We start from the raw sequence: 57671 nt of genomic DNA, 5'->3' as shown, positions 1-57671 counted from the left end.
CAATGATTTAACTAAGTATGTTTCTTGGCTTTTGGGTCAGTTCGGAACGCTTCCGCTACTGTCTGATCAAACAGTAGTTTCTTTGTTCGCAGACTATACGCCAAATAAAACGGGGCATCGTTCGTTAGGCTTTGATCTGTGTGATACTCCAGATGGACGAGCATGTTTATATCACACTGGGTACACAGGGACTTTTATTTTGATCGATAGGTTAAAGCAAGACGCACTGGTAGTTTTAACAAACCGCGTACATCCGCGGCAACAAAATAGCCGTTATCTGCAAGCACGGGATCAGTTGATCAAAACTTATCTTAAAGAAAAATAATAATGGGTCTAAACTTTTTAGTGTTGATGAGCGTTCATCAGCACTATTTTTGTACAAAAAAGGACATCATTTGTCCTCATATGCTACGATTAAAGCGACAAAACCAAATCAAAGCGAGGTATAAATGATGTCCCAAACTGATTCTATCCTAAATTTACTCAATATCCAAGACCCAAATATCAAAATTTCAGCTTGTACTGATTTTTCACAGGCCGGAGTTCACGAAAAACTGCTTTCAGCTACGCTGACTTACCCCGTCGAACGCTGTGTTAATTGTGGTTCCACGAATATCGTTCAGAATGGGACCCGCCTGACCAAGATGAGACTACCCAGCCTAGGTGAACAACCGCTCCGCATGAACTTGCGCAAACAGCGTTATCTGTGCCGAACTTGCCACCATACTTTTAGCGCGCAGACGCAGCTCGCTCCACCTCGGCACTCGATCACCCGCCAAGCAGTCCACGAAATCGCGACTTTGGCTAAAAACTCACTGACAGTCAAGACGATCAGCCAGACCGTGGGAATCTCAGCTTCCTCGGTTCAACGGATCTTGTATAAGGATCAGCGAGCTTTAGTAACGCCCAAAGAGCTGCCGACAGCTCTCAGTTTTGACGAATTTCGTTCAACTAAGAACTGCTTTTCTTTTATCTGCATTGACGCAAAAACCCATGATTTGGTCACCTTATTGCCAGATCGTCTCTCGCAGACGATCCGCGAGTATTTCACCAATACTTATACACTTTCTGAGCGTCAAAAAGTTCAACTGGTGACCATGGATCTGAATGCGCAGTATCAGACTTTCGTCCGTCGTCTTTTTCCTAACGCACTGATCGTCTTTGACCGTTTCCATATTGTTCAGTTAGCGGGTCGGGCACTTGACCATGAACGGCTGCGTGTTTTAAAAGGGATCAACGACCACCACGACCGCAACTATAAAGTTTTAAAAAGCAACTGGCGCTTATTCCACTTAGCTGAAAATCAACTTGAGACCTCCCAGGTTAAATATTATCGGGGATTAAATGAATACACGACTGCCCAAAATGTGGTCGATCTGGGACTCAAGAATTTTCCACAGTTCGCAGAAAACTATCAGACCTATCAAACGATCTTAACCTTTATTCGCAACCGCGATCGGGCTACTTTACAACAATTAGTTATGAACTACCGTCCCAATGGTACTGAAATGGATACCGTCATGAGGACCATTCAAAAGAACTACTTAGGGATCAGGAACGCTTGTCTCTATGACTACTCTAATGGGCCGTTAGAGGGGATCAATCGCAAGATCAAAGAACTTAAACGTAGCTGTTACGGATTCAGTAACTTAAGGCATTTCTTTATCCGCATCAAATTGATCCATGCCTAAGATAAAAAATTTAGGTCAACACTGTGGGAGGCAGGTGCGGGCCCATTTCGCTACGCTTCGGACCCGCACCTGCCTCCCAACCCAAACACTTTAATCTAGCTATGGCAGTAAAAAAAGAACCCTACCATAAAGATAGAGTTCTATGGGCCATCAACACTATTTGACAAAGTCCCATAATAATTTGTGAGTTGATATTTCCGTCTAGCAAATGGGATATCGACTTTTTTCATTCTGTCAAATTTTGCTTCATTAAATGTCAAAAAGGTTGGAGACATAAAAGAGCAATACTGCTTTATTAGGTTGTCAAAACTTTCACATACGGTTAAAATAAAGTTGAAACAAAAAAGGAGCGAATCAATTTGACTGAACCATTGTTTTTACAACCTTATTTTCAAGAAAAAATCTGGGGTGGCTCACGGTTGGCTAGTGAATATGGTTATGATATTCCTAGCGATCATACTGGCGAATGCTGGGCAATTTCAGGTCACTCACATGGTCCCGCGACCGTTATCAATGGCCCGTACAAGGGGAAGACTGTAACTGAACTGTGGGATCAACACCGGGAATTATTCGGTGATGCCAAAGGGGACGTCTTTCCTTTACTCACGAAGATCTTAGATGCTCGTGAAGATCTTTCAGTTCAGGTTCATCCGGATGATGCTTATGCAAAAGAACATGAAGGAGAACTAGGTAAAACTGAGTGCTGGTACGTTTTAGCCGCCGAGCCTGGCGCAGAAATGATTTATGGACACCATGCGCAGACTAAGGCTGAGTTAACTGAAATGATTGAAAATCAGCAGTGGGATAAGCTGTTTAGACATGTACCGGTCAAGCCGGGTGACTTCTTGTATGTTCCTAGCGGCACGATCCATGCAATTGGTAAGGGGATCATGGTTTTAGAAACACAGCAGAGCAGTGATACTACTTATCGCTTGTATGACTTTGACCGTGTTGACAAAAAAACTGGTAAGAAAAGAGAGCTGCATTTAAAACAATCGATTGATTGTACGAATGTACCGTTTACAGAGCCTAAACTAAACCGCAAAGACTATACAGTTGGTGATGCGCAGGTCACTCGTTTTGTTTCTACTAAGTTTTTTGCTGTTTACAAATGGAGCTTGACTGGTGGAACTGCGGTTTTCAAGAGACAAGAGGCACCCTATACTTTGGTTTCAGTTCTTGATGGTCAAGGTGAGATCAAAATAGATGGCCAAAGCTATCCAATCAAAAAAGGTGTTCATTTTATTTTGCCATCTGCTGTCAAAGAATGGCAATTGAATGGCAATTTAACTATCATTGCTTCTGAACCCGGACAAGAAGCATAAAAAAGAACCCTACCATAAAGATAGAGTTCTAAGGACTATCAACACAATATGACAAAGTCCCAAAAAGCATGGATCGATCTTGATCCGTGCTTTTTTTAAGTGCGCCCGGCATGGGTAGTAACTAGGCGGTGTAAGTCCGCTGTGAGCCGTAGTGGCCGGTATCACGAGTCGAAGACAAGGGTGTCTATCGTGAGGTAGAATCTGAAGGAAGTCCTAGACGAAACATCGAATCGATGAACAAGAAGTGGCTAAAAGGCTGGAAACGGTGGGATGAGATTGCTTAACAAATCGAAGTCCCTGACCACTCGAAACCGTCACAGTAAAGCCAACGGTTTGATGCGAAAGCTACTGCTCTTACCCGGGGAGGTCTGTCATGGTAGTTCTCTCAAGCTGGAAGTTATTTCTGGCAGGAACAGGCTCAATAGTAATGTTGAGTTGTCCATGACAGAAGTCAGCCGAGGCCATAGTAGCCAGTAATGGTGAAGGGCTGAACAACAATAATTTTGATTCATCCTGGAGGTGGAAACAATACGACAATCGCAGAAAACAGAAAATAAAGCTGACTACCTGCGGAGGGTAACCCTGGAAGGGTCAGAGCAAACAGGAGCGCGTAGCGTTGTTTCTGGTGAAAAGAGAACTCAAAATGGCTTATTACGTGAGAAGGTCTTAGACCGGAATAATTTAAATCGGGCCTTTGTCCATGTCAAGCGTAATAAAGGGGCTGGAGGAATTGACGGCATGTCCGTTGAGGAACTTGGCCCATACTTGAAAGAGAATAACGTAAAACTAATCGAGGCCTTGCGAACCGAAAGCTATGAACCCCAACCTGTCAAACGAGTTGAGATTCCTAAGCCAGATGGTTCGAAACGTCAGTTAGGAATCCCAACGGTCGTTGACCGTGTGGTTCAACAGGCGTTACAACAGCAACTGTCTCCTATTTTTGAAAAAGTATTCTCAGATAATAGTTATGGTTTTCGCCCACACCGCAGTGCACAAAGTGCTGTGAAAAAGGTGGTTGCTTATTATAATCAGGGTTATCACTACGTGGTCGACCTTGATTTAAAGTCCTATTTTGACAATGTGAACCATGATTTACTAATTAAATTTGTTGAAAATTACATTAGTGAGCCATGGGTCTTGCATTTGATTCGTAAGTTCTTGACGAGTGGTGTTATGAATGGTCGATTTTTCGAGAAGTCCGCTAAAGGTACACCGCAAGGTGGCAATATTTCACCATTACTAGCAAATATTTATCTGAACGAGCTGGACAAAGAATTGACCAAAAGAGGACATAAATTTGTACGCTATGCGGATGACTGTAATATCTATGTTAAAAGTAAGCGTGCGGGTGAACGGGTTCTCAAAAGCATCACCCAGTTTTTAGAAAAGGAACTCAAAGTTGAAGTGAATGCAGAAAAGACGCAAGTCGGTTCTCCACTAAGACTGAAGTTTCTAGGTTTTTCTCTGGGTGTGGGACGCAATAGCGCCTACCCGCGTCCTCATCAAAAACCTAAACAGAGAATTAAACAGGAATTGACAAGAATCACCAAGAGAAGCCGAGGCGTCAGCCTTGATAGGATTCTGCATGAAATTAAGCAGAAAATGCAGGGCTGGATCCAATATTATTCCATTGGGAAGATGAAAACCTTTCTCCAACAACTAGACAAATGGTTGCGCTCGCGCATCCGCCAGTATATCTGGAAACAGTGGAAGAATATCGGAACCCGTTATAAAGCATTGATTAAACTAGGCTTGACACCCAAACAGGCGAAAATCTACGTCAATACTCGTAAGGGATACTGGCGCAACGCGCACAGTAAAACACTGTTGATGACCATAACTAATAAAAGACTGGCACAGCGTGGGCTAATAAATCTGTCCAAACTGTACCAGTCTATTCAAGCAAAAGCTTAAGTTGTTGAACCGCCGTATACGGTTCCGTACGTACGGTGGTGTGGGAGGTCGATAGTGTGAACTATCTCCTACCCGATTAAGTTGGTTTAATTTCTAAAGCTTCCTGCTTTGAAAAATCAGCATCAGGATATTTTCTTTTAAGAGCTGTCAACAGCATTTTTTTTGCTAGTTCTCCGTTTCTGGCTAAAATCGGGCCATGAAAGTAGGAACAGAAAATATTATTGTAAATGGCCCCTTCACCATCATCTTCGCCATTATTTCCATGACCAGATATAACTGTACCTAATGGACGTTCACCTTTTCCTAAATACGTGACGCCATTGTGGTTTTCAAACCCATGATATACATCACCAGATCCTTCATTTTTAATTGTAATATCTCCAATGAAGCGGTTGTTATCTTGACTGTTAGTATAGTGAGGCAAAGCTGAAATACCGGATATTTTTTGCCCGTCAGCTCCAATATAATATTTGCCCAACAATTGATATCCGCCACAGATCGCTAAGCCTGGACCACCGTCCTCGATAAAATCGGTCAATCCCTGTTTTTTATCCTGAATGTCTTTGGAAACGATCATTTGTTCGTAATCTTGGCCGCCGCCAAAGAAAAACATATCATAATCATCGGCTTTAAAAGGTGTGTTTAATGAAACAACTTTAACAGCGAGTTCAACATCCATTTGCTTGGCATAATATTGCAATGTCAAGATGTTGCCGATGTCTCCGTATGTGTTCAAAAGATCACCATAAAGGTGGGCCAGCTTCAATGAATATTCCATCAATCCATTCCTCCTTTAATGTAACCCTGTTGTGCTAACATTTTACGAAGCTGTAAAACAGCAGTATAAGTAGCTAAGACGTAAACATGTTTTGTTGGCATAGCTTTGATTTTTTTCAACACGGTTTCAAGATCTTCTTCTTGTTCAAAGTTTTTCTCAGGCACGCCGGCGACCCTTAATCTGAAAGTAATATCCTTATAGCGTTCGCCGCCGGTCAAGACAACAGGGATCCTGTCAAAAGGAAGATCTTCAAAACGCCCGTCCCAGATCCAACTGGTGTCGATCCCATCAGCATAATTTGAGTTTAACAAAATAGCCAGGGAGAAGGGTTCTTGGTCACTTTTGACCATCTGTAAAACTTGATCTAATCCGACTGGATTCTTAACTAAGATCAACGTGACTTCTTTGCCATTAACATTGATCACTTCTTGTCGTCCAAAAACTTTACTGTCGGGATCGCTAAGAGCTTGGACAGCTTTTTTTGGTTCAACACCTAAAAAAGCACCAATGGTATATGCTGCAAGTGCATTGTAAATATTGTAGGTCCCGCCGATATGGATCGTCATTTCATGACCATCGATCTCAAAAGTTGAAGATTGTGGTGTTTGTTTACTTAACTTATTAACTCGATACTGCAGTGTTGGCCGCTTAAAACCGCAATTAGGGCAGTAATATTTGCCAAGATTACTATAAACTAGATTTTTAAAATGTAAAATGTGCTGGCATTTAGGACACAATAAACCATCTGTGTTGGCCGGAGCCATTTGTTCCTGGTCATCTTGGTGGTCAAAGCCGTAATAGATCAGGGGGTTAGGCAGTTCTTTGCTGTTAAAGATCGGTGCATCTCCGTTTGCGATCACAGTTGCTTTTGGATGCATCCTGATCCCTTTTAAAATTTTTTCATAAGTTGTATAGATCTCGCCATAACGGTCCATTTGATCGCGAAAAAGATTAGTCAAAACAAACGCAGCCGGTCTGATATATTCTGAAATGATCGGGACATTAGCTTCGTCAGTTTCTAAAACTGCAATTTTTTTACCGTTCTTCCTTTTTTTGTTAGTCAAAAAGGCTGTGACGATCCCCTGTTTCATGTTAGATCCGCTGGGATTAGTCAAGATATTGCCATACTTTGCTTGTAGGACTTTAACTGTAAGTGCAGTTGTTAAAGTTTTTCCGTTCGTACCAGTGATGATCACGATCTCGTAATTTTTAGCCAAATCGCGTAAAACATCAGGGTCGATTGAAAGTGTTATTTTACCTGGTAATGAAGTTCCACCATGCATAAAATTGTGTAAGAACCAGTATGAAGATTTACCGGCTGCAATTGCTAACGAGCTTTTCAGCGTCATTTGTCTTTCCTCCACTTCCAAAATAATGTATCTTTACTTAAAAATAAGTACCATATGGTATCTTACCATAAATCAGTTAGGGTAATGCGGGCTTTTACTTTTTTTAAGTTTCTCGTATTTCTAGGGGCATTTTTACAGCAGTCAGTGATCTATTTTAAATGAAGAGATGAAATTTTTCTGAAAATCATTTATACTAAGGAATGAAGTTTTAGTTGGAGATGAAGCAGAGTGGCACAGTTATTTTTTCGCTATGGAGCGATGAACAGCGGCAAATCGATCGAAATCTTGAAAGTCGCACATAATTATGAAGAACAAAGTAAAAAAGTACTGATCTGTACCAGTGGGATCGATGACCGTGAAGGTGTAGGTTACATTGCGAGTCGGGTCGGGTTAAAAAGAACGGCTGTGCCTATTTTTGACGAAACAGATGTTTTTTCGTTAGTGAAAGATGGACATGAAAATATATCTTGTTTACTGATCGATGAGGCTCAATTTTTGAAAAAACATCATATTATTGAGCTGACTAAGATTGTTGATCAGTTGAAAATACCAGTCATCACATTTGGTTTAAAAAATGATTTCCGTAATGAACTTTTCGAGGGATCAAAGTATTTATTATTGTATGCAGATAAAATAGAAGAAATGAAAACTATTTGCTGGTTCTGCAATAAAAAAGCAATCATGAATTTACGCTTCAATAATGGTTCCCCTGTATATTCTGGTGAGCAGATCCTTATTGGAGGCAATGAGCAGTATTACCCTGTGTGTCGTAAACATTATTTTGATCCCCCAAAAGAAAATTAAGCCAATTGTTGAAAGACCTCATTTAAAAGCTGAAGATAAGTAAAGGAGTTACTAATGGATAAGATATTTGAAAGATTGCAGGTTTTGGAAGATCACTATGCAGAATTAGCTGAGCTTCTTTCCGACCCAGATGTGATAGCTGATACCGCGCGTTTTACTGCATTATCCAAAGAAATGGGAGATCTGCGGGAAACAGTTGAAAAATTTCGTCAGTTAAAAAAAGTTCAAAAGACTATTGATGACGATGATGAGATGATGCGTACCGGTCTTGACGACGATGAAATGAACGAAATGGTCAAGGATGAATTTTCAGCTGCTAAAGAAGAACGTGCAAATTTAGAAGATGAGATCAAGGTTTTATTGCTGCCCAAAGATCCTAACGATGGTAAGAATATTATCATGGAAATCAGGGGTGCCGCCGGTGGCGATGAAGCTAGCTTGTTTGCAGCTGATCTTTTCAATATGTACAGTAAGTACGCTGAAAGACAAAGCTGGTCGATCGAAGTCATTGATAAAAATGTGACTGAAGTCGGTGGCTTTAAAGAAATTGCGTTGTTGATCAATGGCAGCAAAGTATATTCGAAGCTGAAGTATGAAAGTGGAGCGCATCGTGTTCAACGTGTTCCATCAACAGAATCTGCAGGGCGTGTTCATACCTCAACCGCGACTGTTGTTGTTATGCCTGAAGAAGAAGATGTTGAGATCGATATTGATCCTAAAGATATTCGAGTCGATGTTTACCGCTCATCCGGTGCTGGTGGACAGCATATTAACAAGACTTCTTCTGCTGTCAGAATGACCCATTTGCCGACAGGAATCGTAGTTGCGATGCAAGACCAGCGTTCACAACAACAAAACCGGGAAAAAGCGATGAAAATTTTAAAGGCACGTGTTTACGATTACTATTCTTCTAAAGAACAAAATGAATATGATGAGAATAGGAAGTCGGCCATCGGGACCGGTGACCGTTCCGAGCGGATCAGAACATATAATTACCCACAAAATCGGGTCACCGATCATCGTATCGGGTTATCTCTTAACAAGTTGGATCGCATTATGAATGGTGAACTTGATCAGGTGATCGATGCCTTGATCTTGTATGATCAAACAAAAGCTTTGGAGAACTTAGAAAATGAGTAACAGCAAAACTTTTTTTGAAGCTCAGCAATGGGCTTTTTCTTTTATAAAAAAGGCTGGTTTGGATCCATCAGCAGCTGATTTATTATTATATGGAGAAATGAATTTTTCAGCAACGGAGTTTTTAATGAATCTTAGAAAAGAAGTTCCTGAAAAAAAGTGGCAACATTTTAAAAAAAATGTCGAATTATATTGTCAAGGGTGGCCGGCCCAATATTTGTTAGGTAATGCTTATTTTTATGGTTTAAATCTTAAGGTAACTTCAGCAACTTTGATCCCTCGTCCAGAAACAGAAGAATTAGTCGACTGGATCATTTCAGGAAATGAGCGGACAACCAAAAAAGTGGCAGATATTGGGACTGGTACTGGAGCGATCGGTTTAGCGCTGAAAAGTCAGTTGCCCAGTTGGCAAGTATCATTGACTGATATTTCTGAAGCTGCGTTAGCAGTCGCTCAAGAAAATGCAGTTAATTTGGGCTTGGATGTTTCCATACTAAGAGGTGACTTGTTAGCACCTTTGACAGATGGTCCTTATGATATTATAGTCAGTAATCCACCTTATATTAGTCAAAACGAGCAAAATGAGATGGATAAAAGTGTACTTGAACATGAACCACATTTGGCTTTGTTTGCGGCTGATAACGGCTTGGCTTTTTATCGTAGGATAGCTCAGCAGGTCTCAAGCTATATTCATGTGAATTCTAAATTGTATTTGGAGATCGGCTATGCACAAGGAAAGCAAGTTGTTGAAATATTTAAGGAAGCTTTTCCTCAAGCAGAAGTTACATTAAAACGTGATATCACAGCACATGATCGTATGGTACGTGTGATTTTTAAATAGAAAGGATGAATTTATTATATGATGATAACTAAGATATACTCTCCAGCAGAAACAAAAAAAGCTGCTGAAGAAATCAAGTTAGGCGAACTGATTGCATTTCCAACTGAAACTGTTTATGGTTTGGGGGCTGATGCTACCAATGAACAAGCCGTTAAGCGTGTCTATTTAGCTAAGGGGCGTCCTTCTGACAATCCTTTGATCGTGACTGTTTCTTCGCCGGAAATGGCTGCTGAATATATTGCTGACTATGGTCAATACGGTGAAAAGCTGATCAAGGCATTTTGGCCAGGTCCGCTAACTTTGGTTTTTAAAATAAAACCCGGTTCTTTATCACCAGTTGTCACGGGTGGTTTAAGCACCGCTGCATTTCGGATGCCGGAAAATGAAACTACTCGCAAGATGATCGCCCAAGCAGGGGTGCCGATCGTTGGGCCTTCCGCTAATTCGTCTGGTAAACCCAGCCCGACAACAGCTCAACATGTTTTTCATGATATGGAAGGTAAAATTGCGGGAATCTTAGACGATGGGCCAACTGCAGTTGGTGTTGAATCAACGATCGTTGATTTGAGTACCTCAGAACCAGCAATTTTGCGACCGGGTGGTATTATTTCTGAACAGATCGAAAAGACGATCGGGCTTTCAGTTGATTCTGATCAGCATAAAGTAGGTGCTAACGAAACACCTAAAGCCCCAGGAATGAAATATAAGCATTATGCTCCGGCAGCCCAGGTGTTGATCGTGCGTCCAAATGATTGGAAGCAAGCTTTGGCATGGGCCGGCAGCCAATCGGAAAACATAGGTATCATGGCACCTTCACAAATTTTAAAAGGATCACTTCCTGCTAATGTTTTACCTTATGATATGGGTAATGACTTGGCTTCGGCTACTCATCGTTTATTTGATGGTTTACGTTATTTCGATAATGAGCAAAAAGTTAACTGGATCTTAGCATGTTCTTTTGAAGAAAAAGGTCTTGGTGCAGCGTATATGAATCGTTTGAAAAAATCTTCCGGAGGCACTTATTTCAAACCGCAGGATTAGGTTTTTGAGAAAATTTTTTTATTCGGAATATTATAGATTTTTCTGGTTTTTACCGCAAAATTCTATTAGAATGGATAAGAGAGTGAATTAAAGGAGTGTTATAAGGAATGGGAAAATTTGAGATCTTGGATCATCCATTGATCCAGCATAAACTGACGATCATCCGTAACGAAAAGTGTGGTACCCGTGAATTTCGTCAGGTGGTCAATGAAATTGCTGAACTAATGGCTTATGAAGTTTCACGTGATATGCCTTTGGAAGACGTTCAGGTCAAAACACCTGTTGAGGTGGCAACGGAAAAGCAGTTGGCTGGTAAAAAAGTAGTTATTGTTCCAATTTTACGTGCTGGTTTAGGAATGGTCGATGGAATCTTAGAGTTGATCCCTGCGGCTAAGGTTGGTCATATTGGGATGTACCGTGATGAAGAAACATTACAGCCGCATGAATATTTCGTTAAAATGCCCGATGACATTGCCAATCGTGAAATGATTATTGTTGATCCAATGTTAGCAACAGGAGGGTCTGCAATTATGGCAGTTGATGCTTTAAAGAAACGCGGTGCCAAAACAATCAAATTTGTTTGTTTAGTTGCTGCACCAGAAGGTGTGAAAGCATTGCGTGAAAAGCATCCTGATATTGACGTTTATGCCGCCGCTCTTGATGATCACTTAAACGAAGACGGTTATATCGTGCCTGGTTTGGGCGATGCTGGTGACCGTTTATTTGGAACAAAGTAATAAACAGATAGTACTTAATAAGTAAAAATAGCCGGGGCAAATGCAAGAAATTTGGTGTTTGGGTCCGGTTTTCCAGTTCCACTAAATGGAAGCGGTTGATTTAGGAACAAAAAAACTGAAAGTGATAAATTTTACGGCTTTTTGAAAAACGAAAATTATTTTCTTAAACAAGTCGCAGTTTTTCAGAAAATAATGCAAGAAAAGCTTTATTTTTAATGGTGAAAGGTGGTATGATTTCAGATGTATTCAATGATACTACATCTTGAATCAACCTTACGGTTCTACCGCAAAAGTTCAGCCGTAGTGATTACAATTGAAAAGAGGTGAGACTTGGTGAATGAGGGAGCAAAAGTTATTACACTTTTGGGTATTCCTTTTAATGTAGGAAACTGTCTGTCAGGTTTGGCTGCAGCTATTATCGTTTTCCTGTTGGTTTTTGTATTTTCAAGAAATATACAAATGAAACCTAAAGGGAAACAGAATGCACTCGAATGGTTGATAGATTTTACGAATAATATCGTTAAAGCAAATATACCTGATGAACAGGCCAGGAATTATCAACTGTTTTCTTTCACACTATTTGTACTGATTTTTATCAGTAACCAAATAGGGTTAATGATTCAATTTAGTGTTGGAGACGTCACCTATCTTAAGAGTCCAACAGCTTCACCTATGACAACATTAACGTTGGCATTACTTGTGATGGTTTTAGCAGACTTCTGTGGTGTGACAAGGTTTGGGTTTAAGGGTTACTTCAAAAATTCCTACCTCAGTCCAATGCCGGCATTATTTCCCATTGAATTATTGGAAGATTTTACTAATTTCTTAACGTTAGCTCTTCGTTTATATGGTAATATTTTTGCTGGTGAAGTTTTATTGACGACGATCCGCTCCATGGATAAAGCTGGTTGGCTGGGAACCATTAGTTCGGTTCCCCTTGAAATGATTTGGCAAGGCTTTTCTGTGTTTATTGGATCTATCCAAGCTTACGTTTTTGTCACGTTGACAATGGTTTATATTTCACAAAAGGTTGAAAAAGAATAATTTTTATAATTTTAAGGAGGAATTTAATTATGTCTCTTGGTGCAGGTTTAGCTTTATTAGGTGCCGGAATTGCTGCTGGGTTAGCTGCTATCGGTACTGGTGTAGGTAATGGTTTAGTTATTTCGAAAATGATGGAGTCAACAGCTCGTCAACCTGAGTTATCTGGACAATTGCGGACCAACATGTTTATCGGGGTTGGTTTGATCGAAGCTGTTCCGATCATTGCTGTTGTTATTGCCTTCCTATTGTACGCAAAATAATTTAAAAAAATTTAAAGTTGATGTCAATAGAGGAGGTGTCAATAGATGAATTCAACGTTTTTGCTTGGTGCAGCACAGCAAATTGCCTGGGGTGACTTCTTGTTTTATCTCGTTTTATTTGTGATTTTGATGGCGTTGGTCGGACATTTTGCCTGGGACCCGATTCAAAATATGCTGCAAAAGCGTGCGGATAAAATTTCCAATGACTTGGATTCTGCTGAAGGGGCCCGATTAAAAGCTGAAAAGTTAGCTAAACAACGTGAAGATGCTTTGAGTGATTCGCACAACGAAGCTAGTCAGATCGTGTCACGAGCAAAAGACAACGCTGAACAACAGCGGACTACGATCGTGAAACAGGCTAATGATGACGCAACGGTCTTGAAAAGTAATGCCCAAAAGGATATTTCGCGGCAAAAACAAGAAGCTCTGGATGGTGTTAGAAATGACGTTGCAGAGTTGTCTATTGTAATAGCTTCAAAGGTCATCGAAAAAGAACTTACAGTAGATGACCAAAAAGAATTAATAGACAAATATATTGAAGGGTTGGGGAAGCAAAATGGCGCTCAGTAGTGCTGAAATAGCAAGTCGTTACGGTCAGGCACTTTTCGATGTCGCTGAGTCAAAAGATATTACTTCTCAAACCGCAACGGAGCTTGTTGAATTACAGACAGTGATCACAGAGCAACCTGACCTGCTCGTATTTTTTGCGAGCCCACAGATCACTAAAGAAGCAAAAAATGAAATGCTTCAAAGCATGCAAACAAATGCTTCCCAATTAGTTAAGGACTTTTTACAAATGTTGTCCGACTATGGTAGGTTGCAAAATGTGATAGATATAATAGATGAATTTAACAGATTGAATGACGAAAAGAATGGGACAGTTCGAGTAAAAGTTACGACAGCGATCGAATTGGATGATGAACAAAAAGCAAAACTCTCAGCTAAATTTGCTCAAGTTGTAGGCGCTAATAAAGTTGTCCTTGAGCCGGTCGTAGACGAAGAAATTATTGGTGGAGTTGTGTTACGTTCCAGAGATAATATCTATGATGGCTCGGTCAAGTCCAAAATAGACAAAATCAAACGTCTGTTATTAAATTGATTTAAAGAGGTGAGACTTTTATGAGCATTAAGGCTGAGGAAATCAGTACTTTGATCAAACAGCAATTAGCAAATTATCAAAATGAACTCACCGTTGACGAAGTTGGTACTGTTACTTATGTTGGTGATGGTATTGCGCGGGCCAATGGTTTAGAGAACGCCTTAGCTGGTGAATTGTTAGAATTTTCAGACGGAACGTATGGTATGGCCCAAAATTTAGAGTCCAACGATGTTGGTATTGTTATTTTGGGAACATACGATAATATTCGTGAAGGACAAACAGTTAAGCGTACCGGCCGTATCATGGAAGTTCCTGTAGGTGAAGAAATGATCGGTCGAGTTGTGAATCCGTTAGGACAAGCAATTGATGGACAAGGTGAGATCAAAACAGATAAGACCCGCCCAATCGAAAAAAAGGCACCAGGTGTTATGGAGCGACAATCAGTTTTTGAACCTTTACAAACTGGTTTAAAAGCGATCGATGCTTTGGTACCGATTGGTCGTGGGCAGCGTGAGTTGGTCATTGGTGACCGTAAAACTGGTAAAACTTCCGTTGCGATCGATACGATTTTGAATCAAAAAGATCAGGATATGATCTGTATATATGTTGCTATTGGACAAAAAGAATCAACGGTCCGGACCCAGGTCGAAACTTTGAGAAAGTATGGCGCAATGGACTATACGATCGTTGTTTCAGCTGGTCCTTCTTCACCAGCGCCGTTGTTATGGCTAGCTCCGTATGCTGGTGCTGCTATGGGTGAAGAATTTATGTATAATGGCAAACATGTACTGGTAGTTTATGATGACTTATCAAAACAAGCTGATGCATATCGTGAACTTTCATTGATCTTGAGAAGGCCACCTGGTCGTGAAGCATATCCTGGTGATGTTTTCTATCTCCATTCACGTTTGTTAGAACGTGCTGCTAAGTTAAATGATGAGCTTGGCGGAGGATCAATGACTGCTTTGCCATTTATTGAAACTAAAGCCGGTGACGTTTCTGCTTATATTCCTACTAACGTGATCTCTATTACAGATGGTCAGATCTTCTTGGATAGTGATAACTTTTATTCAGGTGTTCGTCCTGCTATCGATGCCGGAACTTCGGTTTCCCGTGTTGGTGGTGACGCTCAAATCAAGGCCATGAAGAAAGTTGCTGGGACTCTTCGTTTGGATCTGGCATCTTATCGTGAATTGGAATCATTTGCTCAGTTCGGTTCTGATTTAGATGAAGCTACACAAGCTAAATTAAACCGTGGTCGTCGAACTGTTGAGGTTTTGAAACAGCCTTTGCATGAACCACTAGCTGTTGAAAAACAGGTTGTTATTTTATATGCATTAACGCATGGTTTTTTAGATTCCGTTGTTGTCGACGATATCTTGACGTATCAGGATCAATTGTTTGATTATATGGATAATAACTATGCAGATCTGCTTAAGGAAATTGCAGAAACAGGGCAATTACCTGAGGCTGATAAGCTCGATGCAGCAATTTCTGAATTTGCGGAGACATTTCAAGCTAGTAAAAAATAGAAGGGCGGTGACAACTGATGCCAGCATCTATACAAGAGGTCAAAAGAAAAATTTCCTCAACAAAAAAGACAGGACAGATAACTACTGCTATGCAGATGGTTTCAACTGCCAAGCTGAATCAGATTCAAAAGCATACAACCACATATCAGGTTTATGCTTCCAAGATCCGGAATGTCATTACCCATCTAGCAGCATCGCATCTGTTAGACGATGTTGAGGCACCTGAAATTGTTGAAGAAGGCGAGGTTAATTCACTTGCAATGTTACAACAACGGCCAGTTAAAAAGACAGGTCTTGTTGTGATCACTTCTGATCGTGGTTTGGTTGGCAGTTATAATAGTAACGTGATCAAGCAGACTATGGGCCTGATCTCGAAAAACCATCATTCCAAAGATGATATTGAAATTGTAGCAATTGGCGGTACGGGTGCCGATTTCTTTAAGAAACGCGGTTACGATATCGTGTACGAATATCGTGAATTAAGTGACGTCCCAACATTTAGGGAAGTTCGCCCGATCGTACGTGCGATCCTAAAAATGTTTGAAAGTGAAAAGTTTGATGAATTATTTGTTTGTTATAACCATTTTGTCAATTCTTTGACTTCTACATTTAGAGGTGAGCAAATGCTGCCGATCTCAGCAGAAAACCTTGGTAGTGAGGGGCTGAGTGATACAAATGATTCGGGTTATAATCTTGAATATGATACCGAACCATCTGAGGATGCAATTTTGGAAGTGATCTTGCCGCAGTACGCTGAAAGTCTGCTTTATGGTGCAATGTTAGATGCCAAAACATCTGAACATGCATCTAGTTCTACTGCTATGCGTTCAGCTTCTGATAATGCGGATGATATCATTGCTGGTTTAGAGCTGCAGTATAATCGTGCTCGTCAAAGTGCTATTACGACTGAGATCACGGAAATTACTGGTGCTCAAGCAGCCTTAGAATAAAAATAGGAGGAATTAACGAATGAGTTCTGGTAAAGTTGTTCAAGTTATCGGACCAGTTGTTGATGTACAATTCCCTCTTAATGAATCTTTACCTGATATTAATAATGCTTTGACCGTTGAACTTGATAATGGTACACAATTAGTGATGGAAGTTGCCCTTGAGTTGGGCGATGGCATCATGCGTACGATTGCCATGGATTCTTCAGATGGTTTAAAACGTGGCGCTACAGTCGTTGATACTGGTTCTTCGATCAGTGTGCCTGTCGGGAAAGATACGCTTGGACGTGTGTTCAATGTCCTAGGGGATACCATTGATAATGGGCCTGAATTTGATGCAGATCATCGGCGGGATCCGATTCACCGCGATGCACCTGCATATGATGAATTAAATACAAGTACTGAAGTTCTGGAAACTGGGATCAAAGTTATCGATTTACTTGCCCCATATGTTCGTGGTGGTAAGATTGGTTTGTTCGGTGGTGCCGGAGTTGGTAAAACCGTTTTGATTCAGGAATTGATCCACAATATCGCGCAAGAACATAATGGTATCTCTGTTTTTACCGGTGTTGGTGAAAGAACTCGTGAAGGTAATGACCTTTACTTTGAAATGAAAGCATCTGGAGTCTTGGAAAAGACTGCCATGGTGTTTGGTCAGATGAACGAGCCGCCTGGTGCTCGGATGCGTGTTGCGTTGACTGGGTTGACAATTGCGGAATATTTCCGTGATGTTGAAGGCCAAGATGTTTTGTTATTTATTGATAACATTTTCCGCTTTACCCAGGCTGGGTCTGAAGTTTCTGCTTTGCTGGGCCGTATTCCTTCAGCCGTTGGTTATCAACCGACATTGGCTACTGAAATGGGTCAGTTGCAAGAGCGTATTACTTCAACTAAGAAGGGTTCCGTTACATCGATCCAGGCTGTTTATGTGCCTGCCGACGATTATACTGATCCTGCTCCAGCTACAACGTTTGCGCATTTGGATGCAACTACTAACTTGGAACGTTCATTGACTCAGCAAGGTATTTATCCTGCTGTTGATCCATTGGCTTCAACTTCTGTTGCCTTGACACCAGAAATTGTTGGCCAAGAACATTATGCGATTGCTACTGAAGTGCAGCATGTTTTGCAACGTTACCGTGAATTACAAGATATTATCTCGATTCTAGGTATGGATGAATTGTCTGATGACGAGAAGGTCATCGTTGGCCGTGCACGTCGAATTCAGTTCTTCTTGTCACAAAATTTCCACGTTGCTGAAAGTTTTACTGGTCTACCGGGTGCATACGTACCTTTGGAAGATACAGTTAAAGGTTTTAAGGAGATCCTTGAAGGTAAATATGATGATTTGCCTGAAGATGCTTTCCGTTCAGTTGGTAAAATCGAAGAAGTTGTTGAAAAAGCTAAAAAAATGACGCAAAACAATTAAGGAGGTAAAGTCTGATGGCTGATAAACCTGAATTAACTGTTAACGTTGTTACACCAGATGGCAGTGTCTATGAAAAGACTACTGATATGGCTATTTGCAAGACAACCCAAGGCGAAATAGGTATTATGCCTAATCGTTTGCCGTTGTTGGCTTCATTGGCAATTGATGAGATCAGAGTTCGTCAAGATAATGGCGAATATGATGAGGTTGCTGTTAGTGGCGGATTCTTAGAATTTTCCAATAACACATTATCAATCGTTGCTTCAGCCGCTGAGCGTAAAGAAGACATCGATTCTAAACGTGCGGAACGTGCTCGTGAAAGAGCTCAAGAACGTATCGAGAAGGCAAAACAAGCCCATAATCCTGATGAGCTCCGTCGGGCCGAGGTTTCCTTGCGTCGAGCGTTGAACCGATTGAATATTTCAAATCATTAATTTAAAATGACAAGCAAAACACAGATCACAACAAGATCTGTGTTTTTTTGGGACTTTGTCAAATAGTGTTGATGGTCCATAGAACTCTATCTTTATGGTAGGGTTCTTTTTTTACTGCCATAGCTAGATTAAAGTGTTTGGGTTGGGAGGCAGGTGCGGGTCCGAAGCGTAGCGAAATGGGCCCGCACCTGCCTCCCACAGTGTTGACCTAAATTTTTTATCTTAGGCATGGATCAATTTGATGCGGATAAAGAAATGCCTTAAGTTACTGAATCCGTAACAGCTACGTTTAAGTTCTTTGATCTTGCGATTGATCCCCTCTAACGGCCCATTAGAGTAGTCATAGAGACAAGCGTTCCTGATCCCTAAGTAGTTCTTTTGAATGGTCCTCATGACGGTATCCATTTCAGTACCATTGGGACGGTAGTTCATAACTAATTGTTGTAAAGTAGCCCGATCGCGGTTGCGAATAAAGGTTAAGATCGTTTGATAGGTCTGATAGTTTTCTGCGAACTGTGGAAAATTCTTGAGTCCCAGATCGACCACATTTTGGGCAGTCGTGTATTCATTTAATCCCCGATAATATTTAACCTGGGAGGTCTCAAGTTGATTTTCAGCTAAGTGGAATAAGCGCCAGTTGCTTTTTAAAACTTTATAGTTGCGGTCGTGGTGGTCGTTGATCCCTTTTAAAACACGCAGCCGTTCATGGTCAAGTGCCCGACCCGCTAACTGAACAATATGGAAACGGTCAAAGACGATCAGGGCGTTAGGAAAAAGACGACGGACGAAAGTCTGATACTGCGCATTCAGATCCATGGTCACCAGTTGAACTTTTTGACGCTCAGAAAGTGTATAAGTATTGGTGAAATACTCGCGGATCGTCTGCGAGAGACGATCTGGCAATAAGGTGACCAAATCATGGGTTTTTGCGTCAATGCAGATAAAAGAAAAGCAGTTCTTAGTTGAACGAAATTCGTCAAAACTGAGAGCTGTCGGCAGCTCTTTGGGCGTTACTAAAGCTCGCTGATCCTTATACAAGATCCGTTGAACCGAGGAAGCTGAGATTCCCACGGTCTGGCTGATCGTTTTGACTGGCAGTGAGTTCTTAGCCAAAGTCGCGATTTCGTGGACTGCTTGGCGGGTGATCGAGTGCCGAGGTGGAGCGAGCTGCGTCTGCGCGCTAAAAGTATGGTGGCAAGTCCGGCACAGATAACGCTGTTTGCGCAAGTTCATGCGGAGCGGTTGTTCACCTAGGCTGGGTAGTCTCATCTTGGTCAGGCGGGTCCCATTCTGAACGATATTCGTGGAACCACAATTAACACAGCGTTCGACGGGGTAAGTCAGCGTAGCTGAAAGCAGTTTTTCGTGAACTCCGGCCTGTGAAAAATCAGTACAAGCTGAAATTTTGATATTTGGGTCTTGGATATTGAGTAAATTTAGGATAGAATCAGTTTGGGACATCATTTATACCTCGCTTTGATTTGGTTTTGTCGCTTTAATCGTAGCATATGAGGACAAATGATGTCCTTTTTTGTACAAAAATAGTGCTGATGAACGCTCATCAACACTAAAAAGTTTAGACCCGTTTTTTTTGTGATAATGAAAAACTTTGAAAAAATACTTAAAAAGATTATAAAACCCTCCGTGTCAGTTGCTTAAAATTATTTATGTATGATATTATTAAGTTTATAAACATTGATTTGAGGGATTTTTATGAAGTGGATGGGTTTTCAAGCAATTTTAACGATCGTGAGTCATTTTGTTTTCATTGGTTTCGCTTTTTCTGCGTTACAGGCTTTAAGATTAGATCGTTATATCGTACCAGAAAGGCAGGGAAAATATAAACTTGTATTGGTTTTGGTTTCCGTTGCCCTTGGTTTTTTGTGTAGTGAATTCTTTTTAAGCTTTATTGATAACATTCGGAATCTCTCGTATTTATTTAGTAAATAATAATTTTAAATATTTATGATGTACTCTGGTTAAACTATTGGAGGAATAAACGTGGAAAAGATTATTGTACGTGGCGGGGAAAGGTTAAGTGGAACTGTTGATATTGAAGGAGCAAAAAATGCTGTTTTGCCGATTTTGGCAGCAAGCATTTTGCCGGAAACAGGCAGAACAGAATTGACAAACGTTCCAATTTTGTCTGATGTTTACACTATGAACAATGTGATCCGTTTCTTAAATGTTAAAGTTGGCTTTAATGAAAAAGCAAAGTCGATCACTTTGGATGCGACTGGGGATCTATCATATGAAGCTCCGTTCAAGTATGTTTCAAAAATGAGAGCATCGATCGTTGTATTAGGTCCTTTGTTGGCTCGGCTGAAACATGCAAAAGTAGCTATGCCTGGTGGGTGCGCGATAGGTACGCGACCAATCGACCTGCATTTAAAGGGAATGGAAGCTTTAGGAGCTAAAATCGAGCAACACGACGGATACATAGAGGCGACTACTAACGGTTTAGTTGGCGCAAATATCTATTTGGACTTTCCAAGTGTTGGAGCTACTCAAAACATCATGATGGCTGCGACCTTAGCCAAAGGGACAACTATGATCGATAATGTTGCTCGTGAACCTGAGATCGTTGATTTAGCTAACATTTTAAATCAAATGGGTGCAAAAATTACAGGTGCGGGTACTGAAACGATCAAAATCGTTGGAGTGTCTTCGTTACATGGTGCAAAACATTCTATTATTCAAGACCGGATCGAAGCAGGAACATTCATGGTTGCTGCTGCATTGACTCATGGCAATGTTTTGATCAAGGATGCAATATCAGAGCATAATAAACCATTGATTTCTAAATTAGAAGAAATGGGAGTTATTGTTTCTGATGAGGAAGATGGGGTCCGTGTTATTGGACCAGAAAAATTACAGCCTACCACTGTCAAAACTTTGCCGCATCCTGGTTTTCCAACTGATCTCCAACCGCAAATGTCTATTTTACAATTAGAAGCATACGGTACTAGTGTTATGACGGAAACGGTCTTTGAGAATCGTTTTATGCATTTAGAAGAGTTACGCCGAATGAATGCCAACTTTAAGATCGAAGGTGATTCAGCTGTGATGTATGGTCCGAATGACTTAACTGGGGCAGAAGTTGCAGCCACTGATTTGCGTGCAGCCGCTGCACTTGTATTAGCAGGCTTGGTTGCTAAAAACATTACTCAAGTTACTAACTTAGAGTATTTGGATCGTGGATACTATCACTTCAATGAAAAACTCGCTAGTTTAGGTGCATCGATCAAACGAATTGACGACCTAACAGGCACAACGATCGATCTCAAAAAGAAAACACAAAACTAGTTTTTGCAGACAGCCCAATTTTTACGAGTTATAGGGTCGTTTGTGTTTTGAATTTACCTAAATTGGAATTTGAAAATCGTCCACCTAGTCTTGATAGTGGGCGTTTTTTATTTTAACATAGTCATAAATTTACCGTTTAATAATTTGTGCATTTTTAGAGAGAAACTTTTAACATTAGAGTTTGACTAAATTTAGAAAAATTAATAGACTTAACTATTTTGAAAACGTTGATGTATCAGCAACTATATACATCTTATTAGCAGTCTGATATAATGACTTAGATATGGTTTAATTTAGACTTATTGTATAAAATTAAAGGAGAACTATAATGGCAAAGGATATTGGTATTGATTTGGGGACCGCCAATGTTTTGATCAATGTTCAAGGCAAAGGCATTGTGTTAGATGAGCCTTCTGTAGTGGCAATTGATACAGATACGGACCGGATATTGGCAGTTGGTTCAGAAGCATATAAAATGGTGGGACGTACACCAGGAAACATTCGAGCAGTCCGCCCGCTTAAAGACGGGGTAATTGCAGATTTTGATATGACTGAACAAATGCTCGCTTACTTTATAAAAAAACTAAATGTTAAAGGATTAATGTCCAAGCCTGATATTTTAATTTGTTGTCCAACAGGGACAACTGATATTGAGCGTAAGGCTATTCGGCAGGCTGCCGAAAAATCTGGTAATGGAGCAGTCCATGTCGATGTTGAACCAAAAGTGGCTGCAATTGGTGCTGGTTTGGAAATTTTTAAACCAGTGGGTAATATGGTAGTCGATATTGGGGGCGGAACTAGTGATATAGCCATTCTTTCATTGGGTGATATCGTTGCTAGCAGCTCATTACGTGTTGCTGGTGATCGTCTCAATACGGATATCGTGAACTATATTCGAAAAGATTTTGGCTTATTGATCGGTGAACATACAGCAGAACGAGTTAAAATTGAGATCGGAACTGCGGTTCCTGGTCATCGTAATGAAGAGATCCAAGTACGCGGTCGTGATGTAGTCAATGGATTACCTAAGGAAATTGAATTAACTTCTGATCAGGTCGAAGGTGCGATCCATGATACTTTGGAAAGTATCGTTGTAGCGGCCAAGGATCTTTTAGGACAGATCCCACCTGAATTAGCAGCTGATATTATCGATCATGGTATTATGTTGACTGGTGGTGGAGCTCTAATCGATGGCTTGGGGCAATTATTCTCGGATCAGTTGGGTGTTCCTGTGCACGTTTCAGAAACTCCTTTGCAAGATGTTGCAAAAGGAACAGGCTTTCTACTGGAAAATCCTGAAAAGATAACTGACTTAAAATAATTAGCTGGTGATAATTGTGAAAAACATTTTGATTTTTCCAATCAAGGTATATCAAAGGTTTATTTCTCCCTTATTTCCTCCGACATGCAGATATTATCCCACGTGTTCTAACTATGCAGTTCAGGCTATAGAAAAACATGGTTTTTTAGGAATACTAATGGCAACAGCTCGAATTTTACGGTGTAATCCGTTTGTTCATGGAGGATATGATCCAGTTCCAGATAAGTTTACACTTTCTCGTAATACTGATTGGGTCAAAGAGGAAGATTCGATTGCAGCTAAATGGAGGAATGAAAATGAAGAAAGAAAAAAACATTGAAATAGTTGAAGAAGAAAAACGGATAAATGGCATACTTGTCTCCCAGCTGACTTTAGGTAAGGAGTCCATAGGTACGATACGCCAGGATAAAAAACGCTATGTGGTGACTTTCCCTAATGGGGAAGAAACACATATGTCTAGCAGGTCAGCTGGTATTGATGCCTTGATCCGTGAATTTCATCTACATCATAGTTAAGAAAATGAACTTGATTTTTGAATAAAGGAGCGTTATTCGTTCACCATGAATACAAAATTGAGAAGAAGCGACGATGAAGATTCACGAATCGACTGGGGAATAATTTTGTCAGTTTTGTTGTTGGCTGTGATCGGTATTGCTTCGATCTATGTTGCCGCTAGTAATGATACAAGCACAACTAGCATTGCTAGAACGATGATCTCTCAAGCGGTCTTTTATACTTTAGGTATCTTACTTGTAGTATTCATCATGCAATTTGATGCTGAACAGTTATGGAAGGTTGCTCCTATCGTATATGGTTTTGGGATTTTTCTTTTGATAATGGTCCTATTTCTATATAGTCGATCGTATGCTCAACTGACGGGCGCCAAGAGCTGGTTTGCACTTGGACCTTTGACTTTCCAACCGTCCGAAGTTATGAAACCTGCCTACATTATTATGTTGGGTCGTGTTGTAACGCAGCATAATAGTGAGAATGTTAGTCATACTATTCGAGGTGACTGGCAATTGATCGGCAAGATGGTCGGTTGGACATTGCCAGTGGCAGTTTTATTGGAACTACAAAATGACTTCGGGACGATGCTGGTTTTCTTTGCCATTTTTGGCGGTGTGGTGCTGCTTTCCGGGATCTCTTGGAAGATCATCATACCAACTTTCCTAGCTGTGGCTGCTGTGGGTGGTTTTTTGATCTTTTTAGTAGTTTATGATCGAAGTTTGCTACTGTCGCTTGGTTTTAAAGATTATCAGTTTAAGCGGATCGACTCTTGGTTGGATCCGTCCGCTAATACATCTTCTAGCGCCTATCAATTATGGCAAAGCATGAAGGCCATCGGTTCAGGAAAATTATTAGGCAAAGGTTTTAATGTTTCGAAAGTTTATGTGCCGGTGCGTGAATCAGATATGATTTTTTCCGTAATTGGTGAAAACTTCGGCTTTGTTGGTGCTTGTGTTTTGATCTTTATCTATTTATTGCTTATTTTCCAAATGATCCAAGTCACTTTTGATACCAAAAATGAATTCTATGCCTATATTTCGACTGGTGTGATCATGATGATCATTTTCCATGTTTTCGAAAATATTGGGATGAGTATTGGCTTGCTGCCACTAACAGGTATTCCGCTACCGTTTGTAAGCCAAGGTGGTTCTGCTTTGATTGGAAATATGATCGGAGTGGGACTAATAATGTCGATGAGATATCATTATAAGAGTTATATGTTTAGTAATAATGAAGAGTTCAGGTAGTTTAACTTTTACTAAGCACTAATAAATAACTATAAATGCGGTCATGTTTTTATAATGATCAAGGAAAACTGCTTAAAGTTTTAATCACTTTAGGCGGCTTTTTTGTTAGAAAAATTTGTCATTTCAAAGAGTAGTTTTGTCTGTAACTTGTTTTTTTAACAATTCTAATTCATACTGAGTTTATCAAATAATTATTCAAGTGAGAACTAAGGGAGTTGACTGAAGTGAAAATGTTTTATTGTTATTCCAAATGTTCGACATGTAAAAAAGCTAAGAAATGGTTGGACGAACACAATGTTCAATACAATTCACAAGATTTGGTAGTGCAGCCGCCAGCTAAAGAAGATCTATTGAGATGGTTGAATAATTCTTCACAACCATTGCGCTATTTTTTCAATACAAGTGGTCAACATTATCGGCAGCAAAATTTAAAAGACAAGTTGCCGCGGATGACTAATGAAGAAGCTGCAAAACTGCTTTCAGCCGATGGAAAGCTTATCAAACGCCCTTTGATGGTTGATGGAGACAAGCTCACATGTGGCTTTAAAGAAGAAGTTTATGCAGAAAAATGGTCACATTAATTTTTCTAAGCTAATTGAAAACGATTCTCATTTGCTTTAGAATGAATGAGAAGTACTTAACATGAATTCAAAGGAGAAACGATATGGCCACTTTAGAAGTAAAAGATTTACATGTTAAAGCAAAAGAAGAAGAAAAAGAAATCTTGACCGGAGTCAACTTAAAAATGACGACCGGTGAGATCCACGCTATCATGGGGCCAAACGGAACCGGGAAGTCGACCTTGTCTGAGACGATCATGGGAAATCCAAATTACGAAGTTTTGAAGGGAGATATTTTGATCAATGGACAAAGTATCATTGGTTTACCGGTAGATCAACGTGCTCGTGCCGGTTTGTTTTTGGCGATGCAGTACCCTGCTGAGATCCCCGGCATTACCAATGCTGAATTTATCCGTGCTGCTATTAATTCGCGTCGGGCAGAGGATGATCAGATGCCGATCCCAGCATTCTTAAAAAAATTAGATCATACTTTGAAGACCTTAGACATGACCGAAGAAATGTCAGAACGTTATTTAAACGAAGGCTTTTCAGGGGGAGAAAAGAAACGTAATGAGATATTACAACTGATGATGATCGAACCTAAATTTGCTATTTTGGATGAGATCGATTCTGGTTTGGATATTGATGCTTTGAAAGTTGTTTCACGCGGAGTCAATGCAATGCGGGGACCGAAATTTGGTTCACTGATCATTACGCATTATCAGCGGTTATTGAATTATATCAAACCAGACGTTGTGCATGTCATGATGGGCGGCAAAATCGTCAAATCGGGCGATGCTGAGTTGGCAGTGAAACTGGAAGATGAAGGTTATGCTGGTTTAAGAGATGAGCTGGGCTTAGATGTTAAATTGGTCGATGAAGAATAGGGGGGGCACCAGATGACAGTCGAAATGCAAACTGATCAGGATATTAAAAAGTATGCCCAACAAGTTGATGAGCCTCAATGGTTCACTTCAATGCGACTGAAAGCTCAGCAAGAAGTTGAGGACCTAACTTTACCAAATTTTCAAAAAATTCAGTATCATTCATGGCCAATTAATTCGACACGTAAGTTAGAAGTTGGCGACCATCGTTTAACAGATGAAAAATTAGTTACGGAGCAGGCAAATATTGTCCAAATTGGTTCAAAAGTCATTCAAAAAGATTTACCTCAAGAATTTATGGATAAAGGAGTCATCGTTTGTGATTGGGCTACGGCTTTAAAGAAACATTCAGAGTTAGTCGAGAAATACTTTATGACGATGGCAACTGAGCCGACCGAAAATCGGTTGAATGCTGAGCATGTTGCTCACTTGACCAGTGGTTTGCTGATTTATGTTCCCAAAAATGTTATTTTAAAACACCCCCTGACTTCTTATTTCTTTCAAGATGCTCGGCAGTCGCGAGATTATGTACACCATTTATTATTGATCGCTGATCGCGGAAGTGAAGTTTCATATTTAGAAAATACTGGGACTGTTGGTACTAAGCCTTGCCCGGCTAATATTATTGAAGAGGTTATTGCTGAACCCGACAGTCATATTAAGTTTGCCAGTGTCGATCGTTTGGGAGAAAACACGACCGCTTACTTAAATCGACGAGGGTATCTAAAACGTAATGCTCGGATCGACTGGTCGATGGGTATGATGAATGATGGTAATATCGTTGGGGATTTTGATTCTGAATTAGTTGGCGAAGCTTCACATGCTGAAGTTAAAGTCGTGGCTATTTCAACAGGTGATCAGGTTCAAGGAATCGATACGCGAGTCACTAATTATGGTCAGCACTCCTTAGGCAATATCTTACAACACGGTGTGATCTTGGCACGCTCAAGTTTGATTTTTAATGGGATCGGTCATATCATTCACGGTGCACGTGGTGCGGAGGCCCAGCAGGAAAGTCGAGTCTTGATGCTTTCAACTAAGGCTCGGGGTGATGCAAATCCGATATTATTGATTGATGATAATGATGTTGTTGCTGGACACGCAGCTAGTGTTGGACGTGTCGACGAACAAAAGATGTATTATTTAATGAGTCGTGGTGTGGACAAAAAAACTGCAGAACGTTTGGTGATCAGAGGATTCTTGGGTCCGGTCCTTTCAGCCTTGCCATCTAAAGAAGTTCGAAAAGTTTTGGCAGATATGATCGAGAGGAAGTTAGTCAATGGACAAAAAGATGAATGATCTGTTAGAGGACTTCCCGATTTTAAAAGAAATGATCAATGATGAAAAGTTGGTTTATTTGGATAATGCGGCTACAACTCAGAAACCCAAGCAGGTTTTGGACACCATTAGATATTACTATGAACATGATAACGCTAATGTTCATCGCGGTGTCCATACTTTAGCTGAACGGGCTACGAAACAGTATGAACAAGTTAGGGAAAAAGTTGTCAATTTCATTGGCGGTAATGATCCGCATGAAGTAGTTTATACCAAAGGGACGACTGAAGCTTTGAATTGGGTCGCAGCCGGTTATGGTGCGACACATGTCCATGCTGGGGATGAAATTGTTGTTTCCTATATGGAACACCATAGTAATATTGTTCCTTGGCAGCAGCTGGCAGCTAAAGTCGGTGCTAAGCTCAAGTATATTACTTTAACAGCCGACGGTCAGCTGGATTTAGAAAGTGCTAAGCACGTTATTACTGATAAAACGGTGCTTGTTTCACTTTGTCATGCTTCTAATGTTTTAGGTGTGGTCAATCCAATTAAAGAAGTTGCTCAATTAGCTCACCAGCATGGTGCGATCATGGTTGTTGACGGTGCGCAGGCTGTGCCGCATATGAGAGTCAATGTGCAAAAACTGGGTGCTGATTTTTATGCTTTCTCTGGACATAAAATGTTGGGCCCAACTGGGATTGGTGTATTATGGGGCAAAAAAGAACTGCTAGCGGGGATGAGGCCTTTAGAATTTGGCGGAGAAATGATCGCCAATGTTGGTTTATATCATACTGACTTTAAAGAACCGCCGTATAAATTTGAAGGTGGGACCCAAAATATTGCCGGCGTTGTCGGCTTAGGAGCTGCAATCGATTATTTAACTGAAGTAGGTTTGGATAATGTAACAGCTCATGAAAAGTCGTTGAGCAAGTATGTTTTGCCCAAGCTTCAAAAAATACCCGGAATTGAAATTTATGGACCATCAGACCCGGATATTAGAACAGGGGTCCTCTCATTTAATTTAACCGGTATCCATCCCCATGATCTGGCCAGTGCTTTGGATATGGATGGAGTTGCTGTCAGAGCTGGTCATCATTGTGCTCAGCCTTTGATGAAATATTTGGGAGTTGGTGCGACAGCGCGGGCTAGTTTTTATTTGTACAACACAAAAGCAGACGCAGATTTGTTTATTAATGCAATTTTGGAGGCAAAGGAGTTCTTTTCAAATGGCTCTTTCTAAATTAAGCAACTTATATCGACAGGTGATCATGGATCACGCTAAACATCCGCATAATAATCAGCCGTTACCGCAAGCTGATCACGAGATCGAATTACGCAATCCAACTTGTGGCGATGTTTTAACTGTTCAACTAAAAATACAAGATGATAAGATCATTGACGCTGCATACACTGGGACTGGATGTACGATCTCACAAGCTTCAGCGTCAATGATGACTGATCAGATCAAGGGAAAAACTACCGCAGAAGTTGAGAAAATGGTGCTTGGTTTTTCTGATATGGTTTTAGGAAAAGAAGTCCCTGACATGGAAAGATTATTGGGAGAGGCTGCAATTTTACAAAGTGTGGCACAGTTTCCGGCGCGGATCAAATGTGCTACTTTGGCTTGGAAGGCAGCTTATCAAGCGATAGAGGAGAGTGAGAACGATGACTAGCAGTGTGCCTGATGTTGGTGGAGAGTATAAATACGGGTTTAAAGACGATATCGAACCGATATACACAACTGGGGAGGGGGTGACTGAAGATATCGTCCGCGAGATCTCAGCAGTCAAAAATGAGCCGCAGTGGATGCTTGATTTTCGTCTGAAGGCTTATGAGATTTACAAAAAGTTACCGATGCCTAAATTTGGACCTGATCTTTCTGGGATCGATCTAGACAAGATCAATTATTTTAGACGCGATGCTGACAAGGTTGCTCGTAATTGGGATGATGTTCCGGAAGATATTAAGAAAACATTTGATCGATTGGGTGTTCCGCAAGCAGAACGTGAATATCTGGCAGGTTCATCAGCTCAGTATGAATCAGAAGTTGTTTATCACAACATGCAACAGCAATTTGAAAAAACAGGGATCGTATTTATGGATACTGATTCTGCGGTACAGCAGTATCCAGAATTAGTCAAAAAATATTTTGGCAAGTTAGTGTTGCCAACTGATAACAAGATGGCAGCCTTAAATTCAGCTGTCTGGTCCGGTGGAACATTTATTTATGTGCCTAAGGGGGTTAAGGTCTCGACCCCGATCCAAAGTTATTTCCGGATCAATGCTGGAAATTCAGGCCAGTTTGAGCGAACACTGATCATCGTTGATGAAGGTGCTAGTGTTAATTATGTTGAAGGCTGTACGGCACCTAATTATTCACAAGATAGTTTGCACGCTGCGGTGGTTGAGGTCAATGTATTGCCAAATGCTTATTGTCGCTACACGACGATCCAAAACTGGTCAGATAATGTTTATAGTTTAGAGACCAAACGTGCACAGGCTCTGGAAAATTCGACAATGGAATGGGTCGATGGTAACCTAGGCTCTAAAGTAACAATGAAATATCCAAGTGTTTATTTGGATGGTCAAGGAGCTCGAGGAACGATGCTATCGATTGCTTTTGCAGGTCAAGACATTCGTTCTGATACAGGCGCACGGATGATCCATCATGCTAAGAACACCTCGTCATCAATTGTTTCCAAGTCGCTATGTAAAGACGGAGGAAGTGTAGACTATCGGGGACAAGTTAGGTTTGACCGGCACAGCGATGGCTCATTTGCCCATGTCGAATGTGATACGATCATTATGGATGAAAAGTCGACCAGTGATACGATACCATTCAATGAAATTTTGAACGGTAATGTGTCGATGGAACACGAAGCTAAGGTTTCTAAAATTTCAGAAGAACAGCTATATTATTTGATGAGTCGTGGAATCTCTGAAGAAAAAGCAACTGAAATGATTATTATGGGATTTGTCGAGCCATTTACTAAAGAACTTCCAATGGAGTATGCGGTCGAATTAAACCGTTTGATCAATTACCAGATGGAAGGATCTGTGGGATAAATTTTATATATATGCTCTAAGCGTTGGTGTGTCAGTGCTTAGGGCTTTTTTATTTTGCGTAAAAATAATACGTGTTTTACTAATTAGCTACAAAATTAGCAAATTTTGCAGCAGTTTTTTGCTTCTTCTTAGCTGTGACGTGCAAATAAATATCAAGAGTTGGTAGCGTCAAGAATCTTGTGTAAATGAAATGCCTTCGTACATATAATATGTATCTAACTTAAATAAATGATGCTTCTAAGGTGTCCTGGAGTCCTTTGAACCCTCGGTGGATCCGCTTCAGAGACTTCTCGTTATAAACATTAAACTGAGAAACCAGGTGTCAAGGGCAACGTAAAAATGTAGGTTTATGGCAATCAAAAATGTAGGTTTTTGACAATTACAGTTTAGTTTTTAATCGATAAGACTTACCCGTGATTCTTATGGTATGAACATGATGAACTAATCGATCTAAAATAGCTGCAGTGACAGTTGGGTTTTGAAAAATATCGACCCAAGAAGATAAAGCACTGTTACTAGTAATAATTGTCGATTTTCTTTCATACCTGGCATTGATCAATTGAAAAAACAAATTAGCTTCATCGTGTTTAATGGGCAGATAACCTAATTCATCAATGATCAATAAATCGTAACGGGCGTAGCGGTTTAGTGCACGATCTAGTTCGTCTTTGTCATCGGCTTTTCTGAGTCTTAATAAAAGCTCATGACAATTAATAAATAACACTCTTGCACCTTGTTGACAGGCTTCGCGCCCTAAGGCGATTGCGAGGTGTGTTTTTCCTACCCCGGGGCTGCCTACTAGAAGAATATTTTCTGCTTTATCCATAAAAGCTAGGCTTTTTAATTCTAGAATCTCCTGTTTTTTGATACTTGGCTGGAAGGTAAAATCAAATGCTTCCAGCGTTTTAACGCTGGGAAAACGGGCCCTGGTAATCGTTCGTTCAACCTGAGCCTGATGTTTATAGTTTAATTCTTTGGTCGTTAAAGCTAAAAGTGCTTCCGAAAATGACATTTTTCCGGCTGTTACTTGTTCCAGATAATTAGGCAGGTAACTTTTTATTTCAAGCAGTTCAAGTTGAAGCAAATTATTGTTAAGTCGTTGATTGATACTACTCATCTCATAGGACCTCCTGAGAATTAGACTTGGTCATAGGCACTTAGATTTTTACTAATGAATTGTTCAATGTCATCTTCATTACGACCGTTCATTAAATCTGAACGTAAAATTGCCTTGGTATCTTCATAGTTATAATTATATTGTTGGGTAGTTATTTCGTGAGAGCGGATCAATTTTCGGTTATAATAAATCTGAACATGTTTCTCATCATCACTGACTTCGAGAGTAACTTGTTCACCAATATATTTTGGATCAACAGAGTACTTACATTTCCGAAAATTGACCATAGCTTCCTTAGAGACGATACGTGAGATATCTTCTTCAAAATAAGGCTTGAGTAGGTCAACGGGAGTTGAATGTAATTGCTCTTTTTCTTTGTCTTCCCAAAGAAGTGTAGGTTGCAGATGCGTGGCTTGAGAAATTTCCTGATTAAGTTCATCACTTAAGTTATCCACTAGTTCGATTAGATCCGTTCCGTCAAAAGGTTCGTAATTATAGGGACGCAGACGCTCAACAGTTCGTGCTAGTGCCTCAACGGCACCTTTAGTTTGCGGGCGAAAAACACGACAAGCAATTGGTTTAAAAGCGGCGTCTTTACTGAATTGATAAAAACGCTGGTTAAAAATTGCGTGTCCAAAGGAAGATTTCGAATGGTCTATGACAGTTTTCATGTTATCAAACCAAATTTCGTGTGGGATTCCGCCCGTAGCTTCAAAAGCTTGCGCCAAACAGCTAAATAAAGTATCCTGTGAGCGATCAAAAGTTAAGGTTAAGTATTTGTATTTAGAATAAGGAAGCACATATAAGAAAATATTAAACTTATAGAGGATACCTTCACTGTTCCTGAGCTTCATTTCTTCTTTCCAATCCACTTGGGCCGAGAGGCCCGGAGTATGAGTGACTCGAATGGTAGCTTTCTTGACCTCATGGTTTTTAAATTTACGACAATACGTTTTTACAGTTGAATAACTACCTAGATAGCCTTTCTTTTGAATAAATTTAAAGATTGCCATGGCAGAGCAATTAAGCGCTAATTTATCATGGATGATTGCTTTAAAAGGCTCCAGTAAGCTTGGCTTTTTAACAACTTTCCTGGTTTTGACTTGGTCGGTAGCAATTTCTTCAACTACCTTTTTAATAGTGCGATAATCCGCGTTATATTGCCTTCCTAGAGCAGCGTAATTTGGTTTAATGTTTTCTTTCATATCTTTTAGCACTCCTTGTCTTAAATCATTTCTCACATCAGTTGCCTCCTTGAAAACTAAAAATACTGATGTAATTAATGATACAAAAAAATGTAGAAAGACCGACATTTTTGATTGCCGTTTTCCTACATTTTATAGCTGCCTTTTACACCAGGAAGCGATCCAGTGAATCTTCCGTTGGAAATTGTTCTTTGTGATGGGTGGTTCGCTTGAGATGCTTATTAAAGTTCTCAATCAGGTTAGTGGAGTATAGTGATTGCCGAATAGCTGGTGGAAAGTCCATGAAAGTGAGTAAATTCGGCATTTTAAGCAGATCTTTGATTAATTTGGGATAGGTCTGATGCCAGTTGTTGGCGAACTCATTCAGTTTCAGTTCGGCTGCTTCACGGTTGGCGGCCCGATGAACTTGTTTAAAGTCACTGATCACGGCCTTGCGGTCTTTTACGCGAACTTTGTTCATCAGATTCCGCCCAACATGAACCAGGCAACGTTGTCGTTTGGCTTTAGGGAAATGCCGATTCAAGCCTTCATCCAAACCAACTAACCCATCGGCCACAAACAACAGCACATCTTTAACGCCCTGCTTGATCAAGGTTCCCAGCAGTTCAGTCCAGATTCCAGTCGATTCCGTTGGCGCCACTTGGTAGTTCAGCACTTCTTTCGTACCATCTGGACGAATGCCAATCGCAATATGAACGGCTTCTTTTTGAACGGTATCCCGCTTTAACGGCAAGTAAGTGGCATCTAAGAAGATGGCCGCATATTGTGAAGCCAGTCGACGTTGCTGGAAAGCTTGAACCTGTTCATTGACGGCTTTAGTCATGTTGGAAACCGTGGCTTTGGAGTAGTGAGCACCGTACATTTTCTCAATGAGTTCGGCAATTTCAGCAGTGGTAATTCCCTTGGTATACAACTGAATGACCGTTGTTTCTAAATTATCACTGTGCCGACCGTAGGCTGGCAAGGTATGATTTTCAAACCGGCCATTGCGATCTCGAGGAATGGTTAAGTTAAGTTGGCCGTACTTCGTATCAAACGAGCGCTCATAACTGCCGTTGCGGTTATTACCAGTGTTAATCCCAGCGTATGAGTAGCGTTCGTAACCCAAAAACTCTGCCAATTCGGTTTGAAGCAGCTGGTTAATCGCAATTTCGAGGTGGTGACGAAAAACTTCGTCCAAATCTTGCTTTTGGGCTAGTGCAGTGATAATTTCTGTGGTAAGTTCATTCATGGGGAATGCCTCCTGTGATGTTTTCTGTGGTTACTAAATATCATAAGGGAAGGCATTCCCTATTTCTATACAATTCAGAAATCTTTTATGCATTTACACAAGATATTTTACGCTCTCAAAGACCCAGTCGCAGGCGATAGTTTAGACAACGCTAACCAAGATGAAGAAGCCAGTGCTAACCTGGATTGTGCCAGTGATACTGACACAGGAGAAGCAGACAGCAACATTATCAAAGCAGCCAAGAGTATGACAGGTTATTTTAAATACGACCAAGTACACCCAAGTCCTGATTTAGGTAACGATTTGAAAAATCCTAATAAAACAGGAACAACGGATTGTTCAGGATATGTTTGGTTGGTACTAAACAAGACAGGTTTTAAAGTTCCGCAGAGAATGCAGTGGTTTACAGGTTCAATGGTAAGTGACGCTAAGGGGGAACACCAATATTTAAAGGAAGTTAAACCAAGTGACGCAAAAGCAGGCGATATTGTCATAGTTAATCAAGGTGCAGGCGCAGGGAATAATGGACACACGGCTTTTATTACCGAGAGTTGGCATGGTAAACAGACCAAGATTATTGAACAAGGTGGAACGGATAGCAAAGTCAACGAGGGACGTTTTGGGACATCATTTTCAAGCCTATTGAACGGTGGAGATGTTGTCCTAGCACGACCAGTTAAAAAGTAAGATAGGGGGAGCAGAAATGAAACGGTGGCAAATCATCTTAACCGCAGTTTTGGGACTTGTTTTAGTAGTGTCAGTGATTGGCAACTATGCGCAAGGACGCAGTAAAAATAACCTAAGAACCGAGTTAAAAGACAGCCAGGAAAAACAAAAGCAAACAGCGCAAAATTTGAAAGCTAAAACGACCAAAAATCAAGTTTTAGCAGATCAAATTGATACATTCAAATCAACCCAAAACAACAAGGGTAAAAGTACAGCGGAGCTTGATTTTAATAACACTGCCAACGAGTTTTTGAAGTATATGTTTACCTTTGAACCTGATTCATATAAGAACCGTAAGGAGCATATACAGGGGCTAGTGACAGACGAGTTATTTAAACAAAATTTTCCTAGCAAGCAAAATTTTGGCGACAGTAACAACGTGACTTCAAAACTAGACCAAGCCAAGATTTATACCAGAGCCAAGCAAGACCAAAATATTGACGGTTTAGCCGTAATTACTTTTGAAAGTAAGACAGGCGACAACGACTTTAAAAAACAAACTGTTTTGTATCAACTAAGCTATGATACAACCGCCAAGCAGTTGACTAAGGTCAAGAGTTTAGGAGATAGTTTTGAAGCGTCAGACATTCAATAAAATTAGCAAAACAATTGCTATCGTGGCGGTAGTAGCAATTATGGTAATTTTTATCGGACATAACTACATCAATACGATTGAGAAAAGACAAACCGTAGTGCAGATACCAAAAGATACCAAACAAACCTTATTTTTCTATCGTGATGATTGTGCAGATTGTCAGTCAATTTTTCATCAAGTTTATTGGCAAGATAAATTAATCCCCGATTTAAAATTGAAGTGCAACACTTGATAACTAGACCAATTAGACTAGCTTAAAAGGCCATAAAGGCCTATTCTTATTATTAACGACAAAATCAACAGATAAGGATAGGTGTCTTCATGGCCCAAACTAAGAATATCATGCCTAAGCATTACCAACAACTCCAATCTTTTGAACGCGGTCAAATTGAGTCCCTGACTCGATTAGGATTTGGCGTTCGTCAGATTGCCAGCCGGCTTCACCGGAGTCCCAGCACCATTTCTCGCGAATTAAAACGCGGGTTAACCACCCAGATTGATTCCCAGAAACATCGGTCATATCAGGGCTACTTTGCCGAGCGCGGGGCGGCTTACTATCGAGAACAGCGGGCCAAGTGTCACCCCAAAGGTTTACTGCAGCGGGCTGCCGTGTTCTTCAAGTCCCTGCCGAAAGCTTTAAAAGCTAAGCCACGAGTTTTCAGTGTCGATACGTATGTCCACTATTTCAAAGCTCATTACCCGGGCTTTCCCTGCCCATCAACGGCTACGGTCTATCGGTACATCGAGGCTGGCAAGCTCCCGGAGCTTCACAACTATGATTTACCCATGAAGCTACGTCGCCGCGTTAAACGCCCGAATCACCGACATGCCCGCCTGAATAAAAAACGGCTTGGACAGTCCATTGAAGACCGGCCCGCAGTGGTTCGGAAACGTCAGGAGTTGGGCCATTGGGAAGGCGACTTAGTGAAAGCCAAACGGGTTGAGTCCGAACCAGCTTTAATGACGTTAACCGAGCGAGTTAGCCGGATGGAAATTATCGTTAAATTGCCTGATTACCGGGCAGAGACTTGCCGGCAAGCCCTCCAAGATACGATTGATGATTACGGTGCAGAAAACTTTCGGACTATCACGTTTGACAACGGCTCGGAATTCGCTAGTTTAAATCAGGTTCAAGGAACGGAAATCTACTTTGCCCATCCATATTCTCCCTGGGAACGGGGCACTAATGAGAATGTGAATGGTCAATTAAGAGAGTTCTTCCCAAAGGGGCATTCCTTTAAAAACCTCTCATTAGTGGATCTGCAGTTGGTTCAAGACACGCTGAATCACCGTCCCCGCCGCTGTTTAAGCTATAGTTGTCCAGCGGATGTTATGCCACAACTGGTTTAACTTTCTAGACCAATTATAAGAATAGGCCATTAGTGTTGCACTTAACTTGACAATTGAGGAAGATAAATTAACCAACAAAGACGTGTTGTTTATCAATATGAACCAACCAGCGAACCGTAAGTACATTGGAAAATATAGACTGACCGCAGTACCAACGTTTATCAATGCCGATAATGAGCGTTATTCAGGCACGAGTTTAGATAAAATTGAGAAAGTCGTAGGTGAAAATTAAATGGGTGAGAAGATATTGACAGGGGTCAAAAAATCTATACCGTATCTAATCATGCTTCTAGTTGGTTTCTATCTAGCAATGCTTGTAACAGCGTTGATACTTGCCTTAGCGCAATATAAGTTACAAATAACCGACCATTTAACGGGGATTTTAAAAGAAGTTTCACTTAGCCCGTTTCATTATTACAAGCTTTATTTAGGACAGAAACAGCCACCATTGATTAGTGTTAGTATAGCAACAGTCATTTATACCCTATACTTTGCCTTAAAACGGCAAAGCAAGGCAAAACAATGGGAAACAGCCGATACTGACACACATGGTAGTGCCACATGGGGCAACGTAAAAGATCTGTTATCACAGTATTTTACGACCAGTACCAAAGATTTGAGCAGTCAGTTTAACGACAGTCTAAACCAAGAAACCGTTAAACGATTGCAGGATAAGGGGGAGCAGAAATGAATGGGACGATTTTAGGGACAGTTGATAAGCAAGTTATTTACCAAAACAACAATACTAAGCCCAACCGAAACGTGTTTGTTGTCGGTGGTCCAGGTTCGTATAAGACCCAATCAGTGGTTATCACTAATCTTTTTAACGAAACACAAAACAGTATTGTTGTGACCGACCCCAAAGGAGAACTTTACGAAAAGACCGCAGGCGTGAAGTTAGCCCAGGGCTATCAAGTGCATGTCGTCAATTTTTCTAACATGTTGCATTCTGATCGCTATAATCCGTTTGATTATATCGAGCGAGATATACAAGCCGAAAACGTAGCGACAAAAATTGTACAATCTGAAAACAAAGAGGGTAAAAAGGACGTTTGGTTCAGTACCCAAAGACAGTTACTAAAAGCCTTAATCTTGTTCGTGATGAAGCACCGAGAGCCAGCCCAACGTAATTTAGCAGGGGTCACAAACGTGCTACAAAAGTTTGATGTTGAACCAGGCGAAGATGAAACAGATAGCCCCCTGGATTCGCTTTTCTTAGATTTAGACATGACCGACCCAGCTAGACGAGCTTATGAACTAGGTTTCAAGAAAGCCAAAGGGGAAATGAAAGCCAGTATCATTGAAAGCTTGTTAGCAACCGTCAGCAAATTTGTTGATGAAGAAGTCGCCAACTTTACCAGCTTTTCAGATTTTGATCTAAAGGATATTGGCAACACTAAAATTGTATTGTACGTCATAATCCCAGTTATGGACGATACTTACGAAAGTTTTATCAACCTGTTTTTTTCACAACTATTTGATGAATTGTATAAATTAGCGTCAGACCACGGCGCAAAGTTACCAGTGCCAGTCGATTTTATCCTGGACGAGTTTGTTAATTTAGGAAAGTTCCCGAAGTATGAAGAGTTTCTAGCAACTTGTCGTGGTTATGGCATTGGTGTTACTACCATTTGTCAAACCTTGACACAATTACAAGCCTTATACGGCAAAGAAAAAGCCGAATCTATTTTAGGTAATCACGCCGTTAAGATTTGCTTGAACGCTGCTAATGATGTAACTGCTAAATATTTTAGTGATTTACTAGGTAAATCAACGGTCAAGGTCGAAACAGGAAGCGAAAGCACCAGCAGAAGCAAAGAGACCAGTACCAGCAAAAGCGACAGTTACAGTTATACCAGCCTTTCGTTAATGACACCAGATGAAATCATGCGTATGCCAGATACCCAGAGCTTACTAATCTTTGCTAACCAAAGGCCAATTCAAGCAACCAAGGCTTTTCAGTTTAAGCTATTTCCAGGCGCAGACCATTTAATACAATTAGCACAAAATGACTATCATGGCGAGCCGTCAATGAGCCAACAAACAAAGTTCAACGAAGCTAATGAAAAATGGCAAGCCCAACTAAAACAACAGCAAACCGAAAAAGAACAAAATGATGTTAAGCCCGAAGAAGAAGAGGATATGCAAGACGAAATGGACTTAGCCGTAAAGAAACAACAAGCTAGTTCAGATGATGATGAAGTACGTTTAGATTAAGGGGGAGTAATAATGAGTAATAAAAAGAAGCTTACAATTGCGAGTATTGTGGTCATTGTTTTAGCTGTCATTTCAGGGATCGGCTATGGGATAGGACATAAAACAACCGCCGAAACCTTGCAATCACAGAACTGGACTTTTGATAGTCAAAAAGGAGAAAAGGTAAAAGCAACCGCCAAGTTTACAGAAAAGAAAATGGTACTAAACGAAGCAGGATTTAGTGACACATATACGTACACTGTTAAGGATAAAGGTAGCCAGGAAGAGATCAAATTCATCAATAACAATTCAGTTTCAGGCGAAAGAGAAACAAGGACGTTCAGCATTAAAAAAGATTCTGATGAATACAAATTAACGCCAACAAACAAGCTAGCTAAAGACGATACAGGAAGTGTAACGCTGATCCCAGATAAATAGAAAAGGGGGTTAAAAAATGAAAGAGAAAATCACAGAAGCTATCATGAATTTCTTTAATGGCATTTTCAAAAATATCTTAGATTTTGCAATCACGGCAATTAAATCAATCCTAGACCAAGTAACAAAATCATTGCCAATTATAGATAAGTGGTACGGCGTATTTCTAGCCTTAGCCACGTCAATGGTAGTTGTCGTAGTCCTAGCAAGAATTATCATGACACTTATTTCAGAAGCAGACGAAAGTACAGATGTAACCTGGGCAAATATTCTTATGGACGCTGTTAAATCAGCCGTTGCTATCCCCGTATTTGTTTTTTTACAAGGATTTTTACAAACAAGAATCATTGTGCCACTTGCTAAGAATATGTTTGAAATGAGTGGAAAATTCACAGCAAATGCCGTAACCAGTACATCAAAAGTAACTGATAACATTAAGCTTACAGGTTTCGTGCAGGTGTTATTCCTAGCCTTTTTTGCAATTGTCGTTGTCGCTTTTTTCATTAAAATGTGTATCTACTTTGCTGACATGGCATTTTATAACATGTCAATCCCGATTGTTGCTATGTCAATCGCCAGCGAGAGCTTTGATTATAGTTCAACCTGGTGGAAAAAATTAGTTTATTACAACATTTCTATGTTGTCGCAAGTCTTATCACTTACCATAACAATTTGGTGTTTTACGCACATTGGTTCAAAATTTAGTTTTCTAGCTTTCATTGGTTGCATTGGTTTTGGTTGGCTAGTTCTACACACACCACACGCAATCCAAGACTTTTGGGCTTCAACAGGAATTACCAAAGGTGCAGGACGTTCAGTTATGCGTGGTATGGGTAATATCGGACGGAACATGTTCAGAAGTTAAGAAAGGAGAAACTAAAATGTTAAAACAAAAAGAAGGAATGCTATATATCCAATTATGGCATCTTAGTATGCAACAAGAAGAAAAAGTAAAGGGTTCAGACACAATGTATGAAGAATTATCTCTTTGGTACGAGAAAGGAGCAGCGAAAGCGATAGAAGCCTTTTTCAGTGTATTGAATGGAGAAGAAGAAACGACTACTTTTTTAGGCAAACCGATTAAAACTTACCACCCAATTGAAGAATTAAGAAAACAAGGTAATTTCTTAGTTATTCGAAGAAAAGACCTGAAATATCCTGCGTTGATCAATTTAAATTTAGTCTCTGATATAACATTTACTGATGAACCATTTACTGCACAGTAATAAAAGGGGGGGAAGCCATGAGTTCTAATACAGTGATTTTAGCTGAAAAGCCAAGCCAAGCCAGGTCATACGTTGAAGCATTTCAAAAAAGCACAAAAAAACAGGGCTACTTTGAAGTAAGCGACCCTGTTTTGCCCGAAAACACCAAAATCACTTTTGGTTTTGGGCATTTAGTTGAGTTAGCCACACCCGATAAATACGATAGCAAGTATAAGAAGTGGGCTTTATCTAATTTACCCATTTTTCCAGAAAAATACAAGTTTATCGTGGGCGCAGATAAAAAGAAACAGTTCAATATCGTTAAAGATTTACTGAATGAAGCCGACACGATTATCATTGCGACTGATAGCGACCGAGAGGGTGAAAATATTGCCTGGTCTATCATGACAAAAGCAGGCGTTAATCTCAAAAGCAAAACGCTAAAACGGCTTTGGATCAATTCACTTGAGCAAGAAGCCATTTTAAACGGATTCAGAAATTTAAAAGACGGTTGGAACTACTACCCAGCGTATAAAGAAGCCCAGACACGCCAAATTAGTGATTGGCTAGTCGGTATGAACGGCAGTCCTTTATATACCTTGCTTTTACAACAAGCAGGCGCTAAAGGCGTGTATTCAATTGGACGAGTACAGACACCAACCTTATACATGGTTTATCAGAGAGATTTAGCTATCAAAGATTTTAAGCCAGAGCCTTATTTTGAGATTAACGCTAAAATTTCAGCCGATACACAAGATTTTGAAGCCAAATTAGACCCCTACAAGCGATTTAAAGACGAAGAACAGTTAAATACCTTTATGGACGCTAAAAACGTGCAGAAAGGACAACAAGACAGTTTAATCAAGGACGTACAAAAACAGCAAAAGAAAACCAGCAGTCCCAGATTATTTTCACTATCGAGCTTACAAAGTGAGATAAACAAACGGTATCACGCCAGCGCAAGTGACACATTGAAAGCCGTACAATCCTTGTATGAAGCTAAATTACTAACTTATCCCAGGACTGATTGTAATTACATTACCGACCAAGAATTTAGTTATTTAGTTAAAAATCTAAATCAGTATCTAGGTTTGGTATCTAATCAGGTCTCTTTAAAGAAAACTGAACCACAAGCACGATATGTGAATGGTAAAAAAGTCCAGGAACATCATGCTATTGTCATGACAAAAACAGTACCAACTATTGAAAAATTAAACAGCCTACCAAAACTAGAAAAGCAGGTATACGATATTGTTTTGCGCACAACGCTAGCCATGTTTGCAGATCAATACGAATACGAAGAAACGACAATCTTAACACAAGTGGGCGAAGCACTGTTTAAAGCCACAGGAAAAGTCCCAACTAACCAAGGTTGGAAGTTACTGTTTAAAGCAGACAAATCAACCAACAAGGACAAAGAAGAAACAATTTTGCCAGCCGTAGAAAAAGGACAGGCAGTCAAAGCAGATTTAACCACCGACAAAAAGCTAACTAAAGCACCAGTACCATTTACCGAGGGTACTTTAATAACGGCTATGAAAACCGCAGGTAAGACTTTAGATGATGAAGAAGCCCAGGCGATTTTGAAAGATACCGAGGGTATTGGAACAGAAGCTACCAGGGCAAATATCCTGGACGGTTTGAAAAAGAAAAAATATTTAGCGACCCAAAAAAATAAAATCCATGTCACTGAACAAGGTGTGACGTTATGTAAAGCCGTTGAATTAGAGCCGTTACTAACTAGCCCAGAAATGACAGCTAAATGGGAAGTTGCTTTAAAACAAATCAGTCAAAAGAAACGAACCCAGGAAAACTTTTTAGGTCAGATTAAAAAGTTTATCCAAAAGCTAGTCGCAGAAATTCCTGAACAAATGGAAAAAAGTGAGACTTTAACAAAGCAAGTTGCTAGTCAAAAAACCGCTGAAAGCGAAGCAAAAAAAGAGACAGAAATTGGCATTTGTCCAATTTGTAAACAAGGTAAAATTGTTGATAAAGGTAAATTTTATGGTTGTACGAACTATACAGCCGATCAACCATGTAAATTTACCTTACCAAAGAAATGGAGTGATAAGACTTTGCCAAAAACCGCAGTTAAAGCTTTAATCACTAACGGAAAAACCAGTAAAATCAAAGGTTTCAAATCTAAGAAAACGGGCAAGAAATTTGACGCTTCTTTAAAATTAGAAAACAATCGACTAAGCTTTAATTTCAACTAGAAAGGGAGTAATGATATTGAGTAAAACCAACATAAAAGTGAAATTAGCACGTTTAGCACCAATAATACTGCTTTCAGTTGCAATAGGCGGATTTTTAGGGATTATTATTGCATTCACAGCCGTTAAAAATACAATACCGCTTGAAAATTATACAAATGGACTTACACAAGCAATAACGCTTCTTGTCATAAGTCTAATAGGGCTTGTTTACTGTATTTATTATGGGATTAAGCATACAAAAAATAAATAATTCCTATCGCCTTACACTAACGTTTCAGTTGGTAAGTCAGGCATTTAGTGGTGTTTTTCAAAAAGCGAAAAGCACCACTAAACACCAGGCGTATTTAAAAGAAAGGACAGAATATCATGCACAATAATTTAGACGTATCAGCCAGCGAGTTGCCTATTTTAAGCAACAAGGAAAACTACAAATATTTAGATGAAATTAGTGGTAATGGCGCATATCAACAAGTTGCTTGGCAACAAGTTGATAATCAGTATATTGCCTTGTATGGGACAGAACCCATTGAATTATTGACCGTTAAAGATTTAGCAACTGAATTTCCTGATGAAACGGAGGAATAATCATGCCAAATAAAGCCGAAAGGGACGCCTGGAAAGAAAAGTTAGTCAATGAAGCCGAGCAAAAAATTTTAGAACTGACAGACAGTGATAAGTTCAAAAAGTACCTGGACACATTAAGCAAGTTTCATGGATATAGTCAGCGCAATATTGATTTAATCTACTCACAAGACCCAGCAGCTACCCAAGTTGCAGGATATAAACAGTGGCAGAATGATTTTAACCGACATGTTAATAAAGGCGCTAAATCAATCCGAATCAGCGCCCCGATTATCAAAAAATTAACCGAAGAAGAAAAAAAGAAGCTTAATACCACGGAAGATAAAGCAATCGTTGGTTATCGCTTTATCCCGATTTTTGACATTAAGCAAACATCAGGACAGCACGTGTTAAATACCCAAGACTTTATCAAAGAAAACTTGCAGGAACACAAAAACGTCACTAACTTGTATAACTCATTTAAAGATTATTTGAATGAAAAAACCAATTTAGCAGTGACCGAAGAAAATATATCACAACCAGGTGTAAAAGGTTATTTTGTTCCTAAAGCAAATGAAATTGTCATTGATAATAAAGAACAAGACAGCGCCTTAAAGCTCAAAACTTTATATCATGAATATGCCCATAGCCAGTTGCATGGTTTAACGTCAGAATTTAAAGACCGTCCACGTGAATACAAAGAAACGCAAGCCGAAGCCGTGGCTTATGTGGCTATGCAAAATATCGGTGTTGATACTAGCGACTATTCACTAGGATATGTGGCAACCTGGGCTAAGGATAAAGACCTAATCCATAAAGCAATCAGTGAAATTCAAAAAGTCAGCAATAAAACCATTGATCTAACTGCTGAACTGACCGAAAAATTGCAGTTAGACCAAAAACAAGAACAACAGCAGGAGCAGACACAGACACAAAAAGCGCCCGAACCTAAAACAAAAGAAGTAAATGCTGACCAGGAACAAATTGATAAATTAAAACAGGCAATCGCTGAAACGCAAGACCAGCTTACACGTTACGGTAAAATTATTGAAAAAGCCCCCAAGACGTATGAAGCAGGGCTTGCAGAAGAGGAAATTAGTAAGTTAGAGCCTAGACTTGCACAACAAACGTTGATGTTAAACAGCTTATACGGCGAAGATTACAAATTACAAGAAAGCAATGCAACTTTAGCAAATCCAACAATTAAAGCAGAAAATAACACGAAACAACCTAACTTATCAGATCAATACAAAGCATTGCATGATAAGTTAGAAAAACCAGGCGAAAATAAAAATCAAATACAAGAACAGCTAAATAAAGTTAAAACTGAAATTAGTCAAAAAACGCAACAACAACTAAAAGACTTTGCAAAAGCTAACCCAGATTTGAAACAACCAAGAATTAAAAAAGAACAGCAAACTTTACAACGATAATCATAAAAAGCGCCTAGAAATGGGCGCTTTTTTGTGTTTTGACGTTTGAGAAGCGCATTCTAAGACCGTTTCAAGCTGATAAATGGATAAGTACAGTAAATGACCAATGAGGTACTGCAAATTTTGTACAAGCAAAAAAACACGAGAAAAAGAGCCTTGCTATAATGGCTTAAAATCAAGATAGCTATTTTAATAGTCCAAAATATGGACTTGTGTTATAATATGAATAGAAAAAAAGAAGCCCTGCGTGAACAGGACTTCCTAGTAGAACCGTTAGACGGTAGCATAAACTAAGATAAAATAACCGTTAGCTCTGCAAAGCTAAGACGGTTATTTTTTTTTGCTAATTTTTATCAGCTCAACAACTAGTGCAATTAAGGCAACGATAAACGTACCGAAAGCCAACATTAGTTGTAAGGCGTCTGATACTGACACCCTGGCTACTCCTTTCATTAGGATATGGTTTTGCTAAGGCTTTTACACCATAAGCACCGCCCCCTTTTACAGGAAATAGCTACCGTCTTAACTTTTCTACTAATTGTATTATATCGTAAAAAGGAGCAATTGTCCTAATAATTAAAAACCGTGGACGTTGCCCACACCCACAAGCTGAAACCAGCTTGACCGCAGTCATGAGCGGGGTTTCCCCCCTCTCAAACTCACTCGCCCACTCGCCGTGTGGCAGGAAAGCAAAGTTGGTGGAACTAACTTTGGCTTTCAGCCGTTTCAGTGTGTCGTTTCATTCCGTCAAGAACGGGTAGTATTTTTTTGAAGCCCACAAAAAAATCTCCACGCCTAGCACTTGACTACATTCTCACTCCAAGTTCAAAAGACATAACTTATAATTTAAGGCGGATTAATTAGGTGGTGAAACTATTGGGCAAGACTATTCGACAACTTTCAGAAGAATTGAAATTATCAAAACAAGCTATTAATCAACGTATTAATAGTATTAATGGCTTTCGAAGCAAACACACTTATAAAGTCAAAAACCATCTAGAAATAGACAACCAAGGCGTTAAAATGCTTGCTAACTTTGGCAAGCAAAAACGGCAAGACCGACAACCAAATCAGCAAGATAAAAACGACAAGAATGACAAGATTGATCACATCTTGCTGAAACAACTTGATGCTAAAGATCAACAAATTGCAAATTTACAACAAGCCTTAGACCAGCAACAAAAATTACAGATAGCAACGGTAACAGAAAACCATCGATTAAAAGAGCACATTCGGAAATTGAGTGGATTGCTTGAACCTTCTAGTGCAACTCAACAGCAACAATCAAACGACAAGGACGATACCTTGTCGAATAGTATTAATGCCATTCATGACAATGCTGAAAACGACAAGCAAGATCAAAGTCATATTGTCGATGAAAAGAAAAAAAGAATACATAAAAATAAAGTCAATAAGAGTTGGTGGCATTTTTGGTAAAAATTAAAGGGTGGATTAAGAATGGAAATAGAACCTAAGATAATGTCTCAAGGCAAAAGTATTTTAGGAGAGTTTGGAAACAAGTATTTAACTAGTAAGGGTTCTCTGAAACGAAATAATGTAATTAATGACTTGGATAAATTTGACCGTGAACTGATGACAAAGCTATTTAAAGATCCTTTAATACATAAAAATTATGTAGAAAAAATTGCTGACACTGAAGTATTTAGACTCAATCAATTTATTGAAATGTTTGAATATAAAGAATTTTGGGAAAACAGTTACACCAAATATACAAATAAAATTGGTTTAACAGCTAATGGAAAATTTATTGATGAATCTGCTGATGAACCATTTTTAAACGAAATCATTGCTAAACCTGAAATTGATGAGCTATTAGAGCCTAAAATATTTGTTAATGCTAAAAAGTATGATCAAAACGGTGAACATAACGCATCTAGTTATTCTGATTGTAAAAGGCAGCTATAAAATGTAGGAAAACGGCAATCAAAAATGTCGGTCTTTCTACATTTTTTTGTATCATTAATTACATCAGTATTTTTAGTTTTCAAGGAGGCAACTGATGTGAGAAATGATTTAAGACAAGGAGTGCTAAAAGATATGAAAGAAAACATTAAACCAAATTACGCTGCTCTAGGAAGGCAATATAACGCGGATTATCGCACTATTAAAAAGGTAGTTGAAGAAATTGCTACCGACCAAGTCAAAACCAGGAAAGTTGTTAAAAAGCCAAGCTTACTGGAGCCTTTTAAAGCAATCATCCATGATAAATTAGCGCTTAATTGCTCTGCCATGGCAATCTTTAAATTTATTCAAAAGAAAGGCTATCTAGGTAGTTATTCAACTGTAAAAACGTATTGTCGTAAATTTAAAAACCATGAGGTCAAGAAAGCTACCATTCGAGTCACTCATACTCCGGGCCTCTCGGCCCAAGTGGATTGGAAAGAAGAAATGAAGCTCAGGAACAGTGAAGGTATCCTCTATAAGTTTAATATTTTCTTATATGTGCTTCCTTATTCTAAATACAAATACTTAACCTTAACTTTTGATCGCTCACAGGATACTTTATTTAGCTGTTTGGCGCAAGCTTTTGAAGCTACGGGCGGAATCCCACACGAAATTTGGTTTGATAACATGAAAACTGTCATAGACCATTCGAAATCTTCCTTTGGACACGCAATTTTTAACCAGCGTTTTTATCAATTCAGTAAAGACGCCGCTTTTAAACCAATTGCTTGTCGTGTTTTTCGCCCGCAAACTAAAGGTGCCGTTGAGGCACTAGCACGAACTGTTGAGCGTCTGCGTCCCTATAATTACGAACCTTTTGACGGAACGGATCTAATCGAACTAGTGGATAACTTAAGTGATGAACTTAATCAGGAAATTTCTCAAGCCACGCATCTGCAACCTACACTTCTTTGGGAAGACAAAGAAAAAGAGCAATTACATTCAACTCCCGTTGACCTACTCAAGCCTTATTTTGAAGAAGATATCTCACGTATCGTCTCTAAGGAAGCTATGGTCAATTTTCGGAAATGTAAGTACTCTGTTGATCCAAAATATATTGGTGAACAAGTTACTCTCGAAGTCAGTGATGATGAGAAACATGTTCAGATTTATTATAACCGAAAATTGATCCGCTCTCACGAAATAACTACCCAACAATATAATTATAACTATGAAGATACCAAGGCAATTTTACGTTCAGATTTAATGAACGGTCGTAATGAAGATGACATTGAACAATTCATTAGTAAAAATCTAAGTGCCTATGACCAAGTCTAATTCTCAGGAGGTCCTATGAGATGAGTAGTATCAATCAACGACTTAACAATAATTTGCTTCAACTTGAACTGCTTGAAATAAAAAGTTACCTGCCTAATTATCTGGAACAAGTAACAGCCGGAAAAATGTCATTTTCGGAAGCACTTTTAGCTTTAACGACCAAAGAATTAAACTATAAACATCAGGCTCAGGTTGAACGAACGATTACCAGGGCCCGTTTTCCCAGCGTTAAAACGCTGGAAGCATTTGATTTTACCTTCCAGCCAAGTATCAAAAAACAGGAGATTCTAGAATTAAAAAGCCTAGCTTTTATGGATAAAGCAGAAAATATTCTTCTAGTAGGCAGCCCCGGGGTAGGAAAAACACACCTCGCAATCGCCTTAGGGCGCGAAGCCTGTCAACAAGGTGCAAGAGTGTTATTTATTAATTGTCATGAGCTTTTATTAAGACTCAGAAAAGCCGATGACAAAGACGAACTAGATCGTGCACTAAACCGCTACGCCCGTTACGATTTATTGATCATTGATGAATTAGGTTATCTGCCCATTAAACACGATGAAGCTAATTTGTTTTTTCAATTGATCAATGCCAGGTATGAAAGAAAATCGACAATTATTACTAGTAACAGTGCTTTATCTTCTTGGGTCGATATTTTTCAAAACCCAACTGTCACTGCAGCTATTTTAGATCGATTAGTTCATCATGTTCATACCATAAGAATCACGGGTAAGTCTTATCGATTAAAAACTAAACTGTAATTGTCAAAAACCTACATTTTTGATTGCCATAAACCTACATTTTTACGTTGCCCTTGACATTCTGATCAAGATAATTTAATTATTAAGGGGAATAATTTGATTGCCTTGTATAGTTTAAAGAAAAAGTACTCCAATAAAATAAACATGATATATATAGACCCACCATATAAGGCTCCTATGTCAAGAATCCGGACATAAAAGTACGAACAAATTTGACTTTCAATTTAAATTACTTAATTTAATTTTCGGAGGCCGAAGTTTTAGTCCCGTTCAGATTTTAAAAACGCTTTAGAGTATATTAAATAAGCCCCAACATTATTGAATTTAATAGCCTGTAGCTACGCTACAAGTGAAATACGATCACTGTTATACCAACGAATATAGTTATCAATTCCGGCGATTGCTTCATGAATTGTCTTAAAATCTTGGAAATTAACGTATTCCCTGAATTATTCATACTTTTTGTCTTAAATAAAATTTGGCGCAAAATAACCGTGGTCTCAGAAAAAAGCTTTTTTTGTTAGTTTTGCGGTCGTATTGCTTAAAAAAGGGCAGACTTCACCCTTTCCCTAGAAAATATATTTTATTTTGTGAGTTCACAGCGGGTATATTTTAATGTTTTGGATCTTAAACAGTGTCTGCCAGAATAATTTATCAAACACATTGGTCTGGGATAAATGGACCCAGATCTGATGGGCGTGGTGCGTGACCTTAGCTGCCAAATGAAGTAATTTAAAGCGGATGGTCTCGACCTGAGCGTGTTTAAGTTCCGGTGGTAAAACCAAGTTCTTCATGGCTTGGAGTATATTGTAAGCCGTGCCAGCCACCAACATGCGAAACTCATTGGCGTTAAAGCTGGAACTGTCCGTTTTATCAAAATGAAAACCGCGTTTAACTTCTTTGATCAAGTCTTCCATTGAACCACGTTGTTGATAGAGGGCAAAGACTTGCGGACCACTCAATTCTTCCAAGTTGGTCACGATAAACTCATGGTCAAACAGTAAATTTCCCGCTGGCCGAGTTGATCTAATGATCACCCGATAAGGGCGTGGCCAACTTTGGGGACAGTAATCCTGCAGGACATGCCATTGGACTTCAGTTTCGCTGAAGTCGTGGTCGCCCACTTGGATCAAGCGCTCAGCCCGACTTTGGAGTTGGCGGTTCGCTTTCATGCGGATCACGAATTTAGCCTGTTTTTTATCACAGGCACGGTAGATCCCTGGCGCTGCGAAACCAGAATCTCCCCGCACGAGGACATCCAAAGAAGACTGGTCATAGGCCCGTAGGCCCCGTAATAAGAATTTAGTCGCTCCCTGTGAAGTATAGCGATTGCCTGGACGTAATTGGGCATTCAATAAGCAGCCCGATAAAGCATCGAAAGCTAGTAATGGATGATAACCGTTAGTCTGATAATGACCGTTATAAGCACTTTTTTCTTGGTTACCAAATGTATCAGCATGCGTGGAGTCGAGGTCAAGGATCAGCTGATGTTGATTCAGCTGGCCCAGGACTAAGTGCGCCAAAGAGATCATTACAGACTTGACGGAGAAAAGGCCTGTCGCCGAGACGTGATTGATAAAACGTGAGAGCGTCGGTTGGGAAGCGACTGCTTGTTTTAGAGCTAAGTTGAAATCAGCCGCTTGGGCCAAGGTGTTAGCAGACTGATCCTGGGAATACCCCGCTAGTAATTGAAATAACAACTGCTTGAATAAATCGTTCATAGTGAAGGTACAATACTTGCGACCATCTTTGAAACGCAAGTTAGTCTCTAAAAACTGGTCAAAGTGGAGTTGATGGAGAAACTCAGCAAGCAATAAAGTCCCCGCATCGTTCGCTAGCTCACCGCCGTCATTAGAAATTTTGATTTGTTTATTGAATAAAAGCTGTTTATGATGTAAAGTCGACATTAGGAGCACTCCTGTTCTTTGTAGTGTTTAGTCGACTTTACAATAGCACAGGATGTGCTCATTTTGTACACCCAGCAGGTGAAAAAGAAAAAAGGTCAGCAACAGCACGGCAACAACCAAAAGCAGACCTCAAGGTAAAATTATGAATAATCCAGGTCTAAAACAAATTCTAAATAACATGTGGGAACTAATCTCTTTACAAGGAATTTTTATCGTGGGCGCTTTGGGCTTTGATTTTTACGCCGGTGAATACACTTTTAACTCAGACTTTACCTCGTTATTAATTATGTTTGTTTTTTTGGCTATCTTCTATACGACCTATACCTTAATTAAAAAGGGCGTTGTCTTAAAAGAAGATAATGATTCGTTTATATAAGTGGGTGACTGAATGATCAGAGTTAATTTAACTAAGGTGATGTTTGATCGAAGAATTTCTTCAAAAGAGCTAGCCCAAAAAATTGATATAACACAAGCAAACTTATCTAATTTAAAAAATGGAAAAGTTAAAGGGATACGGTTTAATACCTTAGAAAAACTATGCAAGGTATTAGATTGCCAACCAGGAGATATTTTAGAGTATATTTCATAAATCAAATGATTGCTTTTTTTGATTGAATTATCCAAAGTCAATATTATCTAACATTTCTTCCGTACTGGCTTGATCTAAGCCCAGATAAGCCAGAGTCATAGCCTCACTGCTATGGTTTAGGAGGTGCATAACCAGCCCGATATTGTAGTTTGATTGGACATAGACGCGGTACGCGCCGGTTTTGCGCATAGTATGGGTTCCCAAATAGTCCAAATCCAAGAGATCCCCCACTTTACGCATGATCTTGTAAAACTGTTTCTCGGTCAAATGCTGGTCCGGGTGTTGCGTGGACGGAAATAGCCAAGGCGAGACTAGATTTTCTCGTTGTAACCATTGCTGGTAGGCTAAGAGGTCGCCAATGACCGGTTTTAAGTATAAGCGGTTGGCTTTCCCCGTTTTTTGGTCGTGGAGATACGCGTTGAGACGCACGTTTCCTCGTTCGTCGAAGACATCTGCCCGTTTGAGCGTGAGAATGTCACTGACACGCAACAAAGTTGCCTTGCCGAGCTGAAAAATGGTGTAGTTGCGCCGGCCGGCCTTGAAATCTTCGCTTAAACAGCGCTGGACCTGGTGTAAAACGTTCGAATCTTTGATCGGTAAGACTTTTTGTTCCATAATAATGCCCCCCTTAACTGAAATTTGCTTTTAGTAAAAGATTTATTTATACTATAGATGTAATACGATCGTAAACGAAAAACTAGAAGGTGAATAAAATGAGTAACGCAACCATAAAAGATAAAACAATTTCCACGCGGGTCACCAATGAGATCAGTGAACGTGCGAAAGCTAATCTGGCCAAACAAGGGTTGACCGTCTCGGAATATGTCCGTTTGTCGTTGGTTAAAGCGGCCAATAACGAAGTTCGTTTGCTTAATTTTTTAGATTCTCCAGAAGCACTAGCTGCAAAAGCAGAAGCTGAAAAAGGCGAAGCTACTGAAATTGGTTCAGTCACTGACTTTAACGATTGGATTGACTAGTTAGATGAAGATTAAGGCCACGAAAGCTTTCGAACGTGAACTAAAAAAGCTGAAGAAAAAACACTTCCCGATTGAAATTTTAAAACCATGTGTTGCAGCGATCGTGGCGCAAGATCAAGCCACATTAAAACGGATCAAAGATCATGCGCTACAAGGAAAATGGCACGGATATCGCGAATTTTATCCAGCTCGTTATATGGTAATTACGGAAAAAATTATGATGGCTGGATCGTAGTTTATCGCATTGATCACACAGAGCTGATCTTGCTGTTGGTCACAACCGGACCGCATGAAATTTTAGCGCAATAAGCTTTAAAATAGCCTCTGATTTTGTTAAAAAATGGGTCTAAACTTTTTAGTGTTGATGAGCGTTCATCAGCACTATTTTTGTACAAAAAAGGACATCATTTGTCCTCATATGCTACGATTAAAGCGATAAAACCAAATCAAAGCGAGGTATAAATGATGTCCCAAACTGATTCTATCCTAAATTTACTCAATATCCAAGACCCAAATATCAAAATTTCAGCTTGTACTGATTTTTCACAGGCCGGAGTTCACGAAAAACTGCTTTCAGCTACGCTGACTTACCCCGTCGAACGCTGTGTTAATTGTGGTTCCACGAATCTTGTTCAGAATGGGACCCGCCTGACCAAGATGAAACTGCCCAGCCTAGGTGAACAACCGCTCCGCATGAACCTGCGCAAACAGCGTTATCTGTGCCGAACTTGCCACCATACTTTTAGCGCGCAGACGCAGCTCGCTCCGCCTCGGCACTCGATCACCCGCCAAGCAGTCCACGAAATCGCGACTTTAGCTAAGAACTCACTGCCAGTCAAGACGATCAGCCAGGCCGTGGGGATCTCAGCTTCCTCGGTTCAACGGATCTTGTATAAGGATCAGCGGGCTTTAGTAACGCCAAAAGAGCTGCCGACAGCTCTCAGCTTTGACGAATTTCGTTCAACTAAGAACTGCTTTTCTTTTATCTGCATTGACGCAAAAACACATGATTTGGTCGCCTTATTGCCAGATCGTCTCTCGCAGACGATCCGCGAGTATTTCACCAATACTTATACACTTTCTGAGCGTCAAAAAGTTCAACTGGTGACCATGGATCTGAATGCACAGTATCAGACTTTCGTCCGTCGTCTTTTTCCTAACGCACTGATCGTCTTTGACCGTTTCCATATTGTTCAGTTAGCGGGTCGGGCACTTGACCATGAACGGCTGCGTGTTTTAAAAGGGATCAACGACCACCACGACCGCAACTATAAAGTTTTAAAAAGCAACTGGCGCTTATTCCACTTAGCTGAAAATCAACTTGAGACCTCCCAGGTTAAATATTATCGGGGATTAAATGAATACACGACTGCCCAAAATGTGGTCGATCTGGGACTCAAGAATTTTCCACAGTTCGCAGAAAACTATCAGACCTATCAAACGATCTTAACCTTTATTCGCAACCGCGATCGGGCTACTTTACAACAATTAGTTATGAACTACCGTCCCAATGGTACTGAAATGGATACCGTCATGAGGACCATTCAAAAGAACTACTTAGGGATCAGGAACGCTTGTCTCTATGACTACTCTAATGGGCCGTTAGAGGGGATCAATCGCAAGATCAAAGAACTTAAACGTAGCTGTTACGGATTCAGTAACTTAAGGCATTTCTTTATCCGCATCAAATTGATCCATGCCTAAGATAAAAAATTTAGGTCAACACTGTGGGAGGCAGGTGCGGGCCCATTTCGCTACGCTTCGGACCCGCACCTGCCTCCCAACCCAAACACTTTAATCTAGCTATGGCAGTAAAAAAAGAACCCTACCATAAAGATAGAGTTCTATGGACCATCAACACTATTTGACAAAGTCCCTAAAAAATCAGGGGCTATTTTTATATTTTAGTGGTAGTTTTTGCCCCTTAAAATTTAGCTTACCATTAAAGGGTTGTTTTAACAACTTTTCCGAGGGTCCATTACTTAATAATGGACCCTTATTTAAAAAGGGCTTCTATAAAACAGTAACTTATCAAGGCTAAAAAATAGACTTATTTACGATTGACCATATTTATTTTTAGTAAAAATTTTCTTAAAAGGTGGGCTTAAAGCTACTCAGTTTTAAGTATACTGTCCCTGCTTATAAACTTATTGGTAATATTTTTATTACCGAAGTTAACCGGGTTATAGAGAAGTACCTTCATATTCAAGATCTTTGTTGCAAATAAAAGCGGTACCAACTACAATATAGATGGAGGAACTTTAATTATTTTTAAGCTTTTAAGCATAGTATTTAAAAAGTAAAATGAACTTTGTAGAAAGCTGTGTGTTATTTATGAACCAAATATTTGGGGTTATATTAATAATAGTGAGTTTTTGGGAATTTTATAGCGTTTGTCGACTTTTTATAAATACAAAGAAACATGCTACAGAAAGTACTTCAAGATTTTTACCACTGGCACTTTTTAGTGGGTTTTTCTTTGGGATAATTATGCTTGGATCTGGTATAGCTTTTATACTAAACCAATATTAATATTCCTGAATTATTCATACTTTTCCCTTAAGGACTACTTTTTGTTGTTGTCATGCTAGTTCGCATCTTTTTCGTTTTTCACCTGTTGGGTGTACAAAAAGAGCACATCCTGTGCTATTGTAAAGTCGATGAAAACCACAAAGAACAGGAGTGCTCCTTATGTCAACTTTACATCATGAAAAACTTTTATTCAATGACCAGATCAACATTTCTAATGACGGTGGTGAGTTAGCGAACGATGCCGGAACTTTATTAATTGCTGAATTTCTGCACCAAATTCACTTTGACCAGCTCTTAGAAGATAACTTGCATTTTAAAGATGACCGTAAATATTGTACCTTTCCCTTGAACAATTTATTTAAGCAGTTGCTGTTGCAATTGCTGGCAGGATACTGCCAAGATCAGTCGGCTAATACCTTGTCACACGCCGTTGATTTTAAGCTGGTCTTGTCTCAAGCGGTCGCTTCCCAGCCGACACTTTCACGCTTTATCAATCACATTTCAGCGTCTGGGCTCTTTTCAGTCAAATCATTGCTCGGCTCGGTAGCTCACTTTGTTCTTGGGCAGCTAAATCAACATCAGCTGATCCTTGATCTAGATTCGACACATGCCGATACGTTTGGTGACCAAGAAAAGAGTGCTTATAACGGTCACTACCAGACCAACGGTTATCATCCTTTACTAGCCTTTGATGCTTTATCGGGCTGCTTGTTGAATGCTCAATTACGCCCCGGCAATCGCTATACTTCCCAAGGTGCGACTAAATTTTTATTACGGAGCTTACGGGCCTATGACGGATCTTCCCTGGATGTCTTAGTGCGAGGAGATTCTGGTTTCGCAGCTCCAGGGATCTACCATGCGTGTGATAAAAAGCAGGCTAAGTTCGTGATTCGTTTAAAAGCGAACTACCAGCTCCAAAGTCGGGCTGAGCACCTGATCCAAGTGGGTGACCAGGACTTCACCGAAGCTGAAGTCCAATGGCATGTCCTGCGAGACTATTGTCCTCAAAGTTGGTCACGACCTTATCGTGTGATTATTAAATCAACGCGGCCGGCGGGCAACTTTCTGTTTGACCATGAGTTTATCGTGACCAACTTGGAAGAATTAAGCGGTCCACAAGTCTTTGCCCTCTATCACCAACGCGGTTCCATGGAAGACTTGATCAAAGAAGTTAAACGTGGCTTTCACTTTGATAAAACGGACAGTTCTAGTTTTGAGGCCAATGAGTTCCGGATGCTGGTAGCTGGGGTCGCTTATAATATACTGCAAGCCATGAAGAACTTAGTTTTACCAACAAAGCTTAAACACGCTCAGGTCGGGACGATCCGTTTTAAATTACTCCATGTGGCAGCTAAGGTCACGCACCATGCGCGTCAAGTCTGGGTCCATTTATCTCAGACCAATGTGTTCGATAAATTATTTTGGCAGACACTGTTCAAGATTCAAAATCTAAAAATATATCCGCTGTGAACTCACAAAATAAAAAATGTTTTTCTTAGGGAAAGGGTGAAGTCTGTCCTTTTTTAAACAGTCCGACAACAAAACTAACAAAAAGCTGCTTTTTTTACACACTAAAGTAACTTTGCACAAAGTTTTAACTGCAACGAAAAGTATGAATAATTCAGGTTCTAGGTATCATTCTTGTGATTGGCAGTTCTATTCTATTAGACAATAATTTTCTATCCCTTATTTTGACAATCTTTGGACTTACCTTAGTTGTCTTCAATGTTAAGGAGTGAGACAAATGAAATACGGTTATGCACGAGTGAGTACACCCGACCAAAAACTAGCAAATCAAATCAAACAATTACAGGACGCAGGCGCTGAAAAAATTTACCAGGAAAAATTTACCGGGACAACTACCCAGCGCCCACAGTTTAATGAACTGTTAAATATATTATTACCAGGAGACACGTTAATCATTACCAAGCTTGATCGTTTCGCCAGAAACACAAGAGAAGCCTTAGACATCATTCAACAATTGTTTGAACGGAATATCAAAGTGCAAATTCTCAATATGGGCACGATAGACAACACGCCCACAGGGAATCTGATTTTTACGATTTTTAGTGCCTTTGCCCAATTTGAACGGGATATGATCGTGACACGAACACAAGAGGGTAAAATGTACGCTAAAACACATGACCCTTATTTTCATGAGGGACTCCCAAAAACTTATACCGACGAACAAATTAAGTTTGCTTATGAATTGCGTCAGCAAGGTATGACTTATAAGATGATTGAACGTAAGACAGGTATTAGTGTAAAAACCCAACAACGCCGATTTAAAAAAATAGCAAAAAAGTAAGCATTTCCTTGCATATCATATCATAGCATGATATGATATATACATAGAGTTGATAAAAAAGAGGTTGATGATTGGGCTTATCTAGCTAAAATGGAAAAAGATATTTTATATCTGTAATATAGCATGATATGCTATATTACAATGTAGTATGACACAGTATAAAAAGAGAAAGGAAGTACAGACTATGCAAATTATTACTTTTTCAGCTATTAAAGGTGGAGTTGGTAAAACCACCCTAACCTTTAATTACGGCGAGTGGCTTTCAGAGCAAGGATTCAATGTGCTAATGATTGATAGTGACCACCAATGCAGCCTAACCCAGACTTATGATATTTATAAGAAACAGGGAACAGTTGCTAGTATCTTTAATTCACGCCCCCAAGAAGTTGAAATTATTCCCTTACATGAGAATTTGTTGTTAATCCCTGCTTCTATGGATTTAGATTCAATCAATAACAAAATCCAAACTAAAGCTAATAAGGAACTGTTAATGTACATGTGGTTTGCAGATAACTATGACGAACTCAAAAAATTTGATTTTGTCTTAATTGAT

Annotated in this window: 60 protein-coding genes and 5 pseudogenes (2 of these 65 cut by a window edge); 55 read left to right on the top strand and 10 right to left on the bottom strand. The window is 39.8% G+C overall.

The genetic code is table 11. The features are described from left to right. From BQ5903_RS07495 to ltrA, 4 genes are all read left to right on the top strand, one after another. Positions 1 to 325, top strand: partial view of a serine hydrolase domain-containing protein gene (locus tag BQ5903_RS07495; protein WP_029605717.1) — the end only. Its footprint begins 677 nt before the window's first position; only the last 325 of its 1002 coding nucleotides appear in the window; its start codon lies off the left edge, out of view; its stop codon occupies positions 323 to 325. A gap of 124 nt (positions 326 to 449) precedes the next feature. After that, a complete protein-coding gene (locus BQ5903_RS07490) occupies positions 450 to 1691 on the top strand; it encodes an ISL3 family transposase (protein WP_079579264.1) in 1242 nt (413 codons plus the stop codon). 359 nt (positions 1692 to 2050) lie between these two features. Continuing rightward, positions 2051 to 3016 (top strand): mannose-6-phosphate isomerase, class I, encoded by a 966-nt coding sequence (gene manA, locus BQ5903_RS07485; RefSeq protein ID WP_010499521.1) that lies wholly within the window; start codon positions 2051 to 2053, stop codon positions 3014 to 3016. A 528-nt stretch (positions 3017 to 3544) separates the two neighbouring features. Continuing rightward, complete coding sequence (gene ltrA / locus BQ5903_RS07480; RefSeq protein WP_079579635.1) at positions 3545 to 4930, top strand: group II intron reverse transcriptase/maturase; 1386 nt, start codon at positions 3545 to 3547, stop codon at positions 4928 to 4930. A gap of 76 nt (positions 4931 to 5006) precedes the next feature. Here the strand turns inward: ltrA and BQ5903_RS07475 are convergent, their stop codons facing one another. Together BQ5903_RS07475 and BQ5903_RS07470 are read right to left on the bottom strand one after the other, a co-directional pair. Further along, positions 5007 to 5708 (bottom strand): type 1 glutamine amidotransferase, encoded by a 702-nt coding sequence (locus tag BQ5903_RS07475; protein ID WP_079579263.1) that lies wholly within the window; start codon positions 5706 to 5708, stop codon positions 5007 to 5009. Continuing rightward, positions 5708 to 7057: a Mur ligase family protein gene (locus tag BQ5903_RS07470; protein WP_010499511.1), complete on the bottom strand. Its 1350-nt coding sequence runs from the start codon at positions 7055 to 7057 to the stop codon at positions 5708 to 5710. Before BQ5903_RS07470 ends, BQ5903_RS07475 begins: the two co-directional genes overlap by 1 nt. A 228-nt stretch (positions 7058 to 7285) precedes the next feature. Here BQ5903_RS07470 and BQ5903_RS07465 point away from each other — a divergent pair, with 228 nt between their 5' ends. The 13 genes from BQ5903_RS07465 to BQ5903_RS07405 all read left to right on the top strand — a co-directional run bounded on the left by BQ5903_RS07465 (position 7286) and on the right by BQ5903_RS07405 (position 18362). Continuing rightward, a complete protein-coding gene (locus tag BQ5903_RS07465; RefSeq protein WP_056988077.1) occupies positions 7286 to 7861 on the top strand; it encodes a thymidine kinase in 576 nt (191 codons plus the stop codon). A gap of 54 nt (positions 7862 to 7915) precedes the next feature. After that, a complete protein-coding gene (gene prfA, locus BQ5903_RS07460; RefSeq protein ID WP_079579262.1) occupies positions 7916 to 9001 on the top strand; it encodes a peptide chain release factor 1 in 1086 nt (361 codons plus the stop codon). Then, positions 8994 to 9839, top strand: a complete 846-nt coding sequence (prmC, locus tag BQ5903_RS07455; RefSeq protein WP_079579261.1) for a peptide chain release factor N(5)-glutamine methyltransferase — start codon at positions 8994 to 8996, stop codon at positions 9837 to 9839. The genes prfA and prmC overlap by 8 nt, the downstream gene beginning before the upstream one ends. Positions 9840 to 9857: 18 nt before the next feature. Then, positions 9858 to 10880, top strand: a complete 1023-nt coding sequence (locus tag BQ5903_RS07450) for an L-threonylcarbamoyladenylate synthase (protein ID WP_010499504.1) — start codon at positions 9858 to 9860, stop codon at positions 10878 to 10880. 107 nt (positions 10881 to 10987) lie between these two features. After that, positions 10988 to 11617, top strand: a complete 630-nt coding sequence (gene upp, locus BQ5903_RS07445) for a uracil phosphoribosyltransferase (protein WP_010499502.1) — start codon at positions 10988 to 10990, stop codon at positions 11615 to 11617. A 333-nt stretch (positions 11618 to 11950) separates the two neighbouring features. Then, entirely contained in the window at positions 11951 to 12661 is a 711-nt protein-coding gene (atpB, locus tag BQ5903_RS07440; RefSeq protein WP_010499500.1) for a F0F1 ATP synthase subunit A, read from the top strand. A gap of 29 nt (positions 12662 to 12690) precedes the next feature. Beyond that, entirely contained in the window at positions 12691 to 12921 is a 231-nt protein-coding gene (gene atpE, locus BQ5903_RS07435) for a F0F1 ATP synthase subunit C (RefSeq protein WP_010499498.1), read from the top strand. 45 nt (positions 12922 to 12966) lie between these two features. After that, positions 12967 to 13491 carry a F0F1 ATP synthase subunit B gene (gene atpF / locus BQ5903_RS07430; protein ID WP_010499496.1) on the top strand — a complete coding sequence of 175 codons (525 nt, stop codon included), beginning with the start codon at positions 12967 to 12969 and terminating at the stop codon, positions 13489 to 13491. Then, entirely contained in the window at positions 13478 to 14020 is a 543-nt protein-coding gene (gene atpH / locus BQ5903_RS07425) for an ATP synthase F1 subunit delta (RefSeq protein WP_010499494.1), read from the top strand. Before atpF ends, atpH begins: the two co-directional genes overlap by 14 nt. A gap of 20 nt (positions 14021 to 14040) precedes the next feature. Then, positions 14041 to 15552 (top strand): F0F1 ATP synthase subunit alpha, encoded by a 1512-nt coding sequence (atpA, locus tag BQ5903_RS07420; RefSeq protein ID WP_056988075.1) that lies wholly within the window; start codon positions 14041 to 14043, stop codon positions 15550 to 15552. Positions 15553 to 15569: 17 nt separating this feature from the next. Further along, positions 15570 to 16502 (top strand): F0F1 ATP synthase subunit gamma, encoded by a 933-nt coding sequence (locus BQ5903_RS07415; protein ID WP_010499484.1) that lies wholly within the window; start codon positions 15570 to 15572, stop codon positions 16500 to 16502. A 19-nt stretch (positions 16503 to 16521) separates the two neighbouring features. Next, the gene (gene atpD, locus BQ5903_RS07410) at positions 16522 to 17928 is read left to right on the top strand and encodes a F0F1 ATP synthase subunit beta (protein WP_010499482.1); all 1407 of its coding nucleotides are present in this window, start codon (positions 16522 to 16524) and stop codon (positions 17926 to 17928) included. Between the two features lie 14 nt (positions 17929 to 17942). Then, positions 17943 to 18362, top strand: a complete 420-nt coding sequence (locus tag BQ5903_RS07405; protein WP_056971821.1) for a F0F1 ATP synthase subunit epsilon — start codon at positions 17943 to 17945, stop codon at positions 18360 to 18362. 222 nt (positions 18363 to 18584) lie between these two features. On the opposite strand, the gene BQ5903_RS07400 is transcribed toward BQ5903_RS07405, so the two are convergent. Next, positions 18585 to 19826, bottom strand: coding sequence for an ISL3 family transposase (locus BQ5903_RS07400; protein WP_079578646.1), 1242 nt, complete (start codon positions 19824 to 19826; stop codon positions 18585 to 18587). Between the two features lie 249 nt (positions 19827 to 20075). Between BQ5903_RS07400 and BQ5903_RS07395 the strand changes: the two genes are divergently transcribed. From BQ5903_RS07395 to sufB, 12 genes are all read left to right on the top strand, one after another. Then, positions 20076 to 20312: a DUF1146 family protein gene (locus BQ5903_RS07395; protein WP_010499473.1), complete on the top strand. Its 237-nt coding sequence runs from the start codon at positions 20076 to 20078 to the stop codon at positions 20310 to 20312. A 51-nt stretch (positions 20313 to 20363) separates the two neighbouring features. After that, the gene (murA, locus tag BQ5903_RS07390) at positions 20364 to 21668 is read left to right on the top strand and encodes a UDP-N-acetylglucosamine 1-carboxyvinyltransferase (RefSeq protein ID WP_010499472.1); all 1305 of its coding nucleotides are present in this window, start codon (positions 20364 to 20366) and stop codon (positions 21666 to 21668) included. Between the two features lie 328 nt (positions 21669 to 21996). Continuing rightward, entirely contained in the window at positions 21997 to 22989 is a 993-nt protein-coding gene (gene mreB / locus BQ5903_RS07385) for a rod shape-determining protein (protein ID WP_010499471.1), read from the top strand. A 16-nt stretch (positions 22990 to 23005) separates the two neighbouring features. Then, positions 23006 to 23308, top strand: a complete 303-nt coding sequence (gene yidD, locus BQ5903_RS07380; RefSeq protein ID WP_029605706.1) for a membrane protein insertion efficiency factor YidD — start codon at positions 23006 to 23008, stop codon at positions 23306 to 23308. Continuing rightward, positions 23286 to 23504, top strand: coding sequence for a DUF2969 domain-containing protein (locus BQ5903_RS07375; protein WP_010499469.1), 219 nt, complete (start codon positions 23286 to 23288; stop codon positions 23502 to 23504). Before yidD ends, BQ5903_RS07375 begins: the two co-directional genes overlap by 23 nt. Positions 23505 to 23549: 45 nt before the next feature. Then, positions 23550 to 24746: an FtsW/RodA/SpoVE family cell cycle protein gene (locus BQ5903_RS07370; protein ID WP_056971886.1), complete on the top strand. Its 1197-nt coding sequence runs from the start codon at positions 23550 to 23552 to the stop codon at positions 24744 to 24746. 224 nt (positions 24747 to 24970) lie between these two features. Next, complete coding sequence (locus tag BQ5903_RS07365; RefSeq protein WP_010499457.1) at positions 24971 to 25327, top strand: arsenate reductase family protein; 357 nt, start codon at positions 24971 to 24973, stop codon at positions 25325 to 25327. Positions 25328 to 25410: 83 nt separating this feature from the next. Beyond that, complete coding sequence (gene sufC / locus BQ5903_RS07360) at positions 25411 to 26193, top strand: Fe-S cluster assembly ATPase SufC (protein WP_010499455.1); 783 nt, start codon at positions 25411 to 25413, stop codon at positions 26191 to 26193. A 12-nt stretch (positions 26194 to 26205) separates the two neighbouring features. Next, positions 26206 to 27489 carry a Fe-S cluster assembly protein SufD gene (sufD, locus tag BQ5903_RS07355; protein WP_079579260.1) on the top strand — a complete coding sequence of 428 codons (1284 nt, stop codon included), beginning with the start codon at positions 26206 to 26208 and terminating at the stop codon, positions 27487 to 27489. Then, positions 27470 to 28708 carry a cysteine desulfurase gene (locus BQ5903_RS07350; RefSeq protein WP_010499443.1) on the top strand — a complete coding sequence of 413 codons (1239 nt, stop codon included), beginning with the start codon at positions 27470 to 27472 and terminating at the stop codon, positions 28706 to 28708. The genes sufD and BQ5903_RS07350 overlap by 20 nt, the downstream gene beginning before the upstream one ends. Then, positions 28695 to 29141, top strand: a complete 447-nt coding sequence (gene sufU, locus BQ5903_RS07345; RefSeq protein ID WP_010499441.1) for a Fe-S cluster assembly sulfur transfer protein SufU — start codon at positions 28695 to 28697, stop codon at positions 29139 to 29141. Before BQ5903_RS07350 ends, sufU begins: the two co-directional genes overlap by 14 nt. Next, positions 29134 to 30534, top strand: a complete 1401-nt coding sequence (gene sufB / locus BQ5903_RS07340) for a Fe-S cluster assembly protein SufB (protein WP_010499439.1) — start codon at positions 29134 to 29136, stop codon at positions 30532 to 30534. The genes sufU and sufB overlap by 8 nt, the downstream gene beginning before the upstream one ends. Positions 30535 to 30913: 379 nt before the next feature. On the opposite strand, the gene istB (BQ5903_RS07335) is transcribed toward sufB, so the two are convergent. The 3 genes and pseudogenes from istB (BQ5903_RS07335) to BQ5903_RS07325 form a co-directional block, all read right to left on the bottom strand. Next, positions 30914 to 31651, bottom strand: a complete 738-nt coding sequence (gene istB, locus BQ5903_RS07335) for an IS21-like element helper ATPase IstB (protein ID WP_079578407.1) — start codon at positions 31649 to 31651, stop codon at positions 30914 to 30916. Between the two features lie 20 nt (positions 31652 to 31671). Beyond that, positions 31672 to 32892, bottom strand: coding sequence for an IS21 family transposase (istA, locus tag BQ5903_RS07330; RefSeq protein WP_010499979.1), 1221 nt, complete (start codon positions 32890 to 32892; stop codon positions 31672 to 31674). A 112-nt stretch (positions 32893 to 33004) separates the two neighbouring features. Continuing rightward, positions 33005 to 34087 (bottom strand): annotated as a pseudogene (locus BQ5903_RS07325) (IS256-like element IS1310 family transposase); the annotation flags it as partial. A gap of 225 nt (positions 34088 to 34312) precedes the next feature. Between BQ5903_RS07325 and BQ5903_RS07320 the strand changes: the two are divergent. From BQ5903_RS07320 to BQ5903_RS12245, 14 genes and pseudogenes are all read left to right on the top strand, one after another. Beyond that, positions 34313 to 34774 (top strand): annotated as a pseudogene (locus BQ5903_RS07320) (CHAP domain-containing protein); the annotation flags it as partial. Positions 34775 to 34790: 16 nt separating this feature from the next. Continuing rightward, positions 34791 to 35408 carry a hypothetical protein gene (locus tag BQ5903_RS07315; protein WP_079579258.1) on the top strand — a complete coding sequence of 206 codons (618 nt, stop codon included), beginning with the start codon at positions 34791 to 34793 and terminating at the stop codon, positions 35406 to 35408. Then, positions 35386 to 35640 (top strand): hypothetical protein, encoded by a 255-nt coding sequence (locus BQ5903_RS07310; protein ID WP_079579257.1) that lies wholly within the window; start codon positions 35386 to 35388, stop codon positions 35638 to 35640. The genes BQ5903_RS07315 and BQ5903_RS07310 overlap by 23 nt, the downstream gene beginning before the upstream one ends. Positions 35641 to 35729: 89 nt before the next feature. Continuing rightward, the gene (locus BQ5903_RS07305; RefSeq protein WP_079579256.1) at positions 35730 to 36758 is read left to right on the top strand and encodes an IS30 family transposase; all 1029 of its coding nucleotides are present in this window, start codon (positions 35730 to 35732) and stop codon (positions 36756 to 36758) included. A 46-nt stretch (positions 36759 to 36804) separates the two neighbouring features. After that, positions 36805 to 36990 carry a hypothetical protein gene (locus tag BQ5903_RS07300; RefSeq protein WP_079579255.1) on the top strand — a complete coding sequence of 62 codons (186 nt, stop codon included), beginning with the start codon at positions 36805 to 36807 and terminating at the stop codon, positions 36988 to 36990. Then, positions 36991 to 37449: a conjugal transfer protein gene (locus BQ5903_RS07295; protein ID WP_079579254.1), complete on the top strand. Its 459-nt coding sequence runs from the start codon at positions 36991 to 36993 to the stop codon at positions 37447 to 37449. Continuing rightward, complete coding sequence (locus tag BQ5903_RS07290) at positions 37446 to 38975, top strand: VirD4-like conjugal transfer protein, CD1115 family (protein ID WP_079579253.1); 1530 nt, start codon at positions 37446 to 37448, stop codon at positions 38973 to 38975. Before BQ5903_RS07295 ends, BQ5903_RS07290 begins: the two co-directional genes overlap by 4 nt. 12 nt (positions 38976 to 38987) lie before the next feature. Continuing rightward, positions 38988 to 39392 (top strand): hypothetical protein, encoded by a 405-nt coding sequence (locus BQ5903_RS07285; RefSeq protein WP_079579252.1) that lies wholly within the window; start codon positions 38988 to 38990, stop codon positions 39390 to 39392. A 16-nt stretch (positions 39393 to 39408) separates the two neighbouring features. After that, complete coding sequence (locus BQ5903_RS07280; RefSeq protein WP_079579251.1) at positions 39409 to 40254, top strand: conjugal transfer protein TrbL family protein; 846 nt, start codon at positions 39409 to 39411, stop codon at positions 40252 to 40254. A 16-nt stretch (positions 40255 to 40270) separates the two neighbouring features. After that, positions 40271 to 40615, top strand: coding sequence for a hypothetical protein (locus tag BQ5903_RS07275; RefSeq protein ID WP_079579250.1), 345 nt, complete (start codon positions 40271 to 40273; stop codon positions 40613 to 40615). A 17-nt stretch (positions 40616 to 40632) separates the two neighbouring features. Next, on the top strand, positions 40633 to 42810 hold the full coding sequence (gene topB / locus BQ5903_RS07270) for a type IA DNA topoisomerase (RefSeq protein ID WP_079579249.1): 2178 nt from the start codon (positions 40633 to 40635) through the stop codon (positions 42808 to 42810). A 16-nt stretch (positions 42811 to 42826) separates the two neighbouring features. Continuing rightward, entirely contained in the window at positions 42827 to 43060 is a 234-nt protein-coding gene (locus BQ5903_RS07265) for a hypothetical protein (protein ID WP_079579248.1), read from the top strand. A 116-nt stretch (positions 43061 to 43176) separates the two neighbouring features. Further along, positions 43177 to 43395 (top strand): hypothetical protein, encoded by a 219-nt coding sequence (locus tag BQ5903_RS07260; RefSeq protein ID WP_079579247.1) that lies wholly within the window; start codon positions 43177 to 43179, stop codon positions 43393 to 43395. Positions 43396 to 43397: 2 nt separating this feature from the next. After that, positions 43398 to 44495 (top strand): annotated as a pseudogene (locus BQ5903_RS12245) (ImmA/IrrE family metallo-endopeptidase); the annotation flags it as partial. Positions 44496 to 45134: 639 nt separating this feature from the next. On the opposite strand, the gene BQ5903_RS12240 reads toward BQ5903_RS12245, so the two are convergent. After that, positions 45135 to 45212, bottom strand: coding sequence for a putative holin-like toxin (locus BQ5903_RS12240; RefSeq protein ID WP_230083881.1), 78 nt, complete (start codon positions 45210 to 45212; stop codon positions 45135 to 45137). Positions 45213 to 45680: 468 nt separating this feature from the next. On the opposite strand from BQ5903_RS12240, the gene BQ5903_RS07245 reads away from it, so the two are divergent. The 4 genes from BQ5903_RS07245 to istB (BQ5903_RS07230) all read left to right on the top strand — a co-directional run bounded on the left by BQ5903_RS07245 (position 45681) and on the right by istB (BQ5903_RS07230) (position 48805). After that, positions 45681 to 46241: a DUF536 domain-containing protein gene (locus BQ5903_RS07245; RefSeq protein WP_056988216.1), complete on the top strand. Its 561-nt coding sequence runs from the start codon at positions 45681 to 45683 to the stop codon at positions 46239 to 46241. 21 nt (positions 46242 to 46262) lie between these two features. Then, complete coding sequence (locus BQ5903_RS07240; RefSeq protein WP_079579245.1) at positions 46263 to 46730, top strand: site-specific DNA-methyltransferase; 468 nt, start codon at positions 46263 to 46265, stop codon at positions 46728 to 46730. Positions 46731 to 46826: 96 nt separating this feature from the next. Further along, a complete protein-coding gene (gene istA, locus BQ5903_RS07235; protein WP_010499979.1) occupies positions 46827 to 48047 on the top strand; it encodes an IS21 family transposase in 1221 nt (406 codons plus the stop codon). Between the two features lie 20 nt (positions 48048 to 48067). After that, positions 48068 to 48805: an IS21-like element helper ATPase IstB gene (gene istB, locus BQ5903_RS07230; RefSeq protein WP_079578407.1), complete on the top strand. Its 738-nt coding sequence runs from the start codon at positions 48068 to 48070 to the stop codon at positions 48803 to 48805. A gap of 338 nt (positions 48806 to 49143) precedes the next feature. Here the strand turns inward: istB (BQ5903_RS07230) and BQ5903_RS07225 are convergent. After that, positions 49144 to 49251: pseudogene (locus BQ5903_RS07225) on the bottom strand (IS3 family transposase); the annotation flags it as partial. Positions 49252 to 49401: 150 nt separating this feature from the next. Next, the gene (locus BQ5903_RS07220) at positions 49402 to 50712 is read right to left on the bottom strand and encodes an IS1380 family transposase (protein ID WP_010499943.1); all 1311 of its coding nucleotides are present in this window, start codon (positions 50710 to 50712) and stop codon (positions 49402 to 49404) included. A gap of 142 nt (positions 50713 to 50854) precedes the next feature. Between BQ5903_RS07220 and BQ5903_RS07215 the strand changes: the two genes are divergently transcribed. Further along, a complete protein-coding gene (locus BQ5903_RS07215) occupies positions 50855 to 51088 on the top strand; it encodes a hypothetical protein (RefSeq protein ID WP_079579244.1) in 234 nt (77 codons plus the stop codon). 12 nt (positions 51089 to 51100) lie between these two features. Beyond that, positions 51101 to 51301: a helix-turn-helix domain-containing protein gene (locus BQ5903_RS07210; RefSeq protein WP_010494774.1), complete on the top strand. Its 201-nt coding sequence runs from the start codon at positions 51101 to 51103 to the stop codon at positions 51299 to 51301. Positions 51302 to 51328: 27 nt separating this feature from the next. On the opposite strand, the gene BQ5903_RS07205 is transcribed toward BQ5903_RS07210, so the two are convergent. Next, on the bottom strand, positions 51329 to 51916 hold the full coding sequence (locus BQ5903_RS07205; protein WP_079579243.1) for a site-specific integrase: 588 nt from the start codon (positions 51914 to 51916) through the stop codon (positions 51329 to 51331). Positions 51917 to 52014: 98 nt separating this feature from the next. On the opposite strand from BQ5903_RS07205, the gene BQ5903_RS07200 reads away from it, so the two are divergent. The 6 genes and pseudogenes from BQ5903_RS07200 to BQ5903_RS07175 form a co-directional block, all read left to right on the top strand. Then, the gene (locus BQ5903_RS07200; RefSeq protein WP_010499826.1) at positions 52015 to 52278 is read left to right on the top strand and encodes a type II toxin-antitoxin system RelB/DinJ family antitoxin; all 264 of its coding nucleotides are present in this window, start codon (positions 52015 to 52017) and stop codon (positions 52276 to 52278) included. Positions 52279 to 52282: 4 nt separating this feature from the next. Then, positions 52283 to 52587 (top strand): annotated as a pseudogene (locus BQ5903_RS07195) (type II toxin-antitoxin system mRNA interferase toxin, RelE/StbE family). 153 nt (positions 52588 to 52740) lie between these two features. After that, positions 52741 to 53982 (top strand): ISL3 family transposase, encoded by a 1242-nt coding sequence (locus tag BQ5903_RS07190; RefSeq protein ID WP_079578423.1) that lies wholly within the window; start codon positions 52741 to 52743, stop codon positions 53980 to 53982. 987 nt (positions 53983 to 54969) lie between these two features. Further along, positions 54970 to 56280, top strand: coding sequence for an IS1380 family transposase (locus BQ5903_RS07185; protein ID WP_079578404.1), 1311 nt, complete (start codon positions 54970 to 54972; stop codon positions 56278 to 56280). A 274-nt stretch (positions 56281 to 56554) separates the two neighbouring features. Further along, the gene (locus BQ5903_RS07180) at positions 56555 to 57118 is read left to right on the top strand and encodes a recombinase family protein (RefSeq protein WP_079579241.1); all 564 of its coding nucleotides are present in this window, start codon (positions 56555 to 56557) and stop codon (positions 57116 to 57118) included. A gap of 184 nt (positions 57119 to 57302) precedes the next feature. Next, positions 57303 to 57671: the 5' portion of a ParA family protein gene (locus BQ5903_RS07175; protein WP_079579240.1), read on the top strand. Its footprint extends 420 nt past the window's final position; the window shows 369 of its 789 coding nt (coding positions 1-369); its start codon is at positions 57303 to 57305; its stop codon lies beyond the right edge, outside the window.

It is taken from the genome of Ligilactobacillus acidipiscis (genome assembly GCF_900116935.1).
Classification (GTDB): Bacteria; Bacillota; Bacilli; order Lactobacillales; family Lactobacillaceae; genus Ligilactobacillus; species Ligilactobacillus acidipiscis.
Note: the sequence above shows the minus strand (reverse complement) of the source record. Positions and strands in the feature narration are given on the sequence as shown.

What these genes read in the sequence shown, in the direction of transcription:
- BQ5903_RS07295 (WP_079579254.1), top strand. Translation starts at nt 36,991, where the DNA reads ATGGGTGAGAAGATATTGACAGGGGTCAAAAAATCTATACCGTATCTA.
- BQ5903_RS07315 (WP_079579258.1), top strand. Translation starts at nt 34,791, where the DNA reads ATGAAACGGTGGCAAATCATCTTAACCGCAGTTTTGGGACTTGTTTTA.
- atpA (WP_056988075.1), top strand. Translation starts at nt 14,041, where the DNA reads ATGAGCATTAAGGCTGAGGAAATCAGTACTTTGATCAAACAGCAATTA.
- prfA (WP_079579262.1), top strand. Translation starts at nt 7,916, where the DNA reads ATGGATAAGATATTTGAAAGATTGCAGGTTTTGGAAGATCACTATGCA.
- BQ5903_RS07190 (WP_079578423.1), top strand. Translation starts at nt 52,741, where the DNA reads ATGATGTCCCAAACTGATTCTATCCTAAATTTACTCAATATCCAAGAC.
- atpD (WP_010499482.1), top strand. Translation starts at nt 16,522, where the DNA reads ATGAGTTCTGGTAAAGTTGTTCAAGTTATCGGACCAGTTGTTGATGTA.
- BQ5903_RS07350 (WP_010499443.1), top strand. Translation starts at nt 27,470, where the DNA reads ATGGACAAAAAGATGAATGATCTGTTAGAGGACTTCCCGATTTTAAAA.
- sufD (WP_079579260.1), top strand. Translation starts at nt 26,206, where the DNA reads ATGACAGTCGAAATGCAAACTGATCAGGATATTAAAAAGTATGCCCAA.
- BQ5903_RS07215 (WP_079579244.1), top strand. Translation starts at nt 50,855, where the DNA reads ATGAATAATCCAGGTCTAAAACAAATTCTAAATAACATGTGGGAACTA.
- sufB (WP_010499439.1), top strand. Translation starts at nt 29,134, where the DNA reads ATGACTAGCAGTGTGCCTGATGTTGGTGGAGAGTATAAATACGGGTTT.
- topB (WP_079579249.1), top strand. Translation starts at nt 40,633, where the DNA reads ATGAGTTCTAATACAGTGATTTTAGCTGAAAAGCCAAGCCAAGCCAGG.
- BQ5903_RS07475 (WP_079579263.1), bottom strand. Translation starts at nt 5,708, where the DNA reads ATGGAATATTCATTGAAGCTGGCCCACCTTTATGGTGATCTTTTGAAC.
- BQ5903_RS07405 (WP_056971821.1), top strand. Translation starts at nt 17,943, where the DNA reads ATGGCTGATAAACCTGAATTAACTGTTAACGTTGTTACACCAGATGGC.
- BQ5903_RS07185 (WP_079578404.1), top strand. Translation starts at nt 54,970, where the DNA reads ATGTCAACTTTACATCATGAAAAACTTTTATTCAATGACCAGATCAAC.
- BQ5903_RS07375 (WP_010499469.1), top strand. Translation starts at nt 23,286, where the DNA reads ATGAAGAAAGAAAAAAACATTGAAATAGTTGAAGAAGAAAAACGGATA.
- BQ5903_RS07280 (WP_079579251.1), top strand. Translation starts at nt 39,409, where the DNA reads ATGAAAGAGAAAATCACAGAAGCTATCATGAATTTCTTTAATGGCATT.
- BQ5903_RS07200 (WP_010499826.1), top strand. Translation starts at nt 52,015, where the DNA reads ATGAGTAACGCAACCATAAAAGATAAAACAATTTCCACGCGGGTCACC.
- atpE (WP_010499498.1), top strand. Translation starts at nt 12,691, where the DNA reads ATGTCTCTTGGTGCAGGTTTAGCTTTATTAGGTGCCGGAATTGCTGCT.
- atpH (WP_010499494.1), top strand. Translation starts at nt 13,478, where the DNA reads ATGGCGCTCAGTAGTGCTGAAATAGCAAGTCGTTACGGTCAGGCACTT.
- BQ5903_RS07220 (WP_010499943.1), bottom strand. Translation starts at nt 50,712, where the DNA reads ATGTCGACTTTACATCATAAACAGCTTTTATTCAATAAACAAATCAAA.
- BQ5903_RS07260 (WP_079579247.1), top strand. Translation starts at nt 43,177, where the DNA reads ATGCACAATAATTTAGACGTATCAGCCAGCGAGTTGCCTATTTTAAGC.
- mreB (WP_010499471.1), top strand. Translation starts at nt 21,997, where the DNA reads ATGGCAAAGGATATTGGTATTGATTTGGGGACCGCCAATGTTTTGATC.
- BQ5903_RS07370 (WP_056971886.1), top strand. Translation starts at nt 23,550, where the DNA reads ATGAATACAAAATTGAGAAGAAGCGACGATGAAGATTCACGAATCGAC.
- BQ5903_RS07240 (WP_079579245.1), top strand. Translation starts at nt 46,263, where the DNA reads ATGGAAATAGAACCTAAGATAATGTCTCAAGGCAAAAGTATTTTAGGA.
- atpF (WP_010499496.1), top strand. Translation starts at nt 12,967, where the DNA reads ATGAATTCAACGTTTTTGCTTGGTGCAGCACAGCAAATTGCCTGGGGT.
- istB (WP_079578407.1), bottom strand. Translation starts at nt 31,651, where the DNA reads ATGAGTAGTATCAATCAACGACTTAACAATAATTTGCTTCAACTTGAA.
- BQ5903_RS07470 (WP_010499511.1), bottom strand. Translation starts at nt 7,057, where the DNA reads ATGACGCTGAAAAGCTCGTTAGCAATTGCAGCCGGTAAATCTTCATAC.
- prmC (WP_079579261.1), top strand. Translation starts at nt 8,994, where the DNA reads ATGAGTAACAGCAAAACTTTTTTTGAAGCTCAGCAATGGGCTTTTTCT.
- BQ5903_RS07400 (WP_079578646.1), bottom strand. Translation starts at nt 19,826, where the DNA reads ATGATGTCCCAAACTGATTCTATCCTAAATTTACTCAATATCCAAGAC.
- BQ5903_RS07210 (WP_010494774.1), top strand. Translation starts at nt 51,101, where the DNA reads ATGATCAGAGTTAATTTAACTAAGGTGATGTTTGATCGAAGAATTTCT.
- istB (WP_079578407.1), top strand. Translation starts at nt 48,068, where the DNA reads ATGAGTAGTATCAATCAACGACTTAACAATAATTTGCTTCAACTTGAA.
- upp (WP_010499502.1), top strand. Translation starts at nt 10,988, where the DNA reads ATGGGAAAATTTGAGATCTTGGATCATCCATTGATCCAGCATAAACTG.
- BQ5903_RS07275 (WP_079579250.1), top strand. Translation starts at nt 40,271, where the DNA reads ATGTTAAAACAAAAAGAAGGAATGCTATATATCCAATTATGGCATCTT.
- BQ5903_RS07395 (WP_010499473.1), top strand. Translation starts at nt 20,076, where the DNA reads ATGAAGTGGATGGGTTTTCAAGCAATTTTAACGATCGTGAGTCATTTT.
- sufU (WP_010499441.1), top strand. Translation starts at nt 28,695, where the DNA reads ATGGCTCTTTCTAAATTAAGCAACTTATATCGACAGGTGATCATGGAT.
- BQ5903_RS07415 (WP_010499484.1), top strand. Translation starts at nt 15,570, where the DNA reads ATGCCAGCATCTATACAAGAGGTCAAAAGAAAAATTTCCTCAACAAAA.
- BQ5903_RS07180 (WP_079579241.1), top strand. Translation starts at nt 56,555, where the DNA reads ATGAAATACGGTTATGCACGAGTGAGTACACCCGACCAAAAACTAGCA.
- BQ5903_RS07285 (WP_079579252.1), top strand. Translation starts at nt 38,988, where the DNA reads ATGAGTAATAAAAAGAAGCTTACAATTGCGAGTATTGTGGTCATTGTT.
- sufC (WP_010499455.1), top strand. Translation starts at nt 25,411, where the DNA reads ATGGCCACTTTAGAAGTAAAAGATTTACATGTTAAAGCAAAAGAAGAA.
- BQ5903_RS07490 (WP_079579264.1), top strand. Translation starts at nt 450, where the DNA reads ATGATGTCCCAAACTGATTCTATCCTAAATTTACTCAATATCCAAGAC.
- BQ5903_RS07305 (WP_079579256.1), top strand. Translation starts at nt 35,730, where the DNA reads ATGGCCCAAACTAAGAATATCATGCCTAAGCATTACCAACAACTCCAA.
- BQ5903_RS07290 (WP_079579253.1), top strand. Translation starts at nt 37,446, where the DNA reads ATGAATGGGACGATTTTAGGGACAGTTGATAAGCAAGTTATTTACCAA.
- BQ5903_RS07450 (WP_010499504.1), top strand. Translation starts at nt 9,858, where the DNA reads ATGATGATAACTAAGATATACTCTCCAGCAGAAACAAAAAAAGCTGCT.
- BQ5903_RS07205 (WP_079579243.1), bottom strand. Translation starts at nt 51,916, where the DNA reads ATGGAACAAAAAGTCTTACCGATCAAAGATTCGAACGTTTTACACCAG.
- BQ5903_RS12240 (WP_230083881.1), bottom strand. Translation starts at nt 45,212, where the DNA reads ATGTTGGCTTTCGGTACGTTTATCGTTGCCTTAATTGCACTAGTTGTT.